51 protein-coding genes and 1 tRNA gene are annotated in these 57,671 nt (G+C 43.9%); 26 read left to right on the forward strand and 26 right to left on the reverse strand.

The genetic code is table 11. The features are described from left to right. Positions 1 to 212: 212 nt before the first annotated feature. From QUA16_RS07220 to QUA16_RS07235, 4 genes are all read right to left on the reverse strand, one after another. Positions 213 to 1,103 carry a transposase gene (locus QUA16_RS07220; protein ID WP_333109787.1) on the reverse strand — a complete coding sequence of 297 codons (891 nt, stop codon included), beginning with the start codon at positions 1,101 to 1,103 and terminating at the stop codon, positions 213 to 215. Positions 1,104 to 1,597: 494 nt separating this feature from the next. Next, the gene (locus QUA16_RS07225) at positions 1,598 to 2,056 is read right to left on the reverse strand and encodes a DIP1984 family protein (RefSeq protein WP_333102683.1); all 459 of its coding nucleotides are present in this window, start codon (positions 2,054 to 2,056) and stop codon (positions 1,598 to 1,600) included. 128 nt (positions 2,057 to 2,184) lie between these two features. Beyond that, complete coding sequence (locus QUA16_RS07230) at positions 2,185 to 2,736, reverse strand: GNAT family N-acetyltransferase (RefSeq protein ID WP_333102682.1); 552 nt, start codon at positions 2,734 to 2,736, stop codon at positions 2,185 to 2,187. A 137-nt stretch (positions 2,737 to 2,873) separates the two neighbouring features. After that, positions 2,874 to 3,815, reverse strand: coding sequence for a class I SAM-dependent methyltransferase (locus QUA16_RS07235; RefSeq protein WP_333102681.1), 942 nt, complete (start codon positions 3,813 to 3,815; stop codon positions 2,874 to 2,876). 330 nt (positions 3,816 to 4,145) lie between these two features. On the opposite strand from QUA16_RS07235, the gene QUA16_RS07240 reads away from it, so the two are divergent. Beyond that, complete coding sequence (locus tag QUA16_RS07240; RefSeq protein WP_333102680.1) at positions 4,146 to 5,048, forward strand: hypothetical protein; 903 nt, start codon at positions 4,146 to 4,148, stop codon at positions 5,046 to 5,048. 214 nt (positions 5,049 to 5,262) lie between these two features. Next, positions 5,263 to 6,207 (forward strand): glutathione S-transferase family protein, encoded by a 945-nt coding sequence (locus tag QUA16_RS07245; RefSeq protein WP_333102685.1) that lies wholly within the window; start codon positions 5,263 to 5,265, stop codon positions 6,205 to 6,207. 22 nt (positions 6,208 to 6,229) lie between these two features. Here the strand turns inward: QUA16_RS07245 and QUA16_RS07250 are convergent, their stop codons facing one another. Next, on the reverse strand, positions 6,230 to 6,880 hold the full coding sequence (locus QUA16_RS07250) for a Uma2 family endonuclease (protein ID WP_333102679.1): 651 nt from the start codon (positions 6,878 to 6,880) through the stop codon (positions 6,230 to 6,232). Between the two features lie 208 nt (positions 6,881 to 7,088). Between QUA16_RS07250 and QUA16_RS07255 the strand changes: the two genes are divergently transcribed. Beyond that, entirely contained in the window at positions 7,089 to 7,301 is a 213-nt protein-coding gene (locus QUA16_RS07255; protein WP_333181069.1) for a hypothetical protein, read from the forward strand. 13 nt (positions 7,302 to 7,314) lie between these two features. Then, the gene (locus QUA16_RS07260; RefSeq protein ID WP_333102678.1) at positions 7,315 to 7,629 is read left to right on the forward strand and encodes a hypothetical protein; all 315 of its coding nucleotides are present in this window, start codon (positions 7,315 to 7,317) and stop codon (positions 7,627 to 7,629) included. 182 nt (positions 7,630 to 7,811) lie between these two features. On the opposite strand, the gene QUA16_RS07265 is transcribed toward QUA16_RS07260, so the two are convergent. Next, a complete protein-coding gene (locus QUA16_RS07265) occupies positions 7,812 to 8,867 on the reverse strand; it encodes a nucleotidyl transferase AbiEii/AbiGii toxin family protein (protein ID WP_333102677.1) in 1,056 nt (351 codons plus the stop codon). Between the two features lie 145 nt (positions 8,868 to 9,012). After that, on the reverse strand, positions 9,013 to 9,939 hold the full coding sequence (thyD, locus tag QUA16_RS07270; protein ID WP_333102676.1) for a thylakoid membrane protein ThyD: 927 nt from the start codon (positions 9,937 to 9,939) through the stop codon (positions 9,013 to 9,015). Positions 9,940 to 10,087: 148 nt separating this feature from the next. Between thyD and QUA16_RS07275 the strand changes: the two genes are divergently transcribed. Next, on the forward strand, positions 10,088 to 11,719 hold the full coding sequence (locus QUA16_RS07275) for a DUF3352 domain-containing protein (RefSeq protein ID WP_333102675.1): 1,632 nt from the start codon (positions 10,088 to 10,090) through the stop codon (positions 11,717 to 11,719). A 290-nt stretch (positions 11,720 to 12,009) separates the two neighbouring features. On the opposite strand, the gene QUA16_RS07280 is transcribed toward QUA16_RS07275, so the two are convergent. The 3 genes from QUA16_RS07280 to QUA16_RS07290 all read right to left on the reverse strand — a co-directional run bounded on the left by QUA16_RS07280 (position 12,010) and on the right by QUA16_RS07290 (position 13,301). After that, on the reverse strand, positions 12,010 to 12,207 hold the full coding sequence (locus QUA16_RS07280; RefSeq protein ID WP_332984883.1) for a hypothetical protein: 198 nt from the start codon (positions 12,205 to 12,207) through the stop codon (positions 12,010 to 12,012). 192 nt (positions 12,208 to 12,399) lie between these two features. After that, the gene (locus QUA16_RS07285) at positions 12,400 to 12,822 is read right to left on the reverse strand and encodes a tetratricopeptide repeat protein (protein ID WP_333102674.1); all 423 of its coding nucleotides are present in this window, start codon (positions 12,820 to 12,822) and stop codon (positions 12,400 to 12,402) included. 125 nt (positions 12,823 to 12,947) lie between these two features. Next, a complete protein-coding gene (locus QUA16_RS07290) occupies positions 12,948 to 13,301 on the reverse strand; it encodes a HesB/IscA family protein (RefSeq protein ID WP_006632680.1) in 354 nt (117 codons plus the stop codon). A 588-nt stretch (positions 13,302 to 13,889) separates the two neighbouring features. On the opposite strand from QUA16_RS07290, the gene QUA16_RS07295 reads away from it, so the two are divergent. The 13 genes from QUA16_RS07295 to QUA16_RS07355 all read left to right on the forward strand — a co-directional run bounded on the left by QUA16_RS07295 (position 13,890) and on the right by QUA16_RS07355 (position 30,619). Further along, positions 13,890 to 15,539, forward strand: a complete 1,650-nt coding sequence (locus QUA16_RS07295; RefSeq protein WP_333102673.1) for a DUF6930 domain-containing protein — start codon at positions 13,890 to 13,892, stop codon at positions 15,537 to 15,539. Positions 15,540 to 15,692: 153 nt separating this feature from the next. Beyond that, on the forward strand, positions 15,693 to 15,947 hold the full coding sequence (locus tag QUA16_RS07300; RefSeq protein ID WP_333102672.1) for a hypothetical protein: 255 nt from the start codon (positions 15,693 to 15,695) through the stop codon (positions 15,945 to 15,947). After that, positions 15,937 to 16,071 carry a hypothetical protein gene (locus tag QUA16_RS07305; RefSeq protein ID WP_333102671.1) on the forward strand — a complete coding sequence of 45 codons (135 nt, stop codon included), beginning with the start codon at positions 15,937 to 15,939 and terminating at the stop codon, positions 16,069 to 16,071. Before QUA16_RS07300 ends, QUA16_RS07305 begins: the two co-directional genes overlap by 11 nt. Before the next feature lie 60 nt (positions 16,072 to 16,131). Then, on the forward strand, positions 16,132 to 16,434 hold the full coding sequence (locus tag QUA16_RS07310) for a type II toxin-antitoxin system PemK/MazF family toxin (RefSeq protein ID WP_333102670.1): 303 nt from the start codon (positions 16,132 to 16,134) through the stop codon (positions 16,432 to 16,434). Between the two features lie 60 nt (positions 16,435 to 16,494). Beyond that, positions 16,495 to 17,931 (forward strand): 9,9'-di-cis-zeta-carotene desaturase, encoded by a 1,437-nt coding sequence (gene zds / locus QUA16_RS07315; RefSeq protein WP_333102684.1) that lies wholly within the window; start codon positions 16,495 to 16,497, stop codon positions 17,929 to 17,931. Between the two features lie 250 nt (positions 17,932 to 18,181). Further along, on the forward strand, positions 18,182 to 18,628 hold the full coding sequence (locus QUA16_RS07320) for an SRPBCC family protein (RefSeq protein WP_015175311.1): 447 nt from the start codon (positions 18,182 to 18,184) through the stop codon (positions 18,626 to 18,628). A gap of 106 nt (positions 18,629 to 18,734) precedes the next feature. Then, the gene (locus QUA16_RS07325) at positions 18,735 to 20,885 is read left to right on the forward strand and encodes a serine/threonine-protein kinase (RefSeq protein ID WP_333102669.1); all 2,151 of its coding nucleotides are present in this window, start codon (positions 18,735 to 18,737) and stop codon (positions 20,883 to 20,885) included. A gap of 86 nt (positions 20,886 to 20,971) precedes the next feature. Beyond that, positions 20,972 to 21,045 (forward strand) — tRNA-Val (locus QUA16_RS07330). A gap of 265 nt (positions 21,046 to 21,310) precedes the next feature. After that, positions 21,311 to 24,655 (forward strand): helicase-related protein, encoded by a 3,345-nt coding sequence (locus QUA16_RS07335; RefSeq protein ID WP_333102668.1) that lies wholly within the window; start codon positions 21,311 to 21,313, stop codon positions 24,653 to 24,655. 97 nt (positions 24,656 to 24,752) lie between these two features. After that, positions 24,753 to 24,974: a type II toxin-antitoxin system HicB family antitoxin gene (locus QUA16_RS07340; protein WP_333102667.1), complete on the forward strand. Its 222-nt coding sequence runs from the start codon at positions 24,753 to 24,755 to the stop codon at positions 24,972 to 24,974. Beyond that, on the forward strand, positions 24,971 to 25,210 hold the full coding sequence (locus QUA16_RS07345) for a type II toxin-antitoxin system HicA family toxin (RefSeq protein ID WP_333102666.1): 240 nt from the start codon (positions 24,971 to 24,973) through the stop codon (positions 25,208 to 25,210). The genes QUA16_RS07340 and QUA16_RS07345 overlap by 4 nt, the downstream gene beginning before the upstream one ends. Positions 25,211 to 25,283: 73 nt before the next feature. Continuing rightward, entirely contained in the window at positions 25,284 to 29,135 is a 3,852-nt protein-coding gene (locus tag QUA16_RS07350; protein ID WP_333102665.1) for an Eco57I restriction-modification methylase domain-containing protein, read from the forward strand. After that, complete coding sequence (locus tag QUA16_RS07355) at positions 29,132 to 30,619, forward strand: AAA family ATPase (protein WP_333102664.1); 1,488 nt, start codon at positions 29,132 to 29,134, stop codon at positions 30,617 to 30,619. Before QUA16_RS07350 ends, QUA16_RS07355 begins: the two co-directional genes overlap by 4 nt. 328 nt (positions 30,620 to 30,947) lie before the next feature. On the opposite strand, the gene QUA16_RS07360 is transcribed toward QUA16_RS07355, so the two are convergent. Together QUA16_RS07360 and QUA16_RS07365 are read right to left on the reverse strand one after the other, a co-directional pair. Continuing rightward, on the reverse strand, positions 30,948 to 31,175 hold the full coding sequence (locus QUA16_RS07360) for a hypothetical protein (RefSeq protein WP_333181070.1): 228 nt from the start codon (positions 31,173 to 31,175) through the stop codon (positions 30,948 to 30,950). Further along, positions 31,117 to 32,115, reverse strand: coding sequence for a hypothetical protein (locus tag QUA16_RS07365; protein ID WP_333102663.1), 999 nt, complete (start codon positions 32,113 to 32,115; stop codon positions 31,117 to 31,119). Before QUA16_RS07365 ends, QUA16_RS07360 begins: the two co-directional genes overlap by 59 nt. A gap of 247 nt (positions 32,116 to 32,362) precedes the next feature. Between QUA16_RS07365 and QUA16_RS07370 the strand changes: the two genes are divergently transcribed. The 3 genes from QUA16_RS07370 (at position 32,363) to QUA16_RS07380 (ending at position 33,814) form a co-directional block, all read left to right on the forward strand. Then, positions 32,363 to 32,635 carry a helix-turn-helix transcriptional regulator gene (locus QUA16_RS07370; RefSeq protein ID WP_333038831.1) on the forward strand — a complete coding sequence of 91 codons (273 nt, stop codon included), beginning with the start codon at positions 32,363 to 32,365 and terminating at the stop codon, positions 32,633 to 32,635. Positions 32,636 to 32,951: 316 nt separating this feature from the next. After that, positions 32,952 to 33,224, forward strand: coding sequence for a helix-turn-helix domain-containing protein (locus QUA16_RS07375; protein ID WP_190732404.1), 273 nt, complete (start codon positions 32,952 to 32,954; stop codon positions 33,222 to 33,224). A gap of 308 nt (positions 33,225 to 33,532) precedes the next feature. After that, entirely contained in the window at positions 33,533 to 33,814 is a 282-nt protein-coding gene (locus QUA16_RS07380; RefSeq protein WP_333102662.1) for a helix-turn-helix transcriptional regulator, read from the forward strand. Between the two features lie 111 nt (positions 33,815 to 33,925). Here QUA16_RS07380 and arfB read toward each other — a convergent pair whose 3' ends face one another. From arfB to gnd, 3 genes are all read right to left on the reverse strand, one after another. Continuing rightward, the gene (gene arfB / locus QUA16_RS07385) at positions 33,926 to 34,339 is read right to left on the reverse strand and encodes an alternative ribosome rescue aminoacyl-tRNA hydrolase ArfB (protein WP_333102661.1); all 414 of its coding nucleotides are present in this window, start codon (positions 34,337 to 34,339) and stop codon (positions 33,926 to 33,928) included. Between the two features lie 72 nt (positions 34,340 to 34,411). Next, complete coding sequence (locus QUA16_RS07390; protein WP_333102660.1) at positions 34,412 to 34,909, reverse strand: restriction endonuclease; 498 nt, start codon at positions 34,907 to 34,909, stop codon at positions 34,412 to 34,414. Between the two features lie 315 nt (positions 34,910 to 35,224). Then, on the reverse strand, positions 35,225 to 36,679 hold the full coding sequence (gnd, locus tag QUA16_RS07395) for a decarboxylating NADP(+)-dependent phosphogluconate dehydrogenase (RefSeq protein ID WP_333102659.1): 1,455 nt from the start codon (positions 36,677 to 36,679) through the stop codon (positions 35,225 to 35,227). Positions 36,680 to 36,972: 293 nt separating this feature from the next. Here gnd and QUA16_RS07400 point away from each other — a divergent pair, with 293 nt between their 5' ends. Next, positions 36,973 to 37,395: a hypothetical protein gene (locus QUA16_RS07400; RefSeq protein WP_333102658.1), complete on the forward strand. Its 423-nt coding sequence runs from the start codon at positions 36,973 to 36,975 to the stop codon at positions 37,393 to 37,395. 109 nt (positions 37,396 to 37,504) lie between these two features. Here the strand turns inward: QUA16_RS07400 and QUA16_RS07405 are convergent, their stop codons facing one another. From QUA16_RS07405 to QUA16_RS07440, 8 genes are all read right to left on the reverse strand, one after another. Then, a complete protein-coding gene (locus QUA16_RS07405) occupies positions 37,505 to 39,370 on the reverse strand; it encodes an ABC transporter ATP-binding protein (protein WP_333102657.1) in 1,866 nt (621 codons plus the stop codon). 55 nt (positions 39,371 to 39,425) lie between these two features. Then, entirely contained in the window at positions 39,426 to 42,251 is a 2,826-nt protein-coding gene (locus QUA16_RS07410; RefSeq protein WP_333102656.1) for a BPTD_3080 family restriction endonuclease, read from the reverse strand. A gap of 302 nt (positions 42,252 to 42,553) precedes the next feature. Next, positions 42,554 to 43,207: a Uma2 family endonuclease gene (locus QUA16_RS07415; protein ID WP_333102655.1), complete on the reverse strand. Its 654-nt coding sequence runs from the start codon at positions 43,205 to 43,207 to the stop codon at positions 42,554 to 42,556. After that, complete coding sequence (locus tag QUA16_RS07420; RefSeq protein WP_333181071.1) at positions 43,207 to 43,581, reverse strand: DUF5615 family PIN-like protein; 375 nt, start codon at positions 43,579 to 43,581, stop codon at positions 43,207 to 43,209. Before QUA16_RS07420 ends, QUA16_RS07415 begins: the two co-directional genes overlap by 1 nt. Then, the gene (locus QUA16_RS07425) at positions 43,556 to 43,900 is read right to left on the reverse strand and encodes a DUF433 domain-containing protein (protein ID WP_333102653.1); all 345 of its coding nucleotides are present in this window, start codon (positions 43,898 to 43,900) and stop codon (positions 43,556 to 43,558) included. The genes QUA16_RS07420 and QUA16_RS07425 overlap by 26 nt, the downstream gene beginning before the upstream one ends. 53 nt (positions 43,901 to 43,953) lie before the next feature. Then, positions 43,954 to 46,566: a site-specific DNA-methyltransferase gene (locus tag QUA16_RS07430; protein ID WP_333102652.1), complete on the reverse strand. Its 2,613-nt coding sequence runs from the start codon at positions 46,564 to 46,566 to the stop codon at positions 43,954 to 43,956. Between the two features lie 123 nt (positions 46,567 to 46,689). Then, positions 46,690 to 46,833, reverse strand: coding sequence for a hypothetical protein (locus QUA16_RS07435; protein WP_333102651.1), 144 nt, complete (start codon positions 46,831 to 46,833; stop codon positions 46,690 to 46,692). 97 nt (positions 46,834 to 46,930) lie between these two features. Continuing rightward, the gene (locus QUA16_RS07440; RefSeq protein WP_333102650.1) at positions 46,931 to 49,381 is read right to left on the reverse strand and encodes a TIM-barrel domain-containing protein; all 2,451 of its coding nucleotides are present in this window, start codon (positions 49,379 to 49,381) and stop codon (positions 46,931 to 46,933) included. Positions 49,382 to 49,539: 158 nt separating this feature from the next. Here QUA16_RS07440 and QUA16_RS07445 point away from each other — a divergent pair, with 158 nt between their 5' ends. Further along, positions 49,540 to 49,953: an element excision factor XisH family protein gene (locus QUA16_RS07445; protein WP_333102649.1), complete on the forward strand. Its 414-nt coding sequence runs from the start codon at positions 49,540 to 49,542 to the stop codon at positions 49,951 to 49,953. Further along, positions 49,941 to 50,276, forward strand: a complete 336-nt coding sequence (locus tag QUA16_RS07450; RefSeq protein WP_333102648.1) for a XisI protein — start codon at positions 49,941 to 49,943, stop codon at positions 50,274 to 50,276. The genes QUA16_RS07445 and QUA16_RS07450 overlap by 13 nt, the downstream gene beginning before the upstream one ends. Before the next feature lie 328 nt (positions 50,277 to 50,604). On the opposite strand, the gene QUA16_RS07455 is transcribed toward QUA16_RS07450, so the two are convergent. After that, positions 50,605 to 50,964, reverse strand: coding sequence for a group 1 truncated hemoglobin (locus QUA16_RS07455; protein WP_333102647.1), 360 nt, complete (start codon positions 50,962 to 50,964; stop codon positions 50,605 to 50,607). Positions 50,965 to 51,141: 177 nt separating this feature from the next. Beyond that, positions 51,142 to 51,447, reverse strand: coding sequence for a hypothetical protein (locus QUA16_RS07460; protein ID WP_333102646.1), 306 nt, complete (start codon positions 51,445 to 51,447; stop codon positions 51,142 to 51,144). A gap of 152 nt (positions 51,448 to 51,599) precedes the next feature. On the opposite strand from QUA16_RS07460, the gene QUA16_RS07465 reads away from it, so the two are divergent. Then, on the forward strand, positions 51,600 to 52,211 hold the full coding sequence (locus QUA16_RS07465) for a 2OG-Fe(II) oxygenase (protein ID WP_333181072.1): 612 nt from the start codon (positions 51,600 to 51,602) through the stop codon (positions 52,209 to 52,211). Positions 52,212 to 52,613: 402 nt separating this feature from the next. On the opposite strand, the gene QUA16_RS07470 is transcribed toward QUA16_RS07465, so the two are convergent. Beyond that, on the reverse strand, positions 52,614 to 56,258 hold the full coding sequence (locus QUA16_RS07470; protein ID WP_333102644.1) for a WD40 domain-containing protein: 3,645 nt from the start codon (positions 56,256 to 56,258) through the stop codon (positions 52,614 to 52,616). A 210-nt stretch (positions 56,259 to 56,468) separates the two neighbouring features. On the opposite strand from QUA16_RS07470, the gene QUA16_RS07475 reads away from it, so the two are divergent. Further along, complete coding sequence (locus tag QUA16_RS07475; protein WP_333102643.1) at positions 56,469 to 57,224, forward strand: calcium-binding protein; 756 nt, start codon at positions 56,469 to 56,471, stop codon at positions 57,222 to 57,224. Positions 57,225 to 57,671: the final 447 nt, after the last annotated feature.

The following is a 57,671-nucleotide window of genomic DNA, read 5'->3' on the forward strand; positions in this document are numbered from 1 at the left end:
TACTTACTTGATTGGGACAACTCATTAAATGCGTATCCCAATCCAGGAAAAAGGAATTTTTATCAAACCGGCCAGAATTTCTGACTGGCCACGCCTTGCAAAATATCTTTAATTGCTCATCCCGCTGTATGACCCAATGACTAGATAAATAAGCCCGGTCAATATGTAACTCAGTTAGGTGAATATTTTGGAGTCTTAAGTCACGTTCCAGGTCAAGTGTAGCAGCAGATTCGGGAGTATTTGCGCTCCTTCAATGCCACTGCACAAACTACACCGCTATCTAAATCTTTAAGAATGTGGCGTTTATACCCATCTATTTTTTTAGATCGGCTTTTCCGTCCATGCCGCATATCTGGGTCCTCAATAGAAATGCGACGGTCTTTGGCCACCCCTTTACTTAAACTCGGAACGCCTTGAGAGTCGAAAGTTACATTTTGAGATTCAATCACTCGGGCAACATCCAGAGTCTCTTGAGCCAGTTCAAAGTTATTGCAATCGGACTGGCTTTGCATCCATTCTTCAACAGAATTTAAGCTATTTAGAATGATTGAGAGTGCGTTTTGACGCTCGGAAGGGTCATCCCAGTTTAAGTCTAAGGCCGTTTTTAAACTGGAACTATTGAGAATTGGCGCACCGGCTTCCAGGGCAATTTCTGCTGGCTCCCGCCCCTGTCCAGCAGCTATCACACTCACTGCTTTACGCTCATCATGACCCAATAGATTATATGTATCTTCAACTTTGCCGCCTCCCCATAACGGCGACGAATCTAAAGCCGCTTTGAGTTGGGATGAACCAAATCCACCTTTTTGCTTGGCAATTTCTACGGTGCGGTCAATTAAGCGTTGATCCAGTTCTTTTTTAATTAAGCCGTTTCTAAATCTAATCAAAGTCGGTTTGCTGAAAGGCGGACTTTCACAATTGAGACAATCGAGAACTAACTGCCAACGTTGATCCATCACCATTTCTTCAATCACTTCATCATCAGAAATCCCCAAATATGCTTGTAGAATAATTGCCAAGGCAAGTTGTGCAGGAGGAACTGGGCTGTGACCCACGGTGCTATCTTTAAAGATTGTCGCCAGTTCAAGAATGGAACTCATCATTAAATATCCATGAACGGTTGAGCCCTTAGAAACGTGAAAAGCTTGGCTCGTTTAATGCGTTTGATAATCAACTCTTCATGGTTTGAAAGTTCAATTGGAGGATGCCATAAGGGAGGACGCATAGGGTTTTTTCTTTCTTTCTGATGGTGAGAATTTAACAGGCTCCTCAATTCACATACCATATCTACCCGGTTTTGTCAATATCTAATACTGTACCGATGCCCTAGGCTTCGCCTTCATTGTTGATCTTAGTTGTGTGATGACCCCATTCCCACCCTCACCAGAAAAGTATCTGCCCAACGCACGGTAGTAAAAGTGATCTCGCCGCCCAATGAGCGGAAACGAGCTTGCTCATTATCATTACGGCAGTGATGAGCCTCAAAACGTGATTAGTTCACTGGCATCGCTCCATACCGAAGGTTCAACATCGGCTGTTGACGCCTCGCGTTCGCTGCAATTTCTTTTCGGGCTACACGCTCACACTTTTGATTATTCTATTCGATTATATCAGTTGTCCAGTTAATTCCTTGAATCAGCGTATCTAATTCACGAAACTCCGTAGCTAAGCGATCTGTCTCTTGCCTTAAAGAGGCTACATCAACTGTTGCAATATTGCGAATCTCGGAGCGACTATACTGTGAAGTCCGACGTGAAGCTATTTCAGCTACTCCGTGAATAACGCTCCAACGTAAACGTAATACATCTCTTTGTGCGAGTGCTTCAGTCACAGTTTTTCCGTTGGGTAGAACTACTTGAATATTTGTGCGATTGATAGCGGATATCAGAGTCTCCAACTGCCCAAATAATCGATCTAACTCTTCAAGAAGTGTCTGCGGGTTCTCCGGTGGTTCATCCCCTTCTTGTATTAAAGCACTAATTTTCAGTCGTTCACGGAGTTGCTCAATACGCTTTTGTGTATCTGCTCGAAGAACTAGGGCTTCTGCTAATTTCATGCAATTAAGTGTTTTTACTACAGACTTATTTCTGCGGTCTAACGACAAGCTCACCCGCCACCGAAAGCGAAATGAGGAACGAACGGAGTTGTAGGCGGTCGGGTCCAGCGCCTTGTTCGGCCGTCGTTTTACCCCTTTATATCCAGTTCGCTGGCTAATATGCCGTATCGCAGATCGTCATGGAATTCTCCCCATTTGCAAAAGTGCTCGCGCGAGCATCCCTCGTAACTCATGCCAATTTTTTGCATCACACGGCCTGAAGCAGGGTTACATTTAAGATGAGCAGCGTGAATACGATGAAGATTCAACGATTTGAAACCGTATGATAGAACTGCTTTTGCTGCTTCCGTGCAGTAGCCTTGACCCCAGTAAGGCACACCGATCCAATAACCAAGTTCGGCATTATTATTCCTGTTGTCTATTCCGAGTCCGATTGCACCACATAAGAGTATTCCTTCTCGAATGACTATGGCAAAATCGACGACTTCTCCCTTTTCCTGCTTGGCCTGTTGAGAAGAAATCCACTGTTGGGCCATGCCATCCTGATATGGGTGCGGCATATTGAGTGTCGTCACAGCAACTTCATACGCCCCGGCCAATCGCTGCACGATAGGAGCATCTTCTAAAGTAAATGGCCTCAAAATGAGCCGTTGCGTTTGTAAAGTAGGACATATTTCCATATGCAAAATCTTAATTCATGACGTGGCTGTATGCAATCAAGCTGCGCGCGACGGGAGAACTATTAATTGTACCGCAGTTGCGGTATAATAGACTGAAATTTTTTATTATACCGCACACACTTTTTGAAACATCAAACCTAACTATTTATTGCCTCAGCAACAATAGTCCGGTGTCGGACTGTATTGCAAGTGATTGTCGGCTGGGCAAAACCGGAATCTACCAAAGCTTGCTCAATATCTAACCCAAAATACTGATCCAAATAAGGCTCCGTACTCTTGAGCAAAGTCAAAATATAAGGAGGCATTTTGGCATAAACTTCCGACTGAGGATTCATATCCATAATTGTCAAATGTCCGCCAACACGCAGCAAACGTCTCGCTTCCAGGAATATTTCTCTAGTAGCTTTCTGCGGCAATTCGTGACAAACTAAACAAATAGAAACTAAATCAAAAGCCGCCCCAGGCAAACCTGTAGATTCAGCAGCAGCGTGAACCCAAGTCGGAGATTTTTGATTTAAAGATTGGGCTTCTCGCTGTTGGGAACGGTATTTAGCAACTGCTAAAAAATAAGGCGACAACTCTACCCCAGTCATCTTCGCTTCCGGGTAAACCTCCCCAAGGGCAAAGGTACTCATTCCCACACTGCATCCCAAATCAACAATATCTCGCGGTGAAGAAGCAATCTTAGATTTGATGACTTCGTGATAGCTGGCGCGGAGTTTTGCATCGCCTTCTGCACCTGCTTCCGGCCAAATTGTGGCGTGAACTGTACGGGCGGCAACTTCAACTTCTGTAGCAGCTTCCCAACTCATATTACCTTTTTCATAAGCGTGGAATGAAGTTAGATAATATTTCGGGTAAACAAGATCGGGATTTTGGACGCTGAGCAATTCTGCATCCCAATTCCTGGACAAAAGTGCTTGCGATTCTTGTCGCCAATGCACTCCGATTTTTTCTCCTCTTTTTATCATCATTTCCCGCGCTTGGTGCTTGGCTAGATTAGCCAAAGGCTTGATGGAGAGTACGCCATTTACTAAACGCGAGGCTAATCCCGGAGTTTTGTTAACTGCAACCGTCATGTTTTATGTTTTTCTATTTGGCGTCAATTATTGTAACACAGTGCAAGGATTTTGAGTTGTCAATATAATGAAACTTAACTTTTTGCGGTCGAGTGAAATGCAAATGTTTTGTGGTAAAGACTTTTTTTAATGAACCGCAGAGGGCGCAGAGAACGCAGAGTTAGAGAAGAGAGAAAAGAACAGAGGATTGCAAAACGGGCTCTCGTCGTGTAATATTTATTTGTGCTTACCTACTTAGTTCGGGGGAATTTATCTGGAATCTGGAATCGGATTTGCCGAAGTTGGAGTAATTGGAAGAACACTTTAAATCGGGCTATTCAGGAGTTTGTGATGAGCACATCTATTGTGGAATTGGTTGACAATTTGCCGTCTGGTGGCGTCACTGTGATGATGCTCAAATCCCTCGATTTTGTGGTTCCGGGGGAGTGGAACAATCTAACTGGTTTTGATAATACTATTCAAGCGGTGACAGGGGAAACAAAGCGCAAATTAGTTGAGAAAATTCGCGATCGCGCGATCGAGCTTTACGCCAACCCCAACGAGCCATATCAACGCGTACTCAGGCTTTACCAGTTAGCAGACAGCGCCGACAGTGCGTTAGGTGCAACGGCTATGGCGAATAAAATCGGCGAAAACATCGGCTTTCTTTCCTTTCTCAACCGCCTCACTCCCAAAGCTGACACAACTCAAACGATCGACTTGTGCGTCAAAGTGGCGATCGAGCTAATTGCCTTCTGCAAACTTAACAATATTTCTCTTGACAATGTGGGAAGCTTTGCTAATTATTTATCTCATTACAAAGACGAATCTCTGATGCGGATGGCTGCTTTAGTGTGTGCTGATGGTTTAATTCCCCTTGGCCCGGACTTCATTCGAGTAGCACAAAATACCCTAGGCGGCTTGAATCCTTCAACCTTGCAGCAAAACTCAACATTCCAAAATATCAGCAACCTAATTCCCGGCGCAAATAATTCACAAAAGTTCGGATTTGTGACAACTACTTTCGCTTCAGCGCAAGGTTGGATGAACAATTTAGTACAGTCTCGCGGCTTAACTCCCGCCATAGTTTTGGGCAATCTCAAGCAATACGTTGATGTTACTGATGACAAATTGGATTATGTGGCGGCGTTTTTAGACATGACTACCAATTATTACGAACATACGGGAATTCAGACGGTTGCTCGCCGATTGATCGATCGAGCTTATGCTGAAATAGCCTCTGCCAGATCCTAGAAAAGTCCTTCCCAGGTGAGGGAAAACAGCGAACAGCGAGGCAGAGCCTCTAAATATGCGTCCCCAGGCAGAGCCTGGGGACGAGGGAATAAACCTCGCAATGTGAGTTAAAATAAGCAGATTATGTTAGCAAACCTCTTTTAATCGCATTGTGAAAAACAAATCGCTTCCTTCATCGGTAACAGTCAAGCTAGGCAAATTTGTCTGGACATCAATGTGGCAATTAATGATGTCAAAACTAGCGCCGCCCGATCGCACCGGAGCATACATTCGCCCCAGCAGCAGTTTCCGCAACTTTGTCAGCACAGCACCAGACAACCCTCACCAACCCGCTGCGGGACGGTATCGCCTCTTCGTGGGTACGGGATGCCCTTGGGCGCACCGCACTCTGGTGACGAGGGCGCTCAAAGGGCTGGAAGATGCGATATCCGTTTCTATTGTCTATCCCTCTGAAGGGGGAATGTGGGTGATGGAGTCGGAGACTTTTGGCTGCAACACGATGCCCGAACTTTACCAGTTGGCTTTACCGGGCTATCAGGGGCGGTGTACGGTGCCGGTGCTGTGGGATGAGTCGAAAAAGACGATCGTCAATAACGAGAGTTCGGAAATTATTGTGATGCTAAACTCGGAGTTTAACGAGTTTGCTAGCAATCCTCAAATGGATCTTTATCCTCTGGATTTGCGATCGCAAATTGACGAGTGGAATGAGAAGATTTACCAATCGGTGAATAACGGCGTTTATCGCTGCGGTTTCGCGCAATCTCAAGCTGCTTATGACTCGGCTTGCAGTGAATTGTTTGCTGTTTTAGACGAGATCGATCGATCGCTCTTGAGGAGTCGTTACCTTTGTGGCGATCGGGTGACTTTAGCAGACGTGCGGCTTTTTACTACTCTATTCCGTTTTGATGCAGTTTACTACAGCTTGTTCAAATGCAATCTGCGCCGCATTGAAGATTACGAGCATTTGGGAGCTTATCTGCGCGATTTGTACCAGTTACCGGGAGTTGCTGGCACTTGCGATTTGGAGGCTGTGAAGCGCGATTATTACGGCAATTTGTTCCCGCTGAATCCCGGCTGCATTATCCCCGCTGGGCCCGATCCGGCGAGTTTGCTCAAAGCTCACGATCGAGAAAAAGTCCCACACAAACCCGGTGTTTGAACAAGTTGGCGCGGACTCGATCTTATTCTTGAATGTCACTTGTTGGCTGGTTTACTTCTTCGTCTTCAACTTCAAAATTAATTCGTTCGTAAATCTCTCTCAGCGGCATTTGAAATTCTACGGATTCTAGGGTTAATACAGATTCGTCTGAATCATATTCTGTTAATACCCATTTGCCATTAGAATTTTTAGCAAATTGTTCAATGTGATAGCTGTATTGGTCAATTAAAATGTATTCTCTAAATTCCGGGATTGAGCGATAGGCGAGAAATTTGCCACCGCGATCGTAGTCTTTGGTTGAATTGGATAAAACCTCGACGATTACCCGAGGGTTTGTAACAATTGTTTTGTTGTTTTCACGATAGACTGGTTCTCCTTGAATGACCATGAGATCGGGATAGACGTAGCGGCGAGTTTGGGGTATCCACAGGCGCACGTCGCTAGTAAATAATCTGTAGTCTTTGCCACGTAAGCCAAATTTCAAGTTAGCAATCAAATTAATGATAATGCTGTTGTGGTTGGTTGTTCCGCCTGTCATTGTTACTATCTCCCCGTCGTGGTATTCACTTTTGTCGATCGCACTTTCTTCTAATGCGAGATATTCCTCTGGTGTATAGTAGCGTTTTTCGGTTTGGGGTTGCTTTTCGATTGCTGGTTTTTCTTGGGTTTGCATTGTCATTGCCTTCTGCTCTCAAGTGATTTTATGATAACATGAAATATTTGAGGAATAGAAACCGGGGGAGTCAGAAACCGGGTTTCTTAGCAAAATCTCGATGAAGATGCAAAAATCCCTCGTTACCTCGTTACCAGGCAGAGCCTGGTAACGCAGATCCAGAGGCTCCGCCTCGCCCTAACCCACCAACCAACCCTCGATCGCCCCAATGGGAAGAAGCAGATACAAAGTAATATATTCCGACAACCAACCGCACTTTGTCACCTGTACAATTATCAACTGGATTCCTGTATTCTCTCAAGCAGAAATAGCACAAATAGTCTTAGATTCCTTAAGTTTTCTGCAACGGGAGAAGCGTTTAGCCTTACACGGTTACGTGAAACGTGGAAAATCACTTGCACTTAATCGTAACTTCTTCTGAATTGTCCAGGCAAATGAGAAATTTTAAATCATTTACAGATCGCTCCATAATTGACTTGCTTGAAAAAAATCAAGTTACCAACATCCTCGATCAACTCGCATTCTATAAAAAGCTACACAAAAAAGACCAAAAATATCAGCTATGGCAAGAAGGGTTCCACCCGCAAGCTATTTTGGATGAGGCAATGCTGTTGCCAAAATTGGAGTATATCCACAATAATCCTGTTAGGCGCGGCTATGTTGACGATCCAGCTTGTTGGAGATATTCTAGTTATCGAAATTATATGGGTCAGGATGGATTGTTGCCAGTTGATTTGATTGATTTTTGAGTCGGATGAGTTGTTTGAAGGAGCGAGGCAGAGCCTCTGGATCTGCGTTACCAGGCAAAGCCTGTTAACGAGGGGAAGGAGGGGAAAAGGAAGGGAAAAGAGCGAGGCAGAGCCTCTGGATCTGCGTTACCAGGCAGAGCCTGTTAACGAGGAGAGCCATATCAAATCTCGCATCTAAGCATCTAATCTTCTAGCTTACTTGGGAATGAGGAAATAGTCTCGCTAAATGTCCTGACTGTTATTTCCCGGCCTAAATCCTGAGCTAGTAAATCGATACCGTTAATAACTTTATTTGGCTCTGCAATACTCAAAACCTCATAGCATTTTTCCCGATAATCGGGACGATCTTGGAAATACTGAATCGCTCGATCGAGCGGTTCCATAACTTGATAAGCTGCTTCCGCTTTGTCGATCGCCCTTTGGGGAATCGGAGTCGCTAACCTTTGCATAGCCAAGTCGATTAAATCTCTAGAATTTACCCGATCGCCCGGCTGTCGATCGGCATTTGCCAACAGCTTTTCTGCTATACTATCAATTTGATTCAAACAAGGAACAGGCGACCAATTTGGATAATTTGGTTCGCCAAACTCAATTCGCCCTTCACAAACCATCTCGAATTTAATAGTAGTGCCGTCAACCATAACAGGAAATCTTATCCCATACTGGTTGGCTTGAATATCGTTCGGGAGAACAATGCGTGAAGCGAAGCTATCCCCAAGGGAATCGCGACTAGCAAAAATCGCATCATAGCCCCCTTCTGCAACTTTTCGGCGCAGGAGACGGTAGCCATTATCCATCGGACACATAAAGTCAATATTCTGGCTCAACCGATATTCTCCGTGTTCCATACTTACCAACGTTCCGCCCCCAAAATACGCCAGACATTCCTGTAGAAATTCGACATTCAAGTGGCTGAGTACAGTTAATATCTTTTGATGAATTTCGCGTTTAAACATTGCTTGAGAACTTACCCAATTTTCGGGATTTTTTGGCGGAAAACTGCTTCCCAGTTCTGCTATTAACCAAGACTGATAGTGTTGGCTGATTTGTTGAATAAAAGCCAGTTCCTCCAAGCTAGGTGTTCCCAAAACTCCCCAATAATGCCAGCCCGATTCGTAGCGGCATAGCATTTCCTTGAAACTCAATTTTTTTACATCAGCAATTTGCCAGCAGATAGCTTGAAGGAATGGGAGTTGGGCGGGAATTTTCAACCCGGTTGCTATTTCTTGATGGTTCATCTGCTTGCGGGCAAAGCGAGGCAGAGCCTCTGGATATGCGTTACCAGGCTCTGCCTGGTAACGAGGAATTTTGTTTGAGTCCGCGCAGGCGGACTTTGTTTGTTTAGCCCCGAATTCTATTCGGTGGGTTCTATTCCGTAGATTCCTAACTTCCCGATAAAATCTCTTCAAGTGCTAATTTCAGCGTCGGATATTGATATTGAAAACCGCTAGCTAAAGTTTGTTTAGGCAACACTTTCTGCCCTTCCAAAACAAGTTTTGCCCCGTCTCCCAAAAGCATTTCTAAAGCAAAACCTGGCACCGGCAACCAAGAAGGCCGCTTTAAAACTTCCCCTAAAGTTTGGCACAATTCATTCATCCGCACCGGATTCGGTGCTGTCGCATTCAAAACGCCTTCAACTTGCGAATTTTGCAAAGCGTACAAAATTAAATCAACTACATCCTCGCGATGAACCCAAGAAAACCACTGTTTCCCAGTGCCCAGCGGCCCGCCAGCAAATAGTTTAAAAGGTGGCAGCATTTTTGCCAACGCGCCTCCCATTCCCAAAACTATCCCCAGCCGCAAAATTGCTAGCCGCGTTCCCGCATTTTTTGCAGGTTGGGCGGCTGCTTCCCAGTCTTTGCAAACTGCTGCTAAAAAATCATCCCCAGCGAGGCTCGTTTCGTCAAATTCAGCGGTTTCGCTGGTTCCGTAATAGCCGATCGCCGATGCGCTAACAAACACAGATGGTCTAGGATTAGCATTGACGATCGCCTCGACCAATTTTGCCGTAGTCAGTGTGCGACTGTCCAGAATTGCTTGCTGGCGTGCCTCCGTCCACCTTTCCTCCGCAATCGGAACCCCTGCTAAATTGACAACAGCATCGCAGCCCGCGATCGACTTTTGCCAATCACCAGACTCCGCAGGAGTGTAGCCGACAACTTCTAAATTCGGATAAGCTGAAGCGGGAAAAACTCGGCCAGCCTTCGCCCCATCCCTGCTCAAAACTACCACTTGATGTCCCCCAGCTTGCAGCTTCTCCACCAGCCGGCTACCTACAAATCCCGTTGCTCCCGCGATCGCTACTTTCATCTTTTACCAATAATGCACAGTTCTAGCAGTTTAGACGATCGTCCAAACTTGTCTTTGATTATACAAAACGAGAGAGCCGGCCCGATCGCCTCCCCACAAGCTTTCTGTATTTTGATTAAACTGATATGGGACGCGAGGAACACAAACCATGCCTGCAAAAAAATCAAAGCTTCTAATTGCTGCCTCCATCGCCGCAGCAGGTAGCGCTGCGGTCTACTTTTACTTCCAGGGTTTGAGCCAACAAGTATCCAACCCTCAAGACAGCGCCAAAGTTGTGCCCGACGAAGCAATGATGGCCGCCTTTATCTCCCCCAATCCCCAAGCCCTGGCAGAGTTGCAGCGATTTGGCACGTCTGGGGCTCAAAAGTTGGTCGGTCAGGGTTTGAAGACCTTTCAAGAACAAAGCTTGGCAGGCACTCAAATCGACTTTGACAGGGACTTAAAACCTTGGTTAGGGGGGGTCATGGTCGCTTTCCTGCCCCCTGATGCTGTGACGAATACAGAGCCTCCAAAACTGCTGGTTGTAGTCAGCGTGAAAAATAAAATTAGCGCTTGGAATTTTGCGAATAAATTAAAATCTCAGCCCGGTGCAACTACTCAAGAAACCGAGTATAAAGGAGTTAAAATTTATGAGATTGCAGAGCCCACAGGCAAGCGCTACAGTGTGGCTTTGCTGAACGACCAATTAGTGATGGCTCCTTTGAGAAAGCCTGTGGAATTGGCTATCGATACTTTTAAAGGAGAACCCTCCCTCGCTACGCAGCCGAGCACAACTAAGTTTTTTGCAGAGAGTGCTGGTGTCAAGAATCCGATCGCAACTATTTATATTGCTGACTATCCTGCTGCAATTGAGCAATTGAAAGCTAATTTGCCCGCAGATATCCCGTTGCCTTGGACAGTGTTTTCGCAGTTCAAACAAGTTAAGTCTTTGGTAGCGGGAATTGGGGCGGATAGTGCGGGATTGAGGGTAAAAACTATCGCTCAGTTAGACCCTAAATTCGTCCAGCAAAATCCACAAGTCCCATCGAAATTGTTACCCAGGTTTCCTGGCGAAACTATTGCTTTAGTCGGCGGCAAGGGACTAGATCAAATTTGGTCGCAAGCGACAGCCCAGGCAAAAGATAGCCCGGAAGTTGACAGGGGAGTTCAGCAGGTGAGGAGTAGTTTTAAGCGGTTGGATTTGGATGCGGATCAAGATGTTTTTGGTTGGATGAATGGGGAATTTGCGATCGGGGCGATCGGTTCGGATCAAGGGATTTTGTCTCAGTTGGGGATGGGGGCGGCGATGATTTTTGAAACGAGCGATCGCCCTGCTGCAGAAGCAACTCTGAAAAAACTCGATGCGATCGCCAAAAGCAATCCTACAGTCAGTGTCGCCCCCAGACAAGTTCAAGGCAAAGAAGTTACGGAGTGGCAAATACCCCAGCAAGGAACTTTATTCGGGCACGGTTGGCTGAATGAAAATTCTGTGTTTGTAGCTTTCGGCGGGCCTTTAGTTGATGTGATTACTTCGACGCCACCGCAACCGTTAAGCAGCAGTCCGAGTTTTCAGGCGATCGCCACTTCTTTACCGCAAGTCAACCAAGGTTACTTTTACATAGATATGGAAAAAACAATGTCTTGGGCTAACCAATATTTGCTCGCCGTACAGCCCAATTTAGTTTCGCCGCCCGTCGCTGAATTGCTCAATTCTCTCCGAGGAGTTAGCGTAGCCACAGCTTCTACAGAACCGACTAATGCTCAGCTTGAGATGCTTTTTGCCTTAAAATCTAACAATTAGGGAATTGGGAATCGGGAATTGGTAATTCTTCCTTAATTCCTTCTAAGCTGTTGTGCATTTAAATTGTATATTTCGAGTCCCGATCAACAATCGTCAAATCCTCTCCCCCTCTCCTCTTCTCCCCCTCTCCCTCTCTAATACCATAGGCAATCTAGATGCAACACAGCTTATCCCTTAAATCCCGATTCACTGCGCGTTGCCGGACTTTTTCCTGACAAAAAAAAGATGCTGCCCTCAATGGAGGGCAGCTACTCAAATAAAGCATCTTAAAGTCTCTCAAAACTTCAGAATTAACCTTCAGACATTCCTGATTTATTCGGCAATTGCAAATCATCCGGGTCTACGTAGTGACAAACTGCTTTGTCCATGCAAATTAATGCCCAACCGGACTTATCAATGCTCATCAGCTTGTAAGACGCTGGCTGAATAAAGAAACCTTTGTGATTGCGGGTTGCTGGCTTGATGTTAACGTGGCTTTCAGTGCTCATAGTCTTACAACTCCTGGTACTAATTAACTAAGCTGGTATTCCGTCGGACTTTGTGAATCGTCTAAGTTTTCAAATACTAGCACTGACTTCCTGAGTTTTCCATAAAGTTATTTATTGATTTATTACGATGTCGTAATAAACCGCAAAGCCGATTTCCTCGATCCCCGCCCAAAAATCGACTTGTTTGCGCCGTTACGGCTCCAGAAGCCACTGTTTAACGCGGGCGAGACTTTTCCAGTCCGGTTTTCTGTTTAATCCTTCTTCAAAATTTTTTTTAACTTCGTCGAGCAACTCTTCGGAAGCCATCAGTAATTGCTGAGCCACTTCTACGTGGGGGCGCACTCCTTTTCCTTTCTCTTTGAGATCGAGGATCGCTACTGCTAGGTTGATGCGAGCTTGGGGGTCATGAGGGTTCAATTTAACGGCTGTTTTCGCTGCTTTTTGAGCCGGTGCAGGTTTATTTTCCAACAGGTAAAGCCACGCGAGGCTAGCCCAGGCATTGCCATTTTTGGGAGCTTTCTCGCACACTTCTTTAAACACGGGGATCAGATTAGCCGGGGCTTCGCCAGCTTGGTAGCGATCGAAACCGTCTTTAAACAATTCTTCAGGGGTCATTCGATTTTAGATTTTGGATTTTAGATTTTAGATTGGAAAGAGCATTGGGTGCGGGACGCAGCAATGCAGTCCGAGGCATTCTCAGCAATTAGCAATTACCAATCCCCAATGCCCTATTTTCCACTTTATGTAGAAAAAGAACTGCCACAACCGCAAGTTTGAGTTGCGTTGGGGTTAGTAAACTGAAAACCGCCCCCGATCATAGCATCGCTGAAGTCGAGAACCAAACCGTAGAGATAAAGAATGCTCTTGCGATCGCAAACTACCTGAAAACCATCGTAGTCGAACACTTCATCGTCGGATTTCACAGTGCTGGGGTCTGCGAAATCCATGACGTAAGACATACCAGAGCAGCCGCCCTGGCGCACCCCTACCCGCAAGCAGAGGTCTTTACCTTGTTTCTCTCTCAGAGCTAAAACTTGACGGACAGCAGAGTCCGTCATTTGAATTCCACGCTTTTCAGAAATGGCTTGAGTCATCAGAAATATGGGTTAGAAACCCCGTCCTTTTAGGACGGCTTTACATTGAGTTAAAACTTTTGTGGGGTGGAGGGGTATGGTTGCCCCTCCGGCGAGGTATGGTTGCCTCAATCTCCTTTCGGAGTAAAGTTAGCTTCGCCAATGTTTTAAGAGCTTGTTAGGCTGAAAGCACTGTTCCAGTGACCTTAGAACTGTTTAACTCTCAACGACAGAGCAAGGAACTAGCTACGCATCCCAGGGTGTCGTGACTCGAAAAACGTAGTCAGTTAAGACTTAGGCTGGTCAGAACGGCTTGTTAGATTTCTCCTTCAAGCCTCATGCCGTCAGGGCTGAGGTTCCTGACAATTTGCCGAACTCCTGAGATTGTCTAATGCTAAGAGTGTAATCTTATCCCTCCATTGTACAGGCATTCGCCAGAAGGCATAAGGTTAGATGCTGAAGGCCGAATTTTTAGCTTCTAATTTTTAATTCCCGTGGGGCCTCGTTCCCCAGCTTGATGTCCTCTCCCCCTATAGGGTTTATGATTGATAAGCAGCGGTTGACCGGCTACCGGCACCGCAACAATGCTTCACCCAACGGGCTTACTCTATGGCAGCGCTGAATCGCTCTACTCTTCGTCGGCTACAAAACTTACCTCAAATTCCCAGCGTGTGGGAGGGCGATCGCCGACCCTTATCTAATGCTGACTCACACATGATGCTAGATGACGACGACGTTCTAGAAGCTGGTGGCGAGTGCATTCTCTGGGTCGATGGCTCTGAAGGAGTCGTGAGGGCTATGGACATGGTAGGCCCAGATGCCGGCCCAGAGGCGCTCGTCCGGGCCCTGCTACGGGCAATGGAACATCCCCAAAGTCCGGCTCCCGCAGTCCGCCCCCAAAAAATCGTAGTCAAAAACCGAGAAATTCAATTTTATCTGCGGGGCGTACTTCAAGATTTAGGCATTTCCATTGACTACGTGCCGGAATTGCCCTTAATTGACGAAATATTTCGAGGCATGGAAGAGGTCGCCATCAACAGACCTCCTGAGTTGCCCCCTCAGTATGCTGAAGTTTTAATGGAAAAAGCTGCTCAAATTTGGCAAGATGCTCCGTGGCGGACTTTGAGCGAACACCAAATTATATCCATTGAAATCAATCAGTGGGATGTCGCCAGCCTCTACGTGTCCGTATTGGGGCAAGGCAGAATGGATTACGGAGTTTTACTGTACCGTTCTCTAGAATCCTTGAAACGGTTTCGAGAACGAGTCGTCAACGATGAATCTTTTGAAGATTTAGAACAGGCTTTTTTAGGGCAAGACTGTTTGTTTGTTACCTTTGAAAGTGCAGCAGAGCTTGATGAGGACGACGACGAAGAAATTGATTTAGCCGATTTGCCTCCATCGGAAATTGAACCAAATTTCGGCAACCTACATCCTTTAGAAGGATTGCGATCGATTCTTTACGAAGAAGAAGCCCTCACGATGTTAGTTGCTCTCGAAGCATTTCATCGCTTTTTCCGCAACGGCCGCCGGAAATTGGGCTCAGACACTTTTCCCACTCTTAGCAGCCGCTACCGCATCCCTGTGCCGCAGCCTGACGGAGAACTTCAACAGGTATCCGTTAAAGTTTCCACGATGCCCGATGTATCAGACGAATTATTAGAGATGCTCGGTGATGACGATGATGACGATGATGACGATGATGATGAATTTGACAAGCCACTGCTGCGGGACGATTTGGTGCCGCAAAATTCATTTTTGAGTCTCGGCGCCGTACCTTGGGAAACGGTAGATTTCCTGCGCGAAAGTGTCCAGTTTCACCAAGCTGCAGAAATTGATATTAATACCGCCGGAGATGGTTTGCCGGTGGTGATGATCCAAACTTCTCATCCGAAGGCAAAAACTATGATTCAGGATTTGAAAGAAGCTGGAGGTGTGAAGGGGATTGGTTTTAATCCGGGCGAAAATCCTTTTCAGGATGAGCAATACGACTTGGGTATTTTGCAAACTAAAAATGGGGAGTTGTATTTATTTGGGGAGTTTAATGAAGACGATCCGGTGCATCAGGAAGCTCGCAAGAAGTGGGATCGCCGCTGTAAATTAACCAACGGTTGGTGCGGTTTGATTATTGCTAAAGGGTTGATGGGTGCTTCTCGCGGTCAGCCTCAGTTTAAGGATATGATCGCTTTGCTTGAGGTGCGCTGGGTGTCTGCTAAAGACTTGGGAATTGGGCCACTTCAGTTGATGCCGATGTTTTGAAGTTAGTTGACTGTTGGCAGTTGGCAGTTGGCAGTTGGCAGTTGTTAATTGGCAGTTGTTAATTGCTTTGGACTGCTAATAACCAATAACATTAGTCAGCAGTCAACCGTCATCAGTCATTTTTTTTTATTTGAATGAGCAAGGAAAATGATTATGTCAAATTCTACTCAAAAGCGAGAAGTGTTAGTCGCCCTTGATGCTGAATTCGCGGAGAAAATAGACCAACTTACTGATAATTGGACGGAGGCGATCGAACAAGCTCTCCGTCTCTGGTACGCTAAGCAAATAGAAGATAAGTTGCGGAAGTTTTATCAAAACCGCAGCCCAGAAGATATTGAGGAGGAAAAAGAGTGGTTTAATTTTGTAGAGGAACAGATAGAAGAAACATGGAGCAGCGATGGACTCTAACTCAACAGGAAAAACTTATCCTCGCCAAGGTGAGATTTATCTTTCAAGGGCTTTGCGTCAGTTAGGAGATACCAAAAAAAGACCTGTAGCTGTGGTTTCTCCCGATAAGCTGTTCGGCATTTAAAGGACTTGCGTAAGGTGCGTCAGCATCTAAGGTTTTCCGTTTCAGCGTAAGGGTTCGCGAATGACGCACCCTACTAGCCTCGTTACTGGTTTAAATGCTCCACAGCTTATCCGCAACGAGTTTACTGATTCTGTAATTGTTGTTCCTTTCACAAGTAACCTTGCAGGAGTAGAAAATCCAACTCGTGTCTTGATTCCAGCAGGTGAGGGAGGATTGCAAGCTGATTCTCTAGCTGTATGTGAAAACGTTTCTGCTTTGCGGCAGACGTTCCTAGAACAAGGCCCTTATGGTCAACTTAGTGCCGATGTCCTAGCCAGAATTCAGAGGGCTATACAAGTGTCGATCGGCATTTATGAACTTTGAATGTTTCGGAAATTCTAAATTTTGTTACAATTTGTAAAAATACTGGAAAGGATAGGTAAAATGCGGGTTGCGATCGCAGGTGCGGGACTGGCTGGAATGACCACAGCAGTCGATTTAGTGGAAGCTGGCCACGAAGTAGAAATTTTTGAATCCCGCCCCTTTGTCGGCGGCAAAGTCGGCAGTTGGGTAGATCCAGACGGCAATCACGTTGAAATGGGTTTGCACGTCTTCTTCGGCTGCTATTATAACTTATTTGCCCTGATGAAAAAAGTGGGGGCTTTTGACGATTTGCTCCTCAAAGAACACGTCCACACTTTTATCAATCGAGGCGGCGAAACTGGTTCTTTGGATTTTCGCTTTCCCGTGGGTGCTCCTTTGCACGGATTGAAGGCATTTTTTACTACATCCCAGCTATCCGTACAAGACAAAATTCAAAATGCGATCGCCCTGGGAACTAGCCCGATCGTCCGAGGTTTGATCGACTTTGACGGAGCGATGAAAACCATCCGCGATTTGGATAAAGTTAGCTTTGCTGACTGGTTCCGCAGTCATGGCGGCAACCAAAACTCGCTCAAAAGAATGTGGAATCCGATCGCCTACGCACTGGGTTTTATCGACACCGAAAATATTTCTGCTCGGTGTATGCTGACAATATTTCAATTCTTTGCTACCAAAACAGAAGCATCAAGGATGCGAATGCTGGCCGGTTCTCCCAGCGAATATTTGCACAAACCAATTGTGGAATATTTGGAAAAAAAAGGAGCGAAAATTTACACGCGGCGCAGAGTCCGAGAAATTCAGTTTGAAGAAGGTGCAGAAACCCGCGTCACAGGCTTGGCAGTAGCTAGCGGCGAAACTGAAGAAACTATTACCGCTGATGCTTATCTTTTTGCATTAGACGTACCAGGAATTCAGAAAATATTGCCCCCAGCTTGGCGCAAATGGTCAGAATTTGACAACATTTATAAGTTAGATGCGGTGCCAGTTGCTACAGTACAATTGCGGTTCGACGGTTGGGTAACGGAACTGGAAGACGAAGCCAAGCGCAAACAGTTGAGCCACGCTGTAGGAATCGATAATTTGCTGTATTCAGCAGATGCAGACTTTTCCTGTTTTGCAGACCTAGCGCTGGCAAGTCCCAAGGATTATTATAAAGAAGGACAAGGCTCGCTGCTCCAGTTGGTGCTGACACCGGGAGATCCGTTTATTAAACAAAGCAATGAGGCGATCGCCCAACACGTACTTAAGCAAGTTCAGGATTTATTTCCCTCAGCGCGGGAATTAAACATGACTTGGTACAGTGTAGTTAAGCTCGCTCAATCTTTGTATCGCGAAGCACCGGGAATGGATGTTTTCCGCCCTGCTCAAAAAACTCCGATCGCCAATTTCTTTCTAGCAGGAAGTTACACTCAGCAAGACTACATTGATAGTATGGAAGGAGCGACACTTTCAGGCCATCAAGCGGCTAAGGCAATTCTCGAAGCTTACAGTCATTAGTCATTAGTCCTCTATCGTTTTCTCTCGTTCCCAGGCTCTGCCTGGGAATGCCTATCAGGAGGCTCCGCCTCCAGTATTTAGACAGAAAACGCGAGGCGGAGCCTCTGGATCTGCGTTACCAGGCAGAGCCTGGGAACCAGAAAAAACGCGAGGCGGAGCCTCTGGATCTGCGTTACCAGGCAGAGCCTGGGAACCAGAAATAAACGAGAAATCCACAATCTAAAATCTAAAATCTAAAATCTAAAATCCCATGACTGATTGGTTAGAACACAGTGTCCAAGTAGAAGTGGCAATTCCCATCGAATTAGCGTGGCAACTCTGGTCAGATTTAGAGCAAATGCCGCGCTGGATGAAGTGGATAGAATCTGTTCATGTTCTAGAAGAAGATCCAGAGTTGTCTCGCTGGAAACTCGCAACGGGCGGGTTAGAATTTAGCTGGCTTTCTCGGATTCTCAAATTAGTGCCGAATCAGATAATTCAGTGGGAATCGGTAGACGGCTTACCAAATCGAGGTGCCGTAAGATTTTACGATCGCAAAGACAGCAGTATCGTCAAGCTGACAGTGGCTTACGGAATTCCCGGCTGGCTGGGAAAATTGATGGATAACCTATTTCTGGGCCGCGTGGTTGAATCGACAATTCAGGCTGACTTGGAAAGGTTTAAAGAGTATGCTCTGAAAGTAAAAGCCACATCTTAAATTCTGACGACTCAAGTCCTTTGGTTTTTAATTGTAACGCGAGAGTCGATCGCGCTTGGGCGTCAGTATCATAGAGATGTGCTGCTGATTCCTTCTCGGTTTAGTTATGAGTTATTGCCTAAACCCCGCCTGTCAAAACCCGCAAAATGCCGATCGTACCCAATTCTGCCTGAATTGCGGCTCCAAACTGTTGCTCAGAGAGCGTTACCGCGCCATCAAACCCCTTGGGCGCGGCGGTTTCGGCCGCACTTTTTTAGCAATAGACCAAGACAAACCCTCAAAACCGCGCTGTGCAATTAAACAGTTTTTCCCGCTATCCCAAGGTACCAGCAGCAGCGAAAAAGCAGCAGAATTATTCAACCGAGAAGCGGTGCGGCTGGACGAATTGGGGAAACACCCGCAAATTCCCGAACTGTTGGCGCACTTTCAGCAGGAACGCTATCAGTATTTGGTACAGGAATTTATAGAAGGTCAGAATTTACAGGAAGAGTTGGCGCGGACTGGGCCTTTCAGCGAAAGTAAGATTCTCAGTCTGCTGAAGGATTTATTGCCAGTATTGCAGTTCGTGCACGATCGTAGTGTAATTCACCGAGATATTAAACCCCCCAATATTATCCGTCGCCGCCTTTCTCAAACTCCCACCATTTATACTTACCCCACATTAACTGGGGAATTAGTTTTAGTTGATTTTGGCGCTGCAAAACTTGTGGAGGGTTTGAGAGAAACCGGTACAGTCATCGGTTCTCCCGAATTTGTGGCGCCGGAACAAATTAGAGGTCAAGCGGTTTATGCCAGTGATTTGTACAGTTTGGGAGTAACTTGCATTTATTTGCTGACTCAAATATCTCCTTTTGATTTGTTCGATATCAATCAAGATGCTTGGGTTTGGCGAGACTTTTTGAAGGTTCCAATTGATCCGAAATTAAGTCGCATCCTCGACAAAATGATCGAATCGAGTCTCAGTCGGCGCTACAAATCTGTAGCTGAGGTATTGAAAGATTTGCAGCCGCAGCAGTCGGCGGGGGCGGGCACGGGGGCGGGTACGGGGGCGGGTACGGGGACGGGCACGGGGGCGGGCACGGGGGCACCGCCCCTACCAGCGCCTACAATTCCCGTGCCGCAGAGGACGGCTGTGGTGCAGAATTCAGTGCCGCCAACGGTTGCAGGCACCATTTTACCTGTGCCGCCGATGCAGCGGGTTGTACCGGCACGCGCGCCTACTTGGAGGTGTGTTCATACTCTGGTAGGGCATTCTAATGCTGTTACGTCGGTAGCTTTCAGTCCTGATGGCGCGACTTTAGCTAGCGGCAGTGAGGACAAGACGATTGAGATGTGGAAGTTGGAGACTGGTAGGCGGTGGTACACTCTCACGGGTCATTCTGACTGGGTGACTTGTGTGGCGTTTAGTCCTGATGGCGCGACTTTGGCTAGTGGCGGCCGGGACAAAATGATTCATATTTGGAATTTGAATAAGGGTAAGCGGTGGTACACTCTTACGGATCATTCTGACAGGGTTTCTGCTGTGGCGTTCAGTCGGGATGGTCAGGTTTTGGCTAGCGGCAGTCGGGACAAAACTGTGCAGTTGTGGAATTTCAATAAGGGAAGGCGGATGTCGGCTTTGACTGGTCACGCTGGCGGGGTGGAGGCGGTGGCTTTTAGTCCTGGCGGGGAGTTTTTGGCTAGCGGCAGTCGGGACAAGACTGTGCAGTTGTGGGATTGGCAAAATGGTCGATCGATTTGTACTTTAGCAGAGCACGGGGATTGGGTGCGGGCGATCGTTTTTGCGACCCCCCCCAGCCCCCCTGCCGGTCAGACCCCCCCCAGCCCCCCCTTGGTAAGGGGGGGAGTAGGAGAAGGATTGACTTCCTCTGTGTCCCCAGCCGGTCAGACCCCCCCCAGCCCCCCCTTGGTAAGGGGGGGAGTAGGAGAAGGATTGATTTTGGCTAGTGGGAGTCGGGATGGTACGGCGAAGCTGTGGCGGGTGGATGCACAGGGGCGAGGGACGCTGTTGCGGAGTATGAGGGACAATTCTGGGGATGTTTTGTGTGTGGCGTTGAGTCCCGATGGTCGGGTTTTGGCGACGGGGAGTCGGGATGGCACGATTTATTTGTGGGATGCGGGTACGGGGGGTTTGCTGGAAATTCTGACGGGCCACGGGGGGGAGGTTTTGTCGGTGGCGTTTAGTGCTGATGGGGGGAGTTTGGCTAGCGGTGCGGGCGATCGAACTGTGAAAATTTGGCGGGGGATTGGGAGTTAAGGGCGATGTCAAGAGTGCCTGCTTAAAAAATTTCATATTTATGCTTGACAGGCGATTGGATGTTCTGCTATATTAGGAATTCGTGAGGACGCATAGCTCAGTTGGTTAGAGCACTACGTTGACATCGTAGGGGTCACTGGTTCGAGTCCAGTTGTGTCCATGAATTTCCATCATTTATAAATCAAGGGTTTTAGGTTTTCGATCTCACTAAGAGTTCTGTTTTCCGCTGATATTTCGCTCACTCTTCCCTTAATGTAGCCTCTCCGTAGGGTGTCCCGGAGCCGAAAAATCTGTTGAAATCGAAATAATCAATGTCCGGGGCATCCTACAAGTTGATTTAACTGTGACACTTGCGTAAGTCCTACAAGATTTTAACATTCTTAAAAAAAATATGTTTAACAATAAACCTTGAACAGGTAAAAAATATGCCCCGTTCGATTTTTTCCTTATCATATTCAGGCATTAAAGATAACCACACACGGGGGTGTGTTGGTGAATTTTTAAGATTTACAATCAAAGAAGGTTCCCGCTTATCAATTGTTTCAGCTTATTTTACAATTTATGCTTTTGAAGAGCTGAAAGAACAGCTATTGAAAATTGAAAAATTACAATTCCTGTTTGGCGAACCAACTTTTGTTCTCGATCCTCACAGAAATGAAACCAAAGCCTTCTTAATCGATCGAGAAGGGTTAACCCTCCAAAAGCAGCTTCAACAAAAACGTTTAGCGAAAGATTGTGCTGACTGGATTAGAGAAAAAGTAGAGATAAAATCGATCGCAAAGTCTAACTTCTTGCACGGAAAACTCTATCATATTGACAATGAAGTACAGGACATCAGACCCGATGGATCGACAACCATTTATCGAGTTCCATCCGCGATTATGGGAAGTTCTAATTTTACCATAAAAGGCTTAGGATTGTCTAACAATATCAACAATATTGAATTAAATTTAATCGTCAGTAGCATAGAAGACACTTATGATTTCAAAGTTTGGTTTGACCAAATTTGGAACAATGAAGAATTGGTCAAAGATATTAAAGCAGATGTCTTGTTTTATTTAGAACAATTATATACTAACTCCACCCCAGAACTGGTTTACTACAAAACCCTATTTCATATCTTTGAAAAATTTTTAGCCGACCAACAAGACGCGGGATTGTTCAGTGAAAGCAACCAGCTAGTTGATACTACCATATGGAATACTTTATTGGAATTTCAAAAACATGGCGTAATAGGAGCAATTAATAAAATTCGCACCCACAATGGTTGTATTATTGCCGATAGTGTGGGTTTAGGAAAAACCTATGAAGCCTTAGCAGTTATTAAATATTTTGAAATCCTGAACTATAGAGTTTTAGTGTTATGTCCAAAAAAATTACGCGAAAACTGGACAATCTATCACGCACAGAATAATAGTGAAGTAAATCCATTTGTTAGCGATCGCTTTAATTATACAGTCTTATCTCACACAGATTTAAGTCGTGAGTCTGGCAAATCCGGTGATACAGATTTAGGGACTCTTAACTGGGGAAATTATGACCTAGTAGTAATTGATGAGTCCCATAATTTCCGCAACAACACTAAGGGTAAGCGAGATGAAGATGGAAATATAATTCGTAAAAGTCGTTATGAGCGACTGATGGATGACATTATTAAAGCTGGCATTAAAACCAAGGTTCTCTTACTCTCTGCTACTCCTGTTAACAATAACCTGACTGATTTAAGACATCAGCTTGAATTTATCACTGAAGGCAAGGATGATGCTTTTCAAGCATCAATTGGTGTAGTTAGTCTGAAAGATACTCTAGCTAGCGCTCAACGAGCTTTTACCACTTGGTCAAAAAAGAGTATTCGCATAACTAGCGAACTCTTAAATTCCCTTGATTCTGGTTTTTTTAAACTGCTTGACGAATTAACCATAGCTCGTTCTCGCAAACATATTCAAAAATATTATAAAGATGTTGTAGAGCAATTAGGCGGCTTCCCAATTAGGATAAAACCCTTGTCTATCTTTCCAACAATTGATTTGAAAGGTAAGTTTATGTCCTACGACAAACTCAATGATGAAATTTCTAATTATCAATTGTCATTATTTAACCCTTCTAAATATGTTTTGCCGCAGTACAGAGAAGAATACGAACATAAATCAGGACAAAGATTTAAGCAGAGTGTACGCGAATATTTCCTCATCGGGATGATGAAAGTTAACTTTCTTAAACGGCTGGAAAGTTCGGTGACATCCTTTGCAATTACGATGGCAAGGACTATCGCTAAAATTGCAGATTTACAGGAACGAATTAAAACCTTTAAGCAGTTTCGAGATCAAAACCAGAATATTGAGTTTAATCAGTTAAATCTTGAAGATATTGATGATGAAGAACTACAAGCAGCTATCGAGGTTGGTTCCAGGTTTACTTTTAAGATGGCACATCTTGATACTGATGAATGGTTAAAAGATTTAGCAGAGGATAAGCAACAACTCAAGATTCTTTATAATTCAGCTTTGCAGGTTGATGAAACACGGGATGCCAAGTTAGCCGATTTGAAAAACTTGATTCAAAACAAAGTAAAACAGCCAACAATTAATAAACAAAATCAACCTAACCGTAAAGTTTTGGTATTTACTGCTTTTGCCGATACAGCAGAGTATCTTTATCAGGCTTTGCACGAATGGATCGCAACTTCTAAGCTCAATATTAACATAGCTTTAGTAGTTGGGGGAACTGGCCGAAATAAAACCACATTTGGCAAGAATGAGTTCAATCAAATTCTGACTAATTTCTCTCCCATTTCCAAAAAGCGCGACAAGATGCCATCTATGCCCCAAGATGGAGAGATTGATTTATTGATTGCGACAGATTGTATTTCTGAAGGGCAAAATTTACAGGATTGCGATTATCTAGTTAATTACGATATTCATTGGAATCCAGTCAGAATCATTCAGCGTTTTGGACGGATTGACCGTATCGGTAGTGTTAACCATACAGTACAGTTAGTGAATTTCTGGCCTACTGATGACTTAAATAAATACATCAATCTCAAAAATCGAGTAGAAGCAAGGATGGCGTTGGTAGATATTGCCGCTACCTTTGAAGACAACTTGCTGGAACCGGATGAAATTGAAGAGTTAATTCAAACGGATTTAAAATATAGAGATAAACAGTTATTACGATTGCAGAATGAGGTATTAGATTTAGAGGATTTCAACGAAAGCGTTGCCCTCAATGAGTTTACCTTAGATGACTTTCGCATTGAACTAAGTAATTACTTGCAAAGGAACCAGAAACAGCTAGAAGATGCACCTTTGGGTATTTATGCAGTCGTTCCACCAGCGTCTGAAAATCCGATAATTGCACCAGGAGTAATTTTTTGTTTAAAACAGAAAGGTGATACTTCGGGAAATGAGCAGGTTAATCCTCTGCAACCGTACTTTCTGGTGTATATTAGAGAGGATCAGGTAGTACGTTTCAGTTTTGCTCAACCTAAGCAGATTTTAGAGATGTTTCGGTTGTTATGTGCGAATCAGGCGCAAGCTTATGACTCGTTGTGTAATTTGTTTGACAACCAGACCAATAACGGGGAAGATATGAGTGTTTATAACGATTTGCTTGAGAGGGCAGTTGATTCGATTACTCGGACTTTTAAAAAGCGGTTAGGTAGTAATTTGTTTAAGTCTGGTAAAGGTGCGGTAATGCCAGAACACAAAAAACAGGTGACAAGCAAAACTGATTTCGATTTAATTACATGGTTGGTGATTAAAGATGAATGAACGAGAGATGAAAGATAAAATAGCCTAATCTATCCCAAATTTTGATTGTAATATTGGGGATAAAATCAAAATGTTATTTACTGAAAAGAGGTAATCTATGTCAACTATCAAAATCATTGTCGAAAAACATTCTGATGGCTATGTTGCTTATCCACTAGGCATCACAGGCGTTGTCGTTGGTGAAGGCAACACATATGAAGAAGCACTAACCGATGTCAAATCTGCACTCCAGTTTCATATCGAAACTTTTGGTAGTGATGTGATAGAGTCAGATTTTCCATTGTCGGAAGTCTTTCTAACAGAGATGAGTATAGCATGACAAAATTTCCTAAAGATATTCCCAAATCTAAAGTTATTAAAACTTTAGAAATTTTGGGTTTCCAAATCATTCGAGAAAAGGAACATATTTCTATGATTCGCATGAATGATGATGGGACAACAACACCTTTGACATTACCAAATCATAATCAAATCAAAGGTTCAACACTTAGGTTAATTTGTACTCAATCAGGAATCACTAGAGAAGAATTTATTACCGCCTATGAGAATTGTTGAAATAGGCCATAGCATACTTTCGCTAGATGATTTACCTACTAGACACCAATACCTCTATAGTGGAGTATTAAAGATGAATGAACAACACATGAAAGATAAAATTGCGAAATCTATCCAAAATTTAGCTGCGGGTAATGCAGCCCAGAAGCTAGAGCTATTATTCCAAACTCTAGGATATACGACGCAAAGAAAATTTGAGTTAGATAGCAATCACCCTGAAGATTTTATCGATACTTTTGGATTTGGGGATATCAACCAGCAACGGGCCAGTTTATCTCAATGGAAGTCCGTTGATTTTTTGTTTCAACTAACTGAAGATGAGATTAAATCCAATGGTCAATTAGGATTTTCTAGTAACATAGATAAAAATTATCTGCAATCTTATATTTTCTTGGCGGTTGAGCTGCGCGAGAATGATTACACACGCAGTCAGCTATCGGATATTACTCGCGAAGTTAACCGTCAATCTGATATTCCGATTATGGTTTTATTCCGACATGGTGAGTGTTTTACTTTGTCGATAATTAACCGCCGTCCTAATAAACGAGAAACTTCTAAGGATGTTTTAGAAAAAATCACTTTAATTAAAAGTATTAATATTTTTCAGCCCCATCGCGCTCATATTGAAATACTTTTTGACCTTTCATTACCTCAGTTGTTTAAACAGTATCAATTTACCAACTTTGACCAATTACATGAGGCTTGGCAGAAAACTCTTGATACTTCTGAACTAAATAAACGGTTTTTCAAAGAAGTAGCTAACTGGTATTTTTGGGCGGTACAAAATGTTACTTTTCCCGAAGGTGCGGGGGGAAATGTCGAGATTCGTAATGCTACTAGCGTTATTCGTTTAATTACGAGATTGATTTTTGTTTGGTTTCTCAAGGAAAAAGGGTTGGTACCAGATGATTTGTTTAACTATCAAAGGGTACAGCAATTAATCAAGTCCAATGAACCGACAGAAAGCACTTATTATAAAGCGATTTTGCAAAATTTATTCTTTGCAACGCTGAATCAGGAGATGAATACTCCTAGTAAACCTGATAATCGTAAGTTTAGAAATAAGGCGAAGCAAGCAGGGGGACGTGACCAAAATTACATGGTGCATAATGTCTATCGCTATGAGGATTATTTTTACGATTCCCCAGCGATACTCAGATTGTTTGATAATATTCCTTTTCTGAATGGTGGTTTATTTGAATGTTTGGATAAACCCGATCAATATCAGCCTAAACAAATTGTCCGCATTGATGGTTTTTCGGAACGTCAGGATAATCGGCTAAATATTCCTAATTGTCTATTTTTTAGTGAATCCGCTCAACAAATTGATCTGAATGATGTTTACGGGACAAAAAACAAGCGCTATACGGTGCGAGGTTTAATTAATATTTTTCATAGTTATAAGTTTACTGTTACTGAAAATACCCCGATTGAGGAAGAAATTGCCCTTGATCCTGAGTTGTTAGGGAAGGTGTTTGAAAATTTACTCGCTGCTTATAACCCGGAAACGAATACAACTGCTAGGAAGCAAACCGGATCTTTTTATACGCCGCGTGAAATTGTTGATTACATGGTAGATGAGGCATTAATTGCTTGTTTGGAAGGTAAATTGACTTCACTCAGTGGAGAAAAAGAAGTGAATCAAAGGTTGCGCCATCTGTTTGCTTATAATAATCAGTCGCATCAGTTTACAGATACAGAAGTATCAGGATTGATTGAGGCGATTGATAATTTGAAAATTCTCGACCCGGCTTGCGGTTCGGGTGCTTTTCCGATGGGTATTTTGCATAAGTTGGTGTATATTCTGAGTAAGCTTGACCCGCAAAATGGCAGATGGAAGGAAAAGCAAATATCTAAGGCTAGTGAGATTCCTGATGGCACGATTCGAGAAAAGGTAATTGAGGATATTGAGCAAGCTTTTGAGCATAATGAGTTGGATTATGGACGGAAGTTATATTTAATTGAAAACTGCATTTATGGGGTAGATATTCAGCCGGTGGCTATCCAGATTTCTAAGTTAAGGTTTTTCATTTCGCTGATTGTTCACCAAAATATTGATAATTCTCAGGAAAATCGGGGTGTACGTCCTTTACCGAATTTGGAAACTAAGTTTGTGGCGGCTAATGCTTTGATTGGAATTAAAGGGGCTGCTGATTTTACTTTACGTGATCCTCGCATTGAACAAAAGGAAAAGGAATTAGCAGAGGTTCGCAAAAGTTATTTTATGGCTCGTACTCCTAAAACTAAGGCTAAGTATCGAGAATTAGATGATCAAGTTCGTCATCAGATTAGTGAGATTCTTAAAAGTGGTGGCTTTCCGAGTGAAAGTGCGGCAAAGTTGGCTAATTGGAAGCCTTACGAGCAAAATGCTGTGGCTGATTTCTTTGATTCAGAATGGATGTTTGGGCTAGGTGATGGTTTTGATATTTGTATTGGCAATCCGCCCTATGTGCGCCAAGAACAAATTAAAGAGTTTAAACCCATCTTTAAAAGTCAGTATGATTGTTATACAGGTGTAGCTGATTTGTATGTTTATTTTTATGAGCAAGGGTTAAAGCTCCTGAAAAATCAAGGTATTCTCTGCTACATCTCATCAAATAAATATTTTCGCTCTGGTTACGGGGAAAAGCTGCGTAAGTTTTTAGCTAAGGAATCGACTATTCAGCAATTAATTGATTTTGGTGATGCACCGATTTTTACGGCTATTGCTTACCCTAGCATCATTATTGCTAGTAAAGAACAGCCTAAAAATCATCAAACTCGCGTTTTAAATTGGGAATTAGGGCAACCTGTCGATCAGTTTGCTTTCGTGTTTGAAAATCAGAGCTTTTTGATGGCACAAAAGGAGTTGACTGCTGATGGTTGGCGGCTAGAGTCGTCAACTGTTCTCAATTTGTTGGGAAAACTGCGAACAACTGGTACACCGCTAGGGGAATATGTGAATGGCAGATTTTATTACGGTATTAAAACTGGTTTTAACGAAGCATTTGTGGTGGATAGAGAAACGCGAGATAGGCTAATTGCTGAACATCCATCATCGGCGGAAGTTCTCAAACCTTTTTTGCGTGGAAGGGATGTTAAAAGATGGAGTGTAAATTTTGCCGATCAATATTTAATTAAGATCGAGTCATCTGAAAATAAAAAACACCCGTGGTCAAATAAAGCAAACTCAGAAGCGGAAAAAGTCTTTGCGAAAACCTACCCAGCTATTTATAAACATTTTCAGCAATTTAGAGATTCTTTAATCAAAAGAGAAGATCAGGGGAAGTATTTTTGGGAGTTGCGCTCATGTAAATATTGGCAAGAATTTGAGCAGCCTAAGATTATTATTCCTGCAATTACTCAAAATGTTGAATATGCTGCTGATTTTGTCGGTTATTTCAGCAATGATAAAACTTCTATTTGTGTTATAGAAGATGTTTGTTATGTTCTTGGTATCCTCAATTCACAACTGATGTGGTGGTTTATCCAAAATACTGCTGCTTCAAAACAAGGAGGTTTCTATGAGTTCAAGCCGATGTACGTTTCAAAACTACCTATAGTCAAATCAGAGCGCCCTGAATTAATTGAAACCCTAGTTAATTACATAATCTACCTCACCGCCGAACTCAAAGATATTCCTAGTCATGGCGAAAAGATGGTAGAAACAGCAGAAGACAAACTGATGCTGAGTTATTTTGAGCAAGTTGTTGATGCGCTGGTGATGGAGTTATATTTACCGGAAGAATTGCACAGCCATGACAAATACTTCATGAGTCATGTGTTATCGGAAAATCTTCCCGCTTTCGATACCATCAAAGGTGATAAAATGCCAGTGCTGAGACAAATCTTTAAACGAATATTTGACTCTGAGCATCCGATTCGGGTTAATATTTATTTTTTGAATAGTTTAGAAGTCGTGCGGATTATTAGAGGTTTAGGATGAGAATTATTAAAGTTGAGATTAAAAATTTTCGTGCTTTCTACAATCATCATATTGTCGAATTAGCAAAAGTTGGAAAACGTGGTCAACAAAACTTACTGATTTATGGTGAAAATGGTAGCGGTAAATCCTCCCTTTTATTAGCACTTCAGTATCTGCTTGAATCTGGAATTAATAATAATCTAGAGTTTCAGCACTATAAAAATATCTTTGCACCGGAAACTGACGAAGGCTATATCAAATTCTTTTTGCGACAAAACCTGCATACCGCCCAAATTGTTCACGAGTGGTCATCTACCACCCGCACTACCAACGATCCAGACATAATTGCCGCATCTCAAGCTAAAGGTATCCTAGACTATAAACGTTTACTTGAAGTTCATTTTATCCATCACAAAGAGTCCGAAGTCAATATTTTTGAGCTATTAGTTCATAGCCTGTTAGGACAGTGTATTAATGACCTTCATCCTCTGCAAAAAACCTTTCCTGATAACTGGAGAGACTTACTAGCAATTGTTCCAAAACAAAAAAATCACAAGCGCAAAATTGCTATTTTTGAAGCCGAAAGCCAAATCTTTAATCAAGGACTACGCGCCAAGCTCAACGAGTTAGAGCAAAAAGCTACACAACTGATGGAATACTTTGGCTATAAAATTGTCATTTCTTTACATTTTCAAGGCATTACTTTTGATAACACAGCCAAATATAGAGACGACCAAAAAGAAAATTGTATTGACAATCGGAAGATTTTATTAAAAATTAAGTTCCTAGAACGCGAAATATCTAGTCCACATCACTTCCTGAATGAAGCAAAACTCTCTGCTATTGCGATCGCGCTTTATTTTAGCTCTCTCCTCGTAGCACCGAAACCCCAACTCAAACTACTCGCCTTAGATGATATTTTTATTGGCTTAGATATGTCTAATCGCCTCCCTTTAATTGATATTATCAAAGATCAATTCAGCGATTACCAAATATTTTTGATGACCTACGATCGGGAGTGGTATGAAATTCTTAAACAGAGATTTGAGGGTAACAAATGGGTTTTTCAGGAACTTTATTGCGGAAAAATTACAGATGATTTAGAAATTCCTGTCTGGAAGCAAGACACTGATTATTTAGACAAAGCTCAACAATATCTCACCCCGATTCCTCCTCAAGCTCCGGATCTCAAAGCATCCGCTGTATATTTGCGTACCGCCTTTGAAGTCATCCTCAAAAAATTCTGTGATAAGCATTACTTAAAGGTAAAATATCAAGAAGAGTCTAAAAAATTAACAACAGATGACTTTTGGCAACCAATGATCGCCTACAAGAAACAGGATAACACGGAGTTTGTAAGTTTAACCTGCAAACAAAATATTGAATTATATCGTTCATTAATTATGAACCCTCTAAATCATGCACGAATTACCCAAACTTACGATCGCGAAATTCAAGAAGCAATTGATGCAGTAAAAACTCTCAAACATGAGTTGGGGATATGATATTAAACTAATACTGAGTGATATCGACAGAAAACCTCATGACCGAACTGTTAGATGAGGCGCGATAGATAGAAATCGCGACCCCGATCAAAAGCCAAGCTAAAACTTGCTTTGACAACGCTTGTAAGGCAGCCTTAGCTATTGAGGGGGCGCTCTACGTCCAAGGCTTTTTGGCCGTGCCCAAAGCGCCCTACAAGCCGATCGACAATCCGACTTTCAACCAGTATAAACGATCGCCCCCCTGCATCCCCAAATGATATGAAATCAGATCGATCGCCTACCAGCCCCTTCCGGGACACGGCTGTGATGCCGTGTCCTTACCCGTAACTTATCGGCGACAGCCTTCGGCGATCGCCCTTAACACCGCTAGCCGCACTTCTGGATGAAATTTCTCAAGCCCGTTAGCCCGAAAAATCCAGTGTCCGCCGCCCGCGTGCTCGATCGCAATTTTCTGACCGTCAGGCAAAACTATTTGCCACCAATTCAACACACTGGCTTTAATAAGGTGGCACTGAATTTCGTTCAGTTGAGCCTCCATTAATTTCAGTTGACGCATGATAGGATTTTGGGCAGATGACTTCATGATTTTTCTCATTAAATGAATTCGACTGTTTCTCGGCTTTGATTTCAGTTTGCCGATTTTTTAACTTAACTTCACCTTCCGAAGTTTTTGCCTTAACTTCCCTTTCCGAAGTTTTCGCTTTCACTTCCGTTTTACCACCTTTAGGCTCAACTTTCACTCCAAAACCTTTAGACTTAACTTTTCCTGGGGCAGAAGTTGCAGTCTGTTCCGTGGCCGGCTTCTTAAACTCCGCGTCTAATTGGTCTAAAATCTCCTCTTGTTCGGGAGTATGTTCCGCTGGCTGGTCTGAATTTCTGGGATTGTATTCGCCAACCAACCTTGCCAAAAATTCCGAAATTGACAGTCCGGCTGCGGCTGCTTTTTTCGTTAAAAGGGCGTAGGTGTCGGTTTTAATGCGAATTTGTTTGAGCCGGAGGTTGGGATTGTTGTCAACGGTTTCGGCAATAGTTACTGCGGTAATCCTTTCTTTTGGTATGACATCCACAACTTCTTGCCACTTTTCCTGTAAACGACAGTCGCCATATTGGTCGGTAATTGCGTGTTTGAACAAAGGGACAACTTGAGCAACGCAGCTAGGCAAAATCTCAAATCCTGCTTTAATTAAGCGCAGGCAAATGCTCGCAGCTTTGATAATTTGTGTGCAGTAAAAATACTGCCGACCTAATGCTTGTTCGCAGTAACTTTTAAAAGTTTTGAACTTGTCTTTGTACAATCGCAGCTTTCGGATCGCGTCCAGCATGATTCCTTGACGCACGTAGTCTAGGAATCCCCTTTTAATTTCGCCTGTCAGGTAGTCTAAATCGTGAAAGGGAGATTGACTCTGGATTTCTTCTTCAAAGTCTAGCAGCGGGCCTGCAAAGTGAAAGTTGGAGGCGACATCGCCTAGGTAGAAGTTGTCAATTGATGTGGACATGATCTGGAATGGTTCGAGAAAGGGCACGATAGCACGGAAGTTGTGCGATCGCAAAGTAGAAGTTTTGGTCTGGATCTTTGATACAATTTTGAGTTGGGTTGTCCTGTGAGGTCGATCGACCTTTTACATCGCATCACCTCAAGGCGGTTATTCAAAACTGCAGGTTTTGGCTGTTCGGCCTGACCGACCAGCTTTTGTTCTGTCACTTGTGTCTCATTATGAGATGTCGATTTAAATTTCGTCAACTATGACATCTCAATTTGAGATTTATGTTACAATGTCATCAAGAAAAGAACGAAGACAGGAGGGCAATTCACCATTGGAAGCCCTAAGAATCAACAAAACAGACTTATCACAAGATGAGTTTGCTTTTAGATGCGGGATTCCCCGGGCCACGTATCATAGATGGATATCTGGAGCCACAGAACCAAAATTTTCTCTCTTTCAGTTGAAAGCTATTTGCCGAGAACTAAAAATAGAAAAAATCGATGAACTTCCAGAGAGCTTTGGGCCGAATTAGCAATTAAATTAAACCAACAGTTAAAAAATTATTACTGCTGATACAATCTTGAGTTGGGCACTCTTGTGAGGTCGATCGACCTTTTACATGGCATCACCTCCTCGGCGTTGAGAAAAAGGGGCTTGAGGTATGCGCCCAACCCCCGAAAATACGCTTGGGTATGCAAGCACTATTGATAGACACGAAAAATGAGGCGGTTCTTCAAACCTGCATTTTGACGAAAGGAGGCTCGCCCAACCGCTTTGCTATGTCGTTATTCGTAGTTTAGTCAAAATTAAGGCTTTTGTCAAGGGTAAACTACGAAACATTCTGCACCATGAATCAAGAAGTACGGGATTTATACGAAATGAGCCTTGCAGAAATTAGAGAATACAGGGGCTTTAGTCGCCGAGAGCTTAGCCAGCAACTGACGGGGAAAGTCTCTGAAGATACTTTGTATTCAATAGAAAAAAGAAAACAAAAACCCAGAGTTGATACTGCAATAGCCATCTGTACAGCCCTAAATATTAGCTTGAAACAGTTCTGTCACTCGATCGGGCTAGATGTTTCAGGACTTGTTGATGATTACGTTCCGCCGAGGAACAGCTAACAAACAGAGCTAAATCATGGTCTTGATATTTGATACAATTTTAAACTGTCCTGTGAGGTTGATCGACCTTTTACATGGCATCACCTCCTCGGCGTTGACGAAAAGAGGCTTGAGGTATGCGCCCTTGCCCCGAAAATACGCTTGGGTATGCAGGCATAATTGATAGACACAACAAATAAGGCGGTTCTTCAAACCTGCATTTTGACGAAAGGAGGCTCGTTGAGCGGCCTTTCTTTTGCCTACCAACATGAAGTTTACGTCTTATTCAAGTTTTTGTCAAGACGTTTACATCATGAATATTTCGTCCTATGATAGAAGAAGATTTACAAGAAAAGGAGAAGTCTCCATTGAGACTACTCAGAGAACAAGCTGGACTAACACGCCCTCAAGTCAAAGAAAAAATCGGAATTTCCGAGCGAAGACAAGCTGACTGGGAATTAGGCAAGGCTCTACCTAATGCTGAAAACATACTTGCTATGGCTAACCTATACCAGGTTTCTCTAAAAACTATGTTTGAGCTTTTAGGATTAGACGTAACTAAAATTCCCGATGACTTACCAAGTCGTGAGCCCTCGCCGAACGACAACTAACCTGCTGGGGTTCGGAAATGTCTAGGGAAAGGCGCTTGAGTCATCCACCCAAGCCCGGAAAATACTAAGGCTATAACTAAAAACTCAGAAGCCCGATCGACCTTTCATCGATCAATCCGTGACTTTCCCTCTCAAAGCTTTAATCTGCCCTCGCTTGGTTTTGCTATCGAGACGCTTGCGCTGGGAACTACGAGTTGCTTTGCTGGGTTTGCGCCTTTTCGGTATGACGATCGCACTTTTAATGAGTTCTTGCAGCCGTCTCAAAGCCTCCTCCCGGTTTTGTTCCTGGCTGCGGTGTTCCTGGGCTTTGATGACAATCACACCTTCGGAGGTGATGCGCTGGTCGTTGATTTGCAACAACCGCTCCTTGTAGCGATCGGGCAATGAGGAAGCGGGGATATCAAAGCGCAAGTGAATCGCACTCGCCACCTTATTTACATTTTGTCCCCCCGCGCCTTGAGAGCGAATCGCACTAATCTCGATTTCGCCATCAGGAATGAACACAGTATTAGAAATTTGTAACATGATGAATAAGTGAAATTAAAGATACTGAGAAAGCAGTGCATCTTTTATATATAACTTACTTGGGTAGATCAATTATTTACACTTCTTAGCTGTCAGGATGAATTCGATGAGCCTTTTTCTATCCCATAACTCTACGTCGTTAGATTCAGCAAGGTTGTAAGCATTTTCTGTAAATCTGTTGTTGGTGATGACTCTTCCTTTATTTCCTTTGTAATGTCTGACGGCTCCTGCTACTTCTTGAACTGCTTTAATCCCAACCGGATTTTTGCTTCTTTTCGCTTGAACCACGGTTTTTAATCCATCTTTGTATAAAATTAAATCCGCCCCATAATCTTGACTATCTTGAGTTAAAGTAACACCATAACCAAAATTTCTAAAATGGACATCGAGAAATCTTTCAAACTCTTTTCCTGTCATTTCATCTACTTCCAAAATGCCACTGTCTAATAAACGTTTTTTTTCCTCTTCTTCTTTTCTCTCTTCTTCTTTCTCTTCTTCTTTCCATCTATCAACTACCGATTTTGCAATAGCAACTGCAACGGCAGCGCCTCCTACTATAAAAGGCCACATAATATTACATTGATTTAAAAGGATTATTTATTATACCAGATTTACTCAGTATAGTTATCTCCCAAGATCACAAGCACATTGTGATCTTAATTACTGATAAATTAAACGTAAAATCCTCTTCTTTTAAGACCCTGACCTTGGACTGGGGCTTTTTGTCTGCACTCAAGTTCAAGTATTATTGACACAGTTAGGCGATCGCCCGATCGCTCTTTAACGACGAATATATTAAAAGCTATCTCAAAAACAAACGTCAAAACAATTTGCAACCCCAGAATAATTAGTAAGGTGCGCCGAAACGCACCCTACAAAAACTAATTAGTCCGTACTACCAGTTTGCAGCGACTCTTTAGCAGTCTGCGTCCACTCGGAGTGGAAGAATTCACCGCGCGGTTTGTCGGTGCGTTCGTAGGTGTGAGCCCCGAAATAATCACGCTGAGCTTGCGTGAGGTTTTGCGGCAATCTTTCGCGGCGGTAGCTGTCGAAATAGTCCAGCGAGGCGCTAAATGCTGGCACTGCAATCCCCAGTTGGCAAGCAGTAGCTAACACGTCTCGCCAAGCTGATTGGCGATCGAGAATGCTCTGTTTGAACTCCGGCGCTAACAGCAAATTTGGCAGCGTAGGGTCGTCTTTGAAAGCTGTTTTAATCTTGTCCAAAAAGCCAGCCCGAATAATACAGCCACCCTTCCAAATTCGGGAAATTTCGCTCAAACTTAAGTCATAGTTGTACGACTTCGAGGCCGCGCTCAAAAGTGCCATACCTTGCGCGTAGGAGCAAATCTTCGAGCAGTAAAGCGCATCCCGGACTTTGTTCACAAACTCTTTAGTATCCCCTTCGTACTTGCCGCTAGGCCCGGTTAGTTCTTGGGAAGCTTTGATGCGCTCGTCTTTGTAAGAAGACATGATTCTCGCATTCACAGCAGCGATAATTGTGGGAATGCTCACGCCCAATTCCAAAGCACTCATTACCGTCCAGCGGCCGGTGCCTTTTTGACCGGCTGCGTCCATAATTACCTCTACTAAGGGTTGCTTAGTTTCCGGGTCAATGTACTTGAAAATGTTAGCCGTAATTTCAATCAAAAACGAGTTTAGTTCGTCTGTGGTATTCCATTCGGCAAAAACTTCCTGCAACTGCTGGCCGTTCAATCCACCAACGTTTTTGAGCAAATCGTAGGCTTCAGCAATGAGCTGCATATCCCCGTACTCAATGCCGTTGTGAACCATTTTCACGTAGTGGCCGGCGCCACCAGGGCCGATGAATGTGACGCAGGGGCCATCATCTACTTGAGCCGCAATTTTGGTGAGAATTGGCTCTAGTAGACCGTAAGCAGTGCGGGTGCCACCGGGCATCAAGCTAGCACCATTCAGCGCGCCTTCTTCGCCACCGCTGATGCCCATGCCAACAAATCCCAGTCCGATCGATTCTAAATCTTTGGTGCGGCGTTCGGTGTCGTCGTAGAGCGAGTTGCCGCCGTCAATAATCATGTCGCCCGGTGACAGCATGGGTTTGAGCTGGTCGATGACCGCATCTACGGGTTTCCCAGCTTGCACCATGACTAAGATTCGGCGCGGGGTTTCTAGGGCATCGACGAATTCTGTCAGAGTCTTGGCGGCTACAATGTTCTTGCCGGGGGCGCGTTGGGCCATGAAGTCGTCGGTTTTGGCTGCTGTGCGGTTGTACACAGCCACGGAGAAGCCTCTGCTTTCGACGTTGAGCGCTAGGTTTTCGCCCATCACTGCTAGACCGATTAAACCAAAATTTTGCTTTGTCATGCTAATAACCCGCTGGTTGTTCCCGCTTGATGATAGGTTTGCGAGAGAGGAAAGCGAGGCGGGGTGTACCGCTTTCCGGTGGACTAAAAGTATTGGACAATAGACCTAGGAGGTTTAGGTTTATTTTTATATTCTCAGAATTGCTGTTTGGTAAATCAGTAGGGTTTTTTTAAGATTTAAGGGATATTAATGACGCGGGCAGGTGATGATAAGGCAGGTATTATGTCGATCGCAGTAACGATAGATACAGATAAGCGGACATTTTGAGGAAAATTTAGGAGACTGTTGTAACTATGGAAGATTTGCAGTATCTCGCGGCCTGGGTGAAAGAGCAACACGCTCGCGAGTATATTTTGACTTGGCTGCTGAGTCAACAGGGGCTGTGGTGGTCTGATGGGGATATTTATCAGGCTGTTTTGCAAAAGTCGGGAAAGCTTTTGAAAGCTTATGTTCAAAAAAGGCAAGCGGGAGAGTTATTTGAGGGAATTTCTGAGAAGTTGGGAGGAGATGAGAATTGGGATGATTTGGCGGCGAGTTTGGCGCGGATTCTTGCGGTTTATCAAGAGGAATTATCGCTTTTGCAAGAGCGCGATCGCAAGGGGGATGGGGTAAAAAAAAATTTGATTAGCCAACCGTTGACTGGAGATCCTTTGCCGCTTTTGGAAGTGCAGCAAGCTTTGCCCGATCCTTATGCGGATACGTTGACGGGGAGATAGTCAACGGTTGACGGTTGACGGTTGACGGTTGACGGTTGACGGTTGACGGTTGACGGTTGACTGCTGACTGCTGACTGCTGACTAATGACTGCTGACTAATGACTAATGACTAAATATAGCTGCTAGCTTGACGGGTGAACATTGAGCAGTAAATTCCGTTTGATGCTATCAATTCGTCGTGAGTTCCTATTTCTGCTATTTTACCGTTTTCCATCACGGCGATACGATCGGCAATTTTTGCTAATCCCAATCGGTGACTGATGACTATTGTTGTTTTCCCGGCGGCTATTTGGCGGAAGATGCTGTAAATTTCGTGTTCTGTCTTGGGGTCTAGGGCGGCGGTTGGTTCGTCAAAAATTAGCACTTCGGCTGTAGAAAGCCGCATTAAGGCGCGGGCGATCGCAATTCTTTGCCACTGTCCCCCCGATAAGTCTATGCCGTCTTCTAATTGTTTCCCCAACGGTGTCTCTAAACCTGCGGAAAGACTATTGACTTTGGCGCTAATTCCTGCTTCGGAAATAGCTTCGTTAATTGCGGTGTCATCTGACAGTGAAAGCAAGTCGCCGAAACCGACGTTTTCGCGAACTGTCGAGGGGAAACGGGCGTAATCTTGCATGACGACGGCGATGCGCGATCGCACGTATGCTAGAGAGTACGATCGCAAATCTTTGCCATTCCAGTCGATCATACCACTTGTCGGGTCGTACAGGCGACCGAGGAGTTTGCCAAGAGTTGTTTTACCCGCGCCATTTTCACCAACAAGCACTAGCATTTCCCCCGGATTAATGGTTAAGTTGATATCTTCAACGGTGCTTTTATTGCTACCGGGATAACAGAAAGATAAATGCTTAATTTCGATGCCAATTTTATCTTTTGTGGGGCGGGAATCTAGCCCGTCTTCTGGTAAGCTAGGCAGGCGAGATGCTACATCCCCAAGCGGAGACTGCAATTCTGGTTGGAGTTCCAAAAGTTGAAAAATCGGAGTAACACCGAGGGAAATATCGTACAAATTAGCATAATTGCCTATAAGTAACTGCAAACTTTGCTCCACCTGAACAATCAAACCCGAATACAGCGCCAAATCTCCCAAAGTATAGCGACCACCCAAAGCTCCCATTACCACATAAACAAATGGCAAAGCTACTCCGATTCTACTAAACACTGACCACAAAAGTAAAACAATTGCTCCTTTTTTTCGGATTTGCTGCATCTCGCTAAAAAATTGCAAAAACTGCTCCTGCCAGCGTTTGAGCCAAAGTTCCTGCAAGCCAAACAAACGCAATTCTTTAGCATATTCTTCGCCCGTCAATACTCTAGCGGACAAGTTCATCTCGCGGCTGATTTTAGCTTGCTTTCTTTGAACTCTCCAGATGATTTTGCTATATTTTCTTTGGATGTAAATTGAGGGACAGGATGAAATCAACATCACCACTGGCACCCACCAAGCTATCGCAGCAGCAAGGCCTATCGATGGAATAAATATAAAAATTCCCGTGATGGTCATGCTGATGGTAAATGCTAGTTGCTGTATCTTAAATACTCCGGTTTTTGCTAGTTCTACTATATTTAATAGTTCCGGGTTTTCAAACAGGGCAATATCGTCGAAATTAGCGACTTTTTCCAGGACTTTTCCTTCGACAAAGCCTTGAACGCGATCGCGCAAAGATGTCGCTGCAAAAGAACTCATTGTTTCGAGAGAGTCGCCGATTAACTTGAGACTTAAGACTCCGGCAATACTCCACAGCAATATTGGCCGGGAAAGCATCAAAGCAAAGGGCTGTGCTGTTTGGGTTTGCGACAGCAACCGAGATACTTCATCAATGATTAATTTATCTAAAAATAGGACGGCAGATGGGGCAGCACCGCGAATAATGTTGAGTAATATTAAATTGCGGAGTTCTATTGGTGCGGCTTTGATTATCAGGCCCAAGCTGCGCCACAAAGCTTGGAATGTGGTAATTTGGATGGGTTGCATAGTTTGTGGGTAGGTGTCGGGTCTACTCATCCCCGGACGGTATATTATAGTAACTTTATCTCAACTGAAATGCAGCTTTTTCCAAGATTAATCGAACATCAGCCGGATTTGTGGATACATCATACTGCCAATAACCAAAACCACCATGCTGGTTAACAGCTTTAATCCACTGATCGAGAAATACCCATTTAGCCTCATCTTGACGAGTTTGTTTTCCTTTAGTTTCTAGAATCAAAAAATTGCCATTTTTCAGACGAACTATAAAGTCGGGGCGATATTTCCGAACAACTCCGCCAAAAATATAGAGAATCTCAAATCCAAGGTGATCGTTTTTCACCCAAGCATCTACAATATGAGCGTTTCTTTCTCGATCGAGTTCGTAGGCTTCGCTGGCTTCCCATGTACTGTCAAAGACGCAGCAGTTGATGTGAGATTTACAAGTGTACTCACAAGGTTTACCTGTGTACCAGGAACGCATATCACCTGTAGATCGGATTGGATGAACTGGATCAAAAACTGGTTCAATTCTTTCTGTATTTTCTAAATAAATAGCGTTCCAGATGTGTTGAACAATTTTTCTCAGATTAAGAGTGATCAGGATACGCCGTCGAATTTCGTCTCGATTGAACAATGGCGGAGTAATTTGGATAAAATCTGAGTGGATGAATTGTTCGACTAATTGAATCAGTTTTGCTAGTAAGTATTCTCGATTACCTTTCCAGCCAGGTTTCATCTGGTCAAAGATATCTCTAGCAACCTCAAAAGTGATTTTTTGCATCCGCTGTTTGCGACCTAAATCTTCGAGATCGATCGCCTTTATTTTCGTGACATCTGGTTTGCCATCGACACTGGGAGCGAGGTCTGCTAGGGTAATATTGTCAGAGGCATTTAACTTCAAAGGTTTAACCTGGCTCAAATCGAGTTTGAGTTCTGGTTTATAAATGTAATCAATGCGAACGATATTTGGAAAACTGATTTCAAACTGCTGCTTTTCTGGATCGGGTTTAATTTCAGTTTTAGGAGTCGGGGGCGGAGGCGGAGTTCCTTCATCGGATTCGTGGGGAAGAAAGGTAAAAGGAACACCAAAAATATTAACATATTCGGCTTCAAGTAGGTTTGTTTCTGGGTTGATGTCGTAAGTAGTTCTCCGTAAACCTCTACCTACAACTTGTTCGCAGAGAAGTTGGCTGGTGAATGCGCGAATCCCCATAATATGCGTTACAGTTTTAGCGTCCCAGCCTTCAGACAGCATCCCAACTGAGATGACATTTTGAATCTGTTCTCCAGGCTTCCCAACTTGACCAACCGTATCCACCATTTGCCGTAAAAGTTCTGCCTGTTCTTTCTTAGAAAGTTTGCGAATAGGCTCATCATCAGAGTTATCATCTTCGGCAGTTTCTGGGTTTGTGTCTTGTATCTCAGTGCTTTCCTCTTGGGATTCTGCCATTTTCAGAACGTTAGAATCTATGTGTAATGTGTATTCTGGAATGCAGAGTTCTTCGACCTGAATTTTGTTGTGGTCAAAGGCATATTTGATTCGGGCAGCAGTTTCGGTACGGTTGGCGATCGAAATCATTGCTGGTGGAACTTTATGCCCAGATTCTTTCCATGCTTTCGCAGTTTCCAGCCAATCTTTTCCGAGTAAGAGGTAGCCGTTGTTGAGCAAATCAGGAAGCGATTCATTGGGCTTGGCTTTACGATTTACATCATCGTAAACTTCTGGATCTCGATAAAGATGGTAAAGGCGGGATTTGAAATCTTGCACGTTGAGTCTTGCATCGTCGCGAATCACAACGCGGGGAGTCTTGACTAAGCCAGATTCGATCGCATCATTTAAGCCAAAATCACTGACAATCCAGCCGAAGAGAGCTTCTTCTGAACTCTTTTTACCAGACGGGGCGAAGGGTGTGGCGGAGAAGTCAAAGCAGGTGAGGATTTTTCTAGCTTGGTGGATGCGATCGCACCCACCAACCCACTTGGTTGCCTCATCTAAGTCTTCTTTGCTGATACCTTTAACTTTGGATTCAGCAGGAATGCGCCATGCGTGGTGTGCTTCGTCGTTGATGACAACTATGTTGCTGGAGTTGCCAAGTTCACCTAAAACCTCCCTTGCGTAGGCTTCATTACTTTTTGCACCACGTTTATCAACTCCTTTTTTCTTTTTAATTTGTTCCTCTGTTTCCCAATTGAGGGTGTGCCAGTTACGGATTAAAACTTTGCCTTGACGAAGTTGATCGAATAAGCCCAGAGGAACAATATTGAAAATTTCGTAGTAGCTATTTTCAGCAGAGGGAAGCAGAACTTGCAGACGATTCTTAACTGTAAGTCCGGGGGCTATGACAAAAATAGATTTGGAAAAGCGGGAGTCTTGGGGATAGGTAACTTTATTCAGAATTTGCCATGCAATTAACATCGCCATGACGATTGTTTTGCCGGAACCTGTTGCCATTTTGGAACACAGGCGTTTGAAGTTTCCCCCATCGGAAGGAATGTCGATACCAACTTTTTCAGACGGGGGGGATTCTGTTAGCCAGATTAGGGTTTCTATGGCTTCTAATTGACAGAAAAAGAAGGGAAAATCGCGTTCTTCGGAGTTGTGCCAGTGTTCTAGCAGACGTTTGGTAACGCCTGTAACTCCGGGGTGTCCCTCATTGCACCAAGCTTTGACGCGGGGACGGATTTGGTTAACTAGAGGAATTTCGACAAATTTGCCTGGATCGTCGAAGGTTTTGGAGCTTTCGGAAGCGATAATATAGCCTGCGGGTCTTCTTCCTTCTGCAAGATTAAACAGGCGAGAAGTGCGATCGTAGTGCCAATATTGTTGGGGTTCTTTGTAGGGGGAATTAATGATGAGTTGATTAATTGTAGTTTGTGATGACATAATTTTTGCTAGGTTAATTTTTTTTATTCAATTTGAGTTGATGGTATAGTAAAAAATCAAAGAAACCGGGTTTCTTGACGAAAACCCAATACGCTTGGGTTAAGCTCGATCCCCCCTAGCCAAGGGCGGGCACGGGGGCACCGCCCCTACAAGGGGGGGACAAGAACTTATTCAAAGTCAACCCCTACTCCCCTTCTTAAGGGGGATTTAGGCGGATCTCCGAGGAATAAATAGTTTTAACTGAACCTTATTGGACGAAAACCTAGCTTTCAGCGTCATCCCCTGACAAGAAACCCGGTTTCTCACACCCCCTGTGCAAGTCCTAAATAAGATTTATCGTCTGAATAATTACCCCCATTAAAAATTTGGTTTGCGGTCAAATTCAACTCTGGGAATACCGCTGATTCAACCCTTTTATCTCCCCGAAACAGCTTAATTTGATACTCACCATCTACTAACTGATATACCGATAAAGTAGGCTGTTTCGGAGAACCAATATAACGGCTACCACCTAAACCCAAATAATCTACAATCCAATATTCAGGAATGCCTAATGCTTCATAATCAATCATTTTGTGGGCATAATCATCACGCCAATTTGTGCTGACCACTTCAACCACTAATTTTACGGAATCTCCCTGAGTAATAACTGATTCTCTTTCCCATCGAGACTCATTGGCTTCTAGAGCTTGTTTATCTAATACAATTACATCAGGATCGTAGCCAGAGTTATCGCTAAATTTAATTGTACATTCCTTGGGAATAAAGTAAGGAAGTTGCAATCGCCTGATTTCAAAGCCCAATTCGAGCGACTGAAAACCGGCAATCGCTGAGTGTTTACCAGTTGGATTGGGCATTTCAACAATAACTCCGTTATGTAGTTCATGGTGTCCTTTTTCTGGCTTCCATTCCAGGAAGTCATCAAAAGTTATTAACTTGGGTATAGCTTGAGTCATCAGGAAACCTCTTTAGTGATAGGTAGATGAATAATTTGATCTTGATATTCATTGACAAAAGAACATTCAGCTATCAAAATTAATTCATCTATGTTTTGCCCAACGCTTAAATTAGCATTTAAAATAAATATCCCAGGAATATGATGATTTGCTTGTAAATGATCGTTTAAGTGAACAGGCATAGATTTCCGGTTATTCGTGACTAAAATAAAATCATATTTTTCACACCATTCTAAAATCTCTGGGTCTTTAGTTCCTTTCGCTGGGATAAAAGGTTCGCCAATGACCCGAATAATTAATTCTACTTGTTTGCTCCGAATTTGAGTAGGATAAATCGGGTCAATATTTTCATCCATGAGATACTTGAGCGCCATTGTTTTTATTTCTTTCTTCCTTGATTTTTTGGAGCCTGACCGAAGCTGGGTGAGGGTTTAATTCTTGGGCTTTTCGTTGTTGGTGCGACCATTCTAGCCAGTCTTCGATATATTTATCTAAGAGTGCTTTATTGTTTAAATAATACAGGATGGTCGCATAAATTTGATCGAGGGTCAAAGTGTAAAAATGTTTTAAAATTTCTTCGGGAGAACGTTGCTGATAAATATATTCATAGAGGATGCTTTCTATTCCCACTCTTGTCCCTTTTACTCGAATGTCATCATCGGCTAAAAACTCAAAATATTCTTCTATTAGCATGGTTTATTCCTCCATTTGTTGCTTAAGGTTTGAATTGTGATAAATAATGAAAATTATGCCGTTAACCGGATAATTTTCAAACTCTCAATGCCTCTATCGTCCACAATTTTGACAGCAACACGCTGATACTCGCCGATTTCAAAGGGCAATGATACCGTCCCTTGATAGGACTCAATTAAATCCTCGTCAATTTCGGCTTTCAGATTGCGGGCTAGACGCGACCAAGCATCTTTTTCTCCTGCCATTGGGAAGAAAACCTGACGCGGGAAAACGCTTCTGCCATCATAATCGGTATCTAACATCCATACGGCAATTTTTTCAACGCTGCCAGACTCGATATTTCCAGTCTTGGTGTTGTAGTAATCGAAGCCAAAAACTTCTACTTCCCACTTATCTTTATTTTCGCCTTTATCAATGCGGCGGAGGGCGACATCTGGTTGACCCATCAGCCAGAAGCTATCGTTACTAGCGCGTTTTTTCTTAAGGTCTTCTGTCTGCATATCCATGTTCATTTGTGCTTTCAGAAGCGTGACACCGGGCCAGTTGGTTTCGTCGATGTCTTTGGCCGCTTCAGGGTCAAATTGAAAGGCGGCAAAGATAATTAATTTAGGTTTGGGTACTAAAGTTTGTGCTTCTTCAATAGCTTGAGTGACTTGGCGTTGTTCTAGGGGTGCGTGTTCTGGGCCGAAAGAAATCACAACTCGCATCGGTTTATCATAAGTGCCGCCAGATTCTTTGACGGTATTGGCTCCCAAATCGTTAGGTTTAGTTTCGGCATCGGCATGAAGCCAGCGAGTACCGGGTAAAGCTTCGACTCGCGAAAACAGGATGTATTGCCCGTTTTTACCGCGAATTCCTGTTTTTAGCATTTCATCACGCCATTCTGATTGCCGCAGAGTTTCGCCAGAACGGGCAATTGATTGGTCAGCAACGGGTGGATTGATAACATCCTCAATTGGTTTGACTATGGGGGCGGGGACTGCTTCAACTGTAAATGGGCCTGTAACTCTGACTCTGGATTTATCTATCAAGGGTTGGTCGTAGAGGGTTTCTTGGCCTGCATATTTATTAATAGCTTGTTCGATTTCTATGCGGTTCATGCCTTCCCGAATTTCTGGGTTATTGGCAATCGATTTTAGGGTGATGTGAGGGACGGTTTTGTATTGAAATTTACCGCTTACGCCTTCTTGTGGTTTTGCTAACTGGTAATAGTCAAAGGTGGCGGTCATCAAGCGTTGTTTGGCTAGGGTTACTGCTACTCTTGAGGTATCGCAAGTAATCCATCTGCGTCCCCATTGTTCCGCAACGTAGGCAGTTGTGCCGCTACCGCAGGTGATGTCGAGAACTAAATCGCCTGGATCGGTGGTCATTAAAATACAGCGTTGAATGACTTTAGTTGCTGTTTGTACAGCATATATTTTGTGAGAAGCAAATCCACTTTCAATTGTATCTGTCCAGTTATTAGTCAGTGTGGAAAAGGGGAAATCTGATAAATAAACAATAAATCTTAAGCTATTGCCTAATGTCAATAACCGATTCGCTTGTGCTAATCTATTAATTCCATCAGGTGTCGTTGACCAACCCCGTTTTGGCTTAAACTCTTTTTCTTCAAACTTAATTGTAAATTTATTTAATTCACTACCCGTGCTTCTAGCAGATTCTAAAGCTCGATGTGTAAAAATAAATGATTTTTTTGGGGCTTCAAGAAGGCTAGTTATGCGGTTTTTTTCTCCTTCTTTTTCTACCCATAAATCTTGCGATCTCGATGCCCATCCCCCATCATTAATAAGCAAGGGATTAATCTTGACCTGATTATAATCTTTGGCATACCACAATAAAAAGTCATTAACTGATGGTAGTCCTATAGTATTTGTATTAGCACCTCCCCTTAAAAAACTAATTAAAGATATCCGGTTTTTAGACCCAATAATTTCATCCATTAACTCTGTAACATGATGCACATTCTCATCAGAAATTTGCACAAGAATACTACCAGTTTCAGATAATAACTCTCTCGCCAACAACAATCTATCTCTTAAATAAGTCAAATAAGAATGAATCCCCAATTCCCAAGTATCCCGAAACGCTTTAATCGTTTCCGGTTCTTGAGTCAAATCCTCATCTTTCCCATCTTTCACATCCCGCTTATTCACAAATGGCTGAAAATTTGAACCATATTTAATCCCATAGGGCGGATCGAAATAAATCATCTGCACTTGTCCCGCCATTCCCTCTTTTTCTAATAGGGAATTCATCACTAACAGCGAGTCTCCAGCAACTAAGCGGTTACTCCAATTATGCTTGTGCTTGTAAAACTCGATCGCCTGTCGAATCGGTGGATTTTCCTCTGGTTGCTCAAACAGAGATAGAGATAACTGTACACCCTGACTTTGATTTTGCTTCCGCACTGCTTCAATGATGCTGCGCGGATCGATGCGTTCGTGAACGTGAAGCGAGACTGTAGGGACTTCAAAGCTAGTATGTTCTGCTTTGCCAGCCCAAACTAACTGAGGGTCAAGATGAGGATCGTAGGCATATTGTTTGCTATCCCCATCTGGATCGGTGTCTGGCGTAACCAGTCCGACGGGTGGGTTATTGACTCTTTGTTGGTTTTCGTGGTTGTATTGCCCGATCGCTCTTTGGTCAGGTTTTTTTTGCCTCGCCATACGATTTCCTTATACCCTCAAAACCTTTACCTTACAATTTATCCCACACCTTTGCCAAATTTGTTAGATGTTTTTTGGGATTGCTCTAGTCTGCTAATATCTTGGCTATTCTTGAAATGAATTTTATCTAGCCACAATGGAATCACAGGCGATCGCTCGATCGAGGGATACGATCGCCCTTTCCATCTCAAACTCTACCAGATCGAGCGATCGCCCTGAATGAATCCCACCATAGCATAAACCGCTTGATATCGTTTCCGGTTGCATCGGAATGATTTAACCGCAGAGGGCGCAGAGAACGCAGAGGGAGAGAATACAGAGATGAATACAGGACGATGCTACCGGATTTGATATGATGCCAAAACTATCCAAATGTCAAACGCCGCACCGTACCATCATCTGTAAATCGCTGTTCGCCAACGCCAACAACTTCCACAATAACTTCGCGTTCTGATATCAAAAATTGACCCTCGCGCGCGGCAATTTCAACGATACTTTTGTCCCCTTCCAAATACACCTTGTAATTAGTCATTGCCCAGATACCTTTTTCATGTTCAAAACTGTGTCCATCGTCCTCATAAAGCGTCCATTCACCGCTTCCGGGCCAAATTCGCATTTTTAATGACTCAAGCGGTTCTTCGCTGACAAATTGCCTCACAGGTGCGAGCGCAATTATGCCCCCACCCCGCACGTAAAGCGGCATTCTCTCCAAAGGTGCATAAGCTAAAATGTGCATCGGGCCGTGATAGCATTCACCCGTCCACCAATCGTACCAAGTCCCCTCCGGCAAATACACAGCGCGATGCTCAACTCCAGGGCGGTAAACAGGTGCAGCCATCAGCGACGGGCCGAGTAATACTTGATCGTAAAGGTGATAAGTTGTGCGATCGCGCGGAAAGTGATATAGTAACGGTCGCAAAATCGGCGTTCCCGTCGTCGCAGCTTCCCAAAACAACGTGTAAATATAAGGCAACAACTGATAGCGCAAATTGATGTATTCGCGGCAAATCTTCTCAGTGCGATCGCCAAACACCCACGGTTCGTGCTGCGCCGTACTCATCGCCGAATGACCGCGCATCAAGGGATACAGCATCCCCACCTGCATCCACCGCGCGAACAATTCAGCGGTTGCATTCCCCGCAAAACCGCCGATGTCGCAACCGACAAACGCCACGCCGGAAAGCCCCATGTTGCAAAGCATTGGTAGCGACATTTCTAAGTGTTCCCACTGCGATTGATTGTCGCCCATCCACACCGAGGAGTAACGCTGAACGCCCGCAAAACCCGATCGCGTCAGCACAAAAGATCGATCGCCAGATCGCACTTTTTGCAACCCCTCAGCACAAGCTTTCGCCATCATCAACCCATACAAATTGTGCGTTTCCGCGTGGGTAGCGCGATCGGATTCCGGGCCTTGCGGTGCATCCAGGGGAAAGCTGATGTGTTCGCCGCCGTCACCAAAAGGCCGTTCTGCGATCGCAGGTTCGTTCATGTCGTTCCAAATCCCCGCAATCCCAACATCTGTAAGAGTTTTGTGCAATTCGCCCCACCACTGGCGCACCTCCGGCCGCAGGAAGTCGGGAAACACCGCTTTGTCCGGCCAAACGTAACCGTGGAATAGCTTTCCCTCTGCGGTGCGGACGAAATAGTCATTCTCCACACCCCGATCGAATACTTCATAATCTCCTTCCGGTTCGTACTTGACACCGGGATCGACAATCGTGACAACCTTAAAACCCGCTGCTTTCAAGTCTGCGATCAGTTTCGCGGGATCGGGGAAACGCTTCGGGCTCCAGGTAAAAACGCGGTAGCCGCGCATATAGTCGATGTCGAGGTGGATGACATCGCAGGGAATCGCCCGATCGCGAAATTCCTTCGCCAACTCGCGCACAATGTCCTCGGATTCGTAGCTCCAGCGGCATTGGTGGTATCCCAGCGCCCATTTTGGCGGAAGCGGCATCCGGCCGGTTAACTGCGTGTAGGTGGCGATAATTTGGGCGGGTTCCGGGCCGTAAATGATGTAGTAGTCGAGTTCCGGGCCTCTGGTTTCCATCCGCAAAACCCCCGGTTGTTCCGCGCCGATGTCGAATTGACTCCAAAATGTAGTGTTGAAGAAAATGCCGTAAGCGCGATCGGGATTCAGGGCGATAAAAAATGGAATCGCCTGGTACATTTCATCGGTGAGGGAATTGTAGTCGAGGGAGTCGGTTGTCCAGTTTGTCTTGACTTCGGAGAGTTTGTCGAGAAAGCCGGTGCGTTCCCCGAAACCGTAGAAGTGCTCGTCTGCTTCGATGCGCTTCCAGCCTGCGGTTGCGCCTGCGCGCCATCCCATACTGCGATCGCAGTCGCTAGCAAAGGGTTTTCCCGATTTGTCAAAGCATTCGATTGCAGGGCGATCTCGCTTTACGGAAATTAATATTTGTGATGTTTCAATTTCTATTTTTTCCTCGGTTTCTCGCACTTCAAATGGTGTAATTTCCCACTCTTCGTCAGGGACTGTTATTGAGTGCGATCGGCTTTCTACCCCCCCTAGCCCCCCCTTACTAAGGGGGGATTGGTCTATAATTTCTTCCTCCCCCTTGTAGGGGCGGTGCCCCCGTGCCCGCCCTAGTTGGGGGGGGTTTGGGAACATTCGCACTCGGATTAAATTCGGTGCGAGGATGCTGATTTTGAGAGAGGAATTGGTACAGTTGAAGTGAATTGTGCGTGAAGCGCAGCTATCCCGTAGGGAATCGGTTTTATCGATCGATTGTACAGAGCCAATAATTGACCAAGGCTGTTCGGTTGTTTGGAGTTTTCCGAAGTATTGCGGCATACACTCTGACTCGAAATATTATCGATTTTGCTATGAGCAGTTAAGGGTTGTCATCTGGCAAAAGGCTGAACTATAGCCAAACTGAGTATTCCCCACCCGTAGCCAGGGTATAATGGGCGACAAGGAGCCGACATTAAGTTGGATGAGGTACTCTGAAGATGGCTAAAGACATTTACCACAATACGGTGAGAACGGCTCTAGAAAATGATGGTTGGACGATTACTAACGATCCCTTAACCTTGAAGATAGGAGGACGCTCGGCTTATATAGATTTGGGTGCACAGAAGTTATTGGCAGCAGAGAAAGAAGGTCAGCGGATTGCAGTGGAGGTGAAAAGCTTTATCGGCCCATCACCCGTACATGATTTGGAGCAGGCGCTAGGTCAATACATCATGTATTCACAAGTTTTGGAGCGGCAGAATTCGGCGCGTTTGTTGTACTTAGCCATTCCAGAAAGCGTGTTTTTAGATTTTTTTTCAGAGGAGCTGCCACAATTAATGGTTGAAATCAATCACTTAAAATTGCTAATTTTTGATGCGAACACAGCGGAGGTTAGAAGATGGATAACTTAGAGTTTTATCGGCAAACGATCGAGACCATTTTAAGAAAGTATGCAGAAATTCCCTATTCTTTTGGAGAAATCGATCAGCACTTAATTGTCGATCGCGATCGCAATCACTTTATGCTGTTTGATGTGGGTTGGCAGCAAAAACGGCGAGTGCATGGATGTATAACTCACGTCCAAATTATTGATGACAAAATTTGGATTCAACGCGATGGCATTGAGGATGGGATTACAAATGAGCTAGTCGAAGCCGGGATTGGGAAAGATCAGATTGTCTTGGGGTTTCAACCGCCCAACGCCCGCCCTCATACCGGATATGCGGTGGCATGAGGTTGCCGGCGATAGAGTTAAAAACCTGTACTTCACCGAAGAAACAATCAGCGTCGCTCTCATGGATGGCCGAACAATTACTGTACTTTACTAAATCTACTTAAGCTGTTACGCATTTAAAATAGTATTGTAGGGTGCCACGGGCCGCAGCGTTTTTCTTGCCTAATAAGTGAGCGAGCTGACGAACCCTACAGGCTACTTCCTTCGCCTCTTCGGGGTTCCTTATATCCGGCAAAAAACAAAGTGGAGCTTTCGCTGCACAATTACGAAATCTCCACTTTCATCACTATTCTAGTGGCTGCAAAAACCCTCTTGCCCTCACTCGATTTTACTTGTACAAAACAGCTTCTTTCAAAGTCGCTACCTTACCTAGCGCTTCATCGAGATCTTCTTGCGACGCCCCGTGGGCAACTATTGCATCTGTCAAATGCTTCACAATTGCATCAAAGTGTTCAGGCTGTAAATTTAAACCTGCGTGTGCTTTCTCCATTGAACGGCCTGAGTATTGCTTCATGCCGCCGAGGGCATAAGAGATAAAAGCAGTTTGATGGCGGCGCTGCTTTTCCATATCTGTATGATCGAAGAAATGGCTCACTGTCTCGTCAGCCAAAACATCGCGGTAAAAATCATCGACTATCTCTTTAATGGCTGGCTCTCCACCCATTTTTTCGTACAATGTTGTTGCCATATCGTTTTAGCGACTTGTTTTTTTTCACTTACTCTTTAATTATAGCTGGCAGCTTGGCTTTTTTCCACTCTGTGAAATATTAATTTAATCTGAAATAATTACTTAGTAACTGTTGCGACTGCTGGTGTTTTTTAGACCACCCTCTATTTGTAAACTTTATTAACGTTCTATCGCCAGTTAGATATGATCGATCGCCCCTCCAGCAGTTTGACCTAATGCACGGATTGCTTGTTTTAGCAAGATGTTTCCTACACAGCGCCAACACCCATCGGTTTTCCAGCTAGCCAACTCAAGAAATCGGTGATAAAACAGAGGCCGGATGCGATCGCCCAAATTATGCTCGCCCCTGCAATTGGACAAGTTAAAATAAATGGGCGATCGGCTGCCCAGCGGCATCATGTATAATGGGCTCGCAAATATAATCTTCTCACCACAACGATCGCCTGTATAGTAATATTGGCAGTTGCTAGTCGGTTGCGACACTTCCGGGCGATCGCCCGCAGCTAAGAAAAACCTTTGACTTAAGTACGCTGACTGAAATTAAGATTATTATGTCCTCCGCGAGGAACGAAGCAATCCCAAGTCTGAGCGATTGCTGCATTTCTATCTGCTGTTTCCTTAAACTTTGATGATTTTTGAGTGCCTTGAAATACTATAGCCAACATCCTAACGCTTTCTCGATCGACTACCTCAACGACTTGCGAGGAGCAATTCTAGCCTCCCCTTATCTAGCAATCAACAACCTCAATCGCGATTTCATTGGCACAAAAGGGTTTTCCGTAGTGTTTCAACGTGCGGAAATCGCCGAAGTAGAACGGCGGTTTCCCTTGTTCAAACCCTATCTAGACCAAGCATTACTGCCTGAATGCAATGCTTTTTACCTCAACCCTTTGTTGCTGGGTGAAGGTTCCCGCGTCGATCCGCATATCGATCGATCTTTGCGATCGTACTGCAAAACTGTTGAACCTCCTGCAGCCGTCAGCGTTTTGTACGTGCAAGTGCCGCCGAACTTGCAAGGGGGAGAGTTGATACTGCGGCGTAACAAACAGCAAGTCGGGCAGATTAAGCCACAAGCAAACTCGCTGATCTATTTTCAAGGAGATTTGACTCACTCTGTCAACGCTGTTAAAAGTACCGGAACTCGTTTGAGTTTGGTTTGCGAACAGTACATTTTGAGCGAAACCGAATTGCCAGATATTCCAGGATTCACAGTGGAATCTAGGGCCGTGAAAGCCAAAATTAAGTAATGTTTATTATTTCAAAAAAATAGCATTTTTGACAATTAAAATGTCTCCCAAAGAAGTAATTACTGTCAGACTACCTACAAAACAAATTTAAATACCCAGCTATATGTTGGGCGCTTGTTTATACCAGTAAAAAAAGAATGCAACTGTAGGGCTGTGAAGCAAACCCTTAGTTCATTAGTCGTTGCCAATTCTTTAATCTCAGGACTTACGCAACTGTCACAAGACTTTTAGGTATGTTATTGCGCTTGGGCGCTCTTAGGATATGAAAGAGCGCCCAAGCGCAACAACATACCTTTGTTTAAAGTGCCAGTTGTGTAAATCCTGTTTTTTAAGGATTGCAGATTTCTGCGATCGCTTTTTCTTCGGGATGATTGGCAATATAATTGCTCAGCCATAAATTATTTATTTACAGATTTTGCTAAATTTTCTCGCCTCTTCAGGATAGGAAGCAAGGTAATCTTTTAGCCACAAGCAACCCCGCCCGATTAAATTATCTAAATCAAGTTCTAAATTCCACAACTTGATAGTATTGTCAATGCCAGCAGAAGCCAGTGTTTTGCCATCGGGACTAAACATAACGCTGGTAACGCTGCCGAGGTGTCCTTCTAGGGTTGATATTTCTAGACCATTTTCTAGATTCCACACCCTCACATTACCCTCCTGACTAGAGGAAGCTAAAATCTTGCCATCGGGACTGAAACTAATATTAGTTACATCCGATAAATGTCCTTCTAGGGTAAACAATAATCGGCCATTTTCTGCATTCCATAGTTTTACTCTACTGTCCGAACCACCCGAAGCTAAAATTTTACCATTGGGACTAAAACTAACGGTATTTGCCCAACCGCTATGGGCAGGAAAAGCCTGCGTTAAAGTAGCTGCTTCTAAATTAAATACCATTATATTACCGTCAGTACAAGCCACAGCTAGAGCTTTTCCATCGGGACTAAAACTTAAATCTGTTACACTCCGAGCTTGTTTAAAAGTTTGCAGCAACCTACCATCTGCTATATTCCAAAGTTTTACCGTATTATCATAACTGCCAGAAACAAATGTCTTTCCATCTGGACTAAAGCGAACGCTTCTCACCCAAGCACTATGACCGTTGAGAGTTTTTAGTAATCTACCATCTTGCACATTCCACAACTTCACTGTTTTGTCATCACTGCCGGAAGCTAACATATTACCATCCCGACTAAAACTAACACTTAGCACCCGACCTTGATGACCGTTAAGAGTTTGGAGTAAAGTGCCATTTTTGCTATTCCATAGCTTTATTTTAAAGTCGTCGCTACCGGAAGCAAGAATTTTACCATCGGGACTAAAACTTACATTTTGAACATTAGTGCTATTTCCTTTAATCGTTTGCGGTTCCCTAACCTCTAAATTCCATAGCTTGATTGCATTATCAAAACTTCCAGAAACCAGAGTTTTGCCATCTGGACTAAAACCGATACTCAAAATTATCCCGCGATGTCCTTTGAGAAGTTGTGGTTCGGTTGTGTTGTCGTTTATATCCTCTAAATTCCACAACTTGACTTTACTATCGGAACTGATAGTGGCTAGAGTTTTGCCATCTGGACTAAAAATTGCACTCCAGACAGCCCTGCGATGGGTTGGGAGGTTTTGCAGTAAACTTCCATCTGCTACATTCCACAGTTTCACTATGCCGTCTTCATCGGTAGAAGCTAAGGTTTTACCATCGGGACTAAAACTGACACTTCTGGTATGACTTTTATGACCTTCCAGAGTATTTATCAGGGTGCCATCGTGAATATTCCAAAGCCTCACGGTTGTATCAAAACTCGCAGAAGCGAGAGTTTGATTATCGGGACTAAAACTAATATGAGTAACGACACCGGTATGTGCTTTCAGACTTTTTAATAATGTAGCATCTGCTAGGTTCCACAAATTGATAAAGCCAGCGGAGCTACAGGAAGCGAGAATTTGACCATCAGGACTAAAACTAACAGTTCTCACCCAGCTATGATGAGCCTTAATAGTTTTAATTAAAGTGCTGTGCGTTACATCCCACAACTTGACGGTACCATCTTCACTACCAGAAGCCAAAATCTTGCCATTAGGATGAAAACTCAGACTCGAAATTCTACCAGTATGTCCTGTCAGGGTTGATATTAATGTAGCTGGTCTAGCATTCCACAGTTTTACTGTCTTATCTTCGCTAGCAGAAGCAAAAATTTTGCCATCGGGACTGAAAGTTACACTTCTGATAGCCCCGCTATGACCGATCGCGCGATCGCTTTCTCTAACCTGATATATTGCTTGTTGCAGTCCCCTCATTACCTGCAACTGTGTATCGTTGGTGGCTGAGCGTTCTAATTTTTTCATCTGCTGCGCTGCTTGTAATGCTTTCAACAGTGCTTCAAAAGGATCGGAAACTAAAGCTGCTTTAGAGAATAATGTTTGCAGGACTACTTGTCGTTCGGCTAGTTCCTGTTGAGCTTTTTTTACTTGTAATTGGATGGAGATTGCTGTGATTACAGAAATTCCCAAGACTACAGAACCGATAGCAATGATCCGCGTAGCCCTGCGCTTGGCTTGAGTAAATTCTACTTTTGCTTGTTGTTGAGCCGAAACTAAGGTATCATTCGCCTTAGCTAATATCTTACCTTCTTCTTCTTTAACAGCTAAAGCCTGTTGCACTTCTCGCTTATCAAAATCTTGGCTAGCGGCTAAAAAACGATAATCGAGCGGACTTAAACTTTGATTAGTTGACCACGAAAGTGCATCTTGCAAGGCTTTTCCTCGCAACAGTCGCGATTCATCCTGATAGTTGGAAGCTACCCAAGCATTAAAAACCTCGAAGTAAGGGCGCAGCTTTTCTAATTGTTTTTCTAGCCAGTTCCGATTAAATATTTGCTCGTAAATCCGGTTGTAAACTTTTAATTCTCCCTGCTGTTGCACGACTAAACCTGACAGTCGCAATTCTGTTTGTTCGGGACTGCCATCAGCAAGAACCTCCCCCAGCCCCTCCTTGTTAAGGGCGGGAGTAAGAGCGGCTATTTCTGTCTGAGTAAGGGGTGCAGGAGCATTTAGCCCCCCCTTGCTCAGGGGGGGGTGGGGGGGGTTCCCGGATTCCAAAATTTGCTGATATAACCCCAACAACTGCCCGGCTTTTTGCTGATTTCTCAGGATGCGATCGCGAATTGTCTTTAAATGTTCAGGTTCATCTTGGGATTCCCAATTTTCAATAATTCGCGACTTCACCACCTGTTCAACCGATGGGTAATTTCCCAATGCTGATGCTTCAATTATCAGCTTGCACAGCTTTTGGGTAAGAAAAGGTTGTCCGCCGGTCCAGTCTAGAATTTGTGCTATCGCTTCTTGGGGATTGCTCACTTTTCCCGTCAACCCATCGCTTAACGGTTGGACTTCGTGAAGTTGGAAGCCGTTGAGTGCGATCGCTCTACCAATATTAAATGGTGTTTGGGTTTTATCCGCAATCAAATCCGAAGGAGTCGCCACTCCCAACAAAGCAAATGTGAGACGCTGATATTTTGGCTCATCCACTCGTCGGTTATAGAAAAACCTAATTAAAGCAAAAAAATCATCCAGGGAAAAATTTAGGCTCAAAACTCTGTCAATTTCATCTACAAAAATTACAATATTTTGTTCTATTTCTACTAATAAAACTTCCTCAATAAACAAACTAAACCGCTGCACTGGTGACAATAATTCCCGCTGCTCTTTCCACCAAGTTCGCCATTGAAATTTTTTGCCAAGCTGATAGCTGCTTACCAGAGATTGCACAAGTCCGGCGTACCACTTTTCTGCCGTTACATCTTCCTTGCCAATTCCGGTTAGGTCAATAAAAGCACAGACAAACCCTTCCGCTTGCAGTCTTTGCATCGTCCGCACCCGCAAACTAGATTTGCCCATTTGCCGCGAATTCAGCACGTAACAAAACTCATTGGCCTTCAAACATTCGTAAAAGTCCAAGTCTGCTTGCCGCATCACGTAACTCGACGCCTCTGCTGGGAGACTCCCGCCAATCTGATATTCATAACTAACTGGATTTTTATTCATCGCCTGCATCAAAATAGAGCCTTAATTATACGATCGCAAACCTGACTGTGTAGAGATTTACCAAAAAACCTGACTTTTTCTGATTTTTATCGAGATGCACCTGATTTTTTCCTATAAATTCCGACTCTCCAGCTATTTATCAGTTCCTATAATACCTGATTTTATCACCCTGGCGGTTCAGGAGTTTTAGCAACAAACTGATAACAGGAAGTGAAAAGTGCAGCAAACAAATACCAACTGCCAGCATTACTTCTCAATAAATCAATTAATTTGAAATATACAGGAACAACTGAAATGGCAACTATCAACGGTACTGGATTCAATGACAACAATACTGTTAACGGCGACGGTAAGTTGCACAAATCATTAGTGGGGACCGATCAAGCTGACTCAATCTATGGCAAAGCAGGAAACGACATATTGTATGGCCTGGGTGGCAACGACAAGCTGTATGGCGGTAATCGTGAAGACATCCTGTATGGTGGTTATGGTAACGATCTTGTCGCCGGTGAGTTAGGTTATGATACTCTCTATGGCCAGCAAGGCGACGATATTCTTCATGGCGGCTATAACGATGACATTCTCTATGGCGGTTCTGGTAATGACTTTCTTGTTGGATGGGGCGGAATGGCGGATGAAGAGGATACCCTCACAGGTAACGGAGGCGCGGACACGTTCGTGCTGGGCAACCAGTTACTCGGCGTTTTCTACAAATTGGACGATCAATCCAATACGGACTATTACGCCACAATTACAGACTTTAAGAAGAAAGATGGTGATAAAGTCCAAGTTGTGGGTAACCAATCTAACTACGAGCTTGAAAAGGATATCAACCTAGTTGGTGGCAGTGCTAAAGACACTCTTATCTATTTCCAATATAATTCGGGGGTAAGAAATTTGATTGGTGTTCTTCCAGACACAACAAATATATCCTTCTCCGACTTCACTTTTAAAAGTTGGGGCTGAGGGTTTAGCAACTGGAAAGGTAGCAATGCCCAAGATAGTGGAGCCTTCTACAAGGGTGATTTAATTGGTGTTGTGCAAGAAGTAAACTTAACGAATGTCAACTCCACTCAGGTGTTCATTTGGACCCCTCCTATTCTTGGCTAATTAATTGCCTAATTGAGGCAGCGCGATCGCTCTTTCAGTTTACAAAAGACTGAGGGCGATCGCTTTGTTTTTTATTGACCGTATCTGCTGGATACTCTCGCATCATTGCCTGCACCTAATTCTAGAGTTGATAATACGATAACCGCTCTGACAGTCTAGAGGTTGACTAAAAAACCTGATTTTTTCCTATTTAGGTAATGCTTTGTCAGGCTAGACCTGATTTTTCCCTATAAATTCAGATACTCAAGCTATCGCTCGATTCCTCTAAGACCTGATTTTATCACCATTGCAGTTCGGGAGTTT

The organism is Microcoleus sp. S13_C3, assembly GCF_036700905.1.
GTDB lineage: Bacteria > Cyanobacteriota > Cyanobacteriia > Cyanobacteriales > Microcoleaceae > Microcoleus.

Coding starts and splice junctions, on each gene's coding strand:
- QUA16_RS07220 (WP_333109787.1), bottom strand. CDS start 1,103: ATGATGAGTTCCATTCTTGAACTGGCGACAATCTTTAAAGATAGCACC.
- QUA16_RS07225 (WP_333102683.1), bottom strand. CDS start 2,056: ATGAAATTAGCAGAAGCCCTAGTTCTTCGAGCAGATACACAAAAGCGT.
- QUA16_RS07230 (WP_333102682.1), bottom strand. CDS start 2,736: ATGGAAATATGTCCTACTTTACAAACGCAACGGCTCATTTTGAGGCCA.
- QUA16_RS07235 (WP_333102681.1), bottom strand. CDS start 3,815: ATGACGGTTGCAGTTAACAAAACTCCGGGATTAGCCTCGCGTTTAGTA.
- QUA16_RS07240 (WP_333102680.1), top strand. CDS start 4,146: ATGAGCACATCTATTGTGGAATTGGTTGACAATTTGCCGTCTGGTGGC.
- QUA16_RS07245 (WP_333102685.1), top strand. CDS start 5,263: ATGTGGCAATTAATGATGTCAAAACTAGCGCCGCCCGATCGCACCGGA.
- QUA16_RS07250 (WP_333102679.1), bottom strand. CDS start 6,880: ATGCAAACCCAAGAAAAACCAGCAATCGAAAAGCAACCCCAAACCGAA.
- QUA16_RS07255 (WP_333181069.1), top strand. CDS start 7,089: ATGGGAAGAAGCAGATACAAAGTAATATATTCCGACAACCAACCGCAC.
- QUA16_RS07260 (WP_333102678.1), top strand. CDS start 7,315: ATGAGAAATTTTAAATCATTTACAGATCGCTCCATAATTGACTTGCTT.
- QUA16_RS07265 (WP_333102677.1), bottom strand. CDS start 8,867: ATGAACCATCAAGAAATAGCAACCGGGTTGAAAATTCCCGCCCAACTC.
- thyD (WP_333102676.1), bottom strand. CDS start 9,939: ATGAAAGTAGCGATCGCGGGAGCAACGGGATTTGTAGGTAGCCGGCTG.
- QUA16_RS07275 (WP_333102675.1), top strand. CDS start 10,088: ATGCCTGCAAAAAAATCAAAGCTTCTAATTGCTGCCTCCATCGCCGCA.
- QUA16_RS07280 (WP_332984883.1), bottom strand. CDS start 12,207: ATGAGCACTGAAAGCCACGTTAACATCAAGCCAGCAACCCGCAATCAC.
- QUA16_RS07285 (WP_333102674.1), bottom strand. CDS start 12,822: ATGACCCCTGAAGAATTGTTTAAAGACGGTTTCGATCGCTACCAAGCT.
- QUA16_RS07290 (WP_006632680.1), bottom strand. CDS start 13,301: ATGACTCAAGCCATTTCTGAAAAGCGTGGAATTCAAATGACGGACTCT.
- QUA16_RS07295 (WP_333102673.1), top strand. CDS start 13,890: ATGGCAGCGCTGAATCGCTCTACTCTTCGTCGGCTACAAAACTTACCT.
- QUA16_RS07300 (WP_333102672.1), top strand. CDS start 15,693: ATGTCAAATTCTACTCAAAAGCGAGAAGTGTTAGTCGCCCTTGATGCT.
- QUA16_RS07305 (WP_333102671.1), top strand. CDS start 15,937: ATGGACTCTAACTCAACAGGAAAAACTTATCCTCGCCAAGGTGAGATT.
- QUA16_RS07310 (WP_333102670.1), top strand. CDS start 16,132: ATGACGCACCCTACTAGCCTCGTTACTGGTTTAAATGCTCCACAGCTT.
- zds (WP_333102684.1), top strand. CDS start 16,495: ATGCGGGTTGCGATCGCAGGTGCGGGACTGGCTGGAATGACCACAGCA.
- QUA16_RS07320 (WP_015175311.1), top strand. CDS start 18,182: ATGACTGATTGGTTAGAACACAGTGTCCAAGTAGAAGTGGCAATTCCC.
- QUA16_RS07325 (WP_333102669.1), top strand. CDS start 18,735: ATGAGTTATTGCCTAAACCCCGCCTGTCAAAACCCGCAAAATGCCGAT.
- QUA16_RS07335 (WP_333102668.1), top strand. CDS start 21,311: ATGCCCCGTTCGATTTTTTCCTTATCATATTCAGGCATTAAAGATAAC.
- QUA16_RS07340 (WP_333102667.1), top strand. CDS start 24,753: ATGTCAACTATCAAAATCATTGTCGAAAAACATTCTGATGGCTATGTT.
- QUA16_RS07345 (WP_333102666.1), top strand. CDS start 24,971: ATGACAAAATTTCCTAAAGATATTCCCAAATCTAAAGTTATTAAAACT.
- QUA16_RS07350 (WP_333102665.1), top strand. CDS start 25,284: ATGAATGAACAACACATGAAAGATAAAATTGCGAAATCTATCCAAAAT.
- QUA16_RS07355 (WP_333102664.1), top strand. CDS start 29,132: ATGAGAATTATTAAAGTTGAGATTAAAAATTTTCGTGCTTTCTACAAT.
- QUA16_RS07360 (WP_333181070.1), bottom strand. CDS start 31,175: ATGCGTCAACTGAAATTAATGGAGGCTCAACTGAACGAAATTCAGTGC.
- QUA16_RS07365 (WP_333102663.1), bottom strand. CDS start 32,115: ATGTCCACATCAATTGACAACTTCTACCTAGGCGATGTCGCCTCCAAC.
- QUA16_RS07370 (WP_333038831.1), top strand. CDS start 32,363: ATGACATCTCAATTTGAGATTTATGTTACAATGTCATCAAGAAAAGAA.
- QUA16_RS07375 (WP_190732404.1), top strand. CDS start 32,952: ATGAATCAAGAAGTACGGGATTTATACGAAATGAGCCTTGCAGAAATT.
- QUA16_RS07380 (WP_333102662.1), top strand. CDS start 33,533: ATGATAGAAGAAGATTTACAAGAAAAGGAGAAGTCTCCATTGAGACTA.
- arfB (WP_333102661.1), bottom strand. CDS start 34,339: ATGTTACAAATTTCTAATACTGTGTTCATTCCTGATGGCGAAATCGAG.
- QUA16_RS07390 (WP_333102660.1), bottom strand. CDS start 34,909: ATGTGGCCTTTTATAGTAGGAGGCGCTGCCGTTGCAGTTGCTATTGCA.
- gnd (WP_333102659.1), bottom strand. CDS start 36,679: ATGACAAAGCAAAATTTTGGTTTAATCGGTCTAGCAGTGATGGGCGAA.
- QUA16_RS07400 (WP_333102658.1), top strand. CDS start 36,973: ATGGAAGATTTGCAGTATCTCGCGGCCTGGGTGAAAGAGCAACACGCT.
- QUA16_RS07405 (WP_333102657.1), bottom strand. CDS start 39,370: ATGCAACCCATCCAAATTACCACATTCCAAGCTTTGTGGCGCAGCTTG.
- QUA16_RS07410 (WP_333102656.1), bottom strand. CDS start 42,251: ATGTCATCACAAACTACAATTAATCAACTCATCATTAATTCCCCCTAC.
- QUA16_RS07415 (WP_333102655.1), bottom strand. CDS start 43,207: ATGACTCAAGCTATACCCAAGTTAATAACTTTTGATGACTTCCTGGAA.
- QUA16_RS07420 (WP_333181071.1), bottom strand. CDS start 43,581: ATGGCGCTCAAGTATCTCATGGATGAAAATATTGACCCGATTTATCCT.
- QUA16_RS07425 (WP_333102653.1), bottom strand. CDS start 43,900: ATGCTAATAGAAGAATATTTTGAGTTTTTAGCCGATGATGACATTCGA.
- QUA16_RS07430 (WP_333102652.1), bottom strand. CDS start 46,566: ATGGCGAGGCAAAAAAAACCTGACCAAAGAGCGATCGGGCAATACAAC.
- QUA16_RS07435 (WP_333102651.1), bottom strand. CDS start 46,833: ATGCAACCGGAAACGATATCAAGCGGTTTATGCTATGGTGGGATTCAT.
- QUA16_RS07440 (WP_333102650.1), bottom strand. CDS start 49,381: ATGCCGCAATACTTCGGAAAACTCCAAACAACCGAACAGCCTTGGTCA.
- QUA16_RS07445 (WP_333102649.1), top strand. CDS start 49,540: ATGGCTAAAGACATTTACCACAATACGGTGAGAACGGCTCTAGAAAAT.
- QUA16_RS07450 (WP_333102648.1), top strand. CDS start 49,941: ATGGATAACTTAGAGTTTTATCGGCAAACGATCGAGACCATTTTAAGA.
- QUA16_RS07455 (WP_333102647.1), bottom strand. CDS start 50,964: ATGGCAACAACATTGTACGAAAAAATGGGTGGAGAGCCAGCCATTAAA.
- QUA16_RS07470 (WP_333102644.1), bottom strand. CDS start 56,258: ATGAATAAAAATCCAGTTAGTTATGAATATCAGATTGGCGGGAGTCTC.